We start from the raw sequence: 57,671 nt of genomic DNA on the forward strand, positions 1-57,671 counted from the left end.
TTCTGGTCGAACGACGTTTACTGAGCTTATCCATTCAGTTAGTCGCTTATCGAATTGGATTCTGACGTTTAATAGCCAGTAAGAAACCGTGTGTTAATGAAAATAACGTCTTAAAGAAAAACATTATTTTCAACAAGAAACACGTGTTAAAGGTTTAGAGAGCGGATGATCTTGGTCACTTTACCTTTTGGGCTGGTTTTAATGACATAGCCTTTCTTGTCTTCAAACATCTCACCATCGATGAAGTGCCATCCATTTGCGTTTTCTATGATTTCTTTGGGGAAGTTATCGTCGAACATAGAATGGTTTGGGTACACCGTTTCAATGGCTTCGAACAACAGTTGAGCTTCATCTCGATTGGTAACCACAAAGCCCTCTTTTAGGCACATAGTTAACTCTGGCAGAGGTTGAGTGGTAAAGGGTTCTGTCATTGAACCTAATACACCGTTATGTGAGTAAAATCGATATGAGCCAGAGCTGCTCTCGCTGCCGTCTGGTGATTTAATGTAAGGTGTCGCGTTATAGAAATCACAGGTAAAGACCATCTTTTGAATAATGCTGCTTTGTGGGACGACTTGAATGTCTATCCAAGACCTAACTTGCTCTTGAATCTTGTTGGCCATTTCTTGCTTATAGGTATCAGCCACTAGAGGTGTTGAGACGAAAGCAACAGCGGTCAGTAACAATGGAAGCGATTTTTTCATTTTAAAGTGGCCCTGTGAGGAAAGTAATGATTGCCAGATATTGGTTCTACTTATTATTGGGTTGGATGTTACTTGAAGAATATATGGCTTAACAGACTCCACCTTACGTTCAGAAATCTAAAGCACTGCTGCCAAGTTGAAGCAATCGTTTTCTTTATGTTTTGGTTGTTGTTGGTTAGCGTTTTAATCTTTTAATGTGAGGATTTCTAGTGATATTAACCAGCATATCATTAGTGTATGGATGGTTGGTTCGAACGGGTTTTGTAAACATCTGAAATGTAAGTGTGAGTAAGAAAATAAAGCAAATGTAAGGGGCGTAAAGCCACTTAAAACTGGAGAAGATATTCGCTCTGAACTGCGATATTTACGTAAACTAGGGCGAACTGATAGCTCGTCGCTATGTTTTGTAAATGTATATTTACAAAAGCGATCATTATGTTTTGCGTACGGTAAAATTAATGCTCTAATAACAGCATTGAGGATATATGAGCAGTATATATACTGCCTTCGCTTTTAATAAATACGGGTGATAGGAATGTCGAAAACCAAAGTGCTCATTGTCGAAGATGACCAAGAGATAGCTCGTTTAACCACACTTTATCTCGAAGCTGAAGGTTACAATGTTAGCGCGGTTCATGAGGGGAATTTGGCTCTTGATGCAATCCGAAATATCGAACCAGATTTAGTTTTATTGGATTTAATGCTCCCTGGTATGAACGGTGCACAGATTTGTCGTCAAGCTCGTGAGTTTTATAATGGAATGATCTTGGTACTGACGGCCTCTGCTGATGAAATGAGTGAAGTAAGTTTATTCAAATTTGGTGCCGACGATTACGTCGCAAAGCCAATTCGTGGTCATGCCTTATTAGCGCGAATTGAAGCGCTGTTACGTAGAGCTTCCCCTGTTATCACCGCTCAAGAAATAGCCCCTGAAAAGCAATGTGATATTGTGATCAATACGACCGCCCAAAGTGCCACTCTGTATGGTCAGAACCTCAAACTTACTTCTGCTGAGTTTGAAATCTTAAATCTTCTGGTTAATAACATCAGTCAAGTCGTTACTCGAGACCAATGTTGTCAGCTATTTAGAGGGATTGATTACGCTTTTAATGATCGTTCTATTGATATGCGAGTCTCCGGTTTAAGACGAAAACTACGCATTCACGCAAAAGACAAACAGTTGATCCGTACGGTTCGCAATAAGGGGTACATGCTGGTTGCGTAAGTTCATAACGGCGAAACTTCGTTCTGTTTCGATGTTTGCTCGATTGTATCTTGGGATTGTGGTTGGTATGTCTGCAACGATCTTTTTGTTTGTGAACCTAGGTGAAGGGCACATGCGAAGAACCGAGATCGAAACTTTCTTAAATGATGGTATTTACTTCGTTGAGCAGTATACCCGTCAGCACAATCAATATAATTCACTGTATAAAGAACTCGATAGAACAGGCTACCAACAATTTTATATCTTCAATTTACGCCTGTTAGATAATTGGTCGGGAGAGGCTCCCTGCCAACGATGCGAGTTATTTACCACTTTAAATGGTGTTCCTATATACCTCAGTGATAACGATCTGTACTCGGCGGTGTTTCAACTTCCAAATTCTAAATTTAGTTTCGCGTTCAGTGAGGTAGGGGATTTTTTCTCTCCTGAAATTGAATGGTATGAAGATTCAGAAAGAAACTTTTTACTTGGGCTTTTGTTCGCCATTATTGTCGCGATCGGCGCAAGTGTTTACTTACCTGTGAGGCGTTTTCAAGAAAGAATCGAGTTGCTAGTTGAGAAGCAAAAACAGTTTGGTCGAGGGAAACTCAGTACTCGTTCTGATCTAGACGACATTCATCCAGTGTCAGATTTGGCCAGCAGCTTTAACTTCATGGCGGAAGAGATCGAGAGCAAAGTGAAACAAAGCCACATCTTTGCTCAAGCTATTCCACATGAGGTGCGCACCCCGCTCAGTCGTATTCAGCTGGCGACCGATATTCTAAGAAGGGGAGCCCCCGACCATCATCAGGCGCTTTTCGATGATATTGATACCTACATTGAGGATATCAACGATCTCACTTCAGAAATTATCATGCTGTCGAAGTTGAATGTCATGGATAACTCATTCTTTGAGCTCGTTAAAGTGACCTCTGACCTTCATGAGTACTGTCTCGATCGTATTCGTTACTCTCAGTTAGATAATGTGCTCTTTGAATCCAAAGTAGGGCAAGATTGCAAGATTAAGTGTGACTGCTCAATGGCACGTTTGGTCTTCGATAATATTCTCAAAAACGCGGGTAATTACACGCGCGATGAGGTGTGGATGACGCTGGATGAGAATTCAGAAAATTGGCTAGTGGTTATTGAAGATAATGGTTCTGGAATCCCAGAAGACAGTCGTGATGAAGTATTTCTTCCGTTTTCCCGTCTAGATTCAAGCAGAACCTCAACAACGGGTGGCTTGGGGTTAGGCCTTGCTATTGCTATGTCGGCCGCTAAAAAGCTTGCTTGGGATATCAAAGTCGACGATAGCAATCATGGCGGTGCTAAGTTCAGTATCGTGATTTCGAAGGTGCAGTAAGCGAGTCTACTTACAGACAATTACTCGCGAGTAAAAATTGTATGTTAGCTGATACTGTTCATATACAAGTTTCCAACGTTGATATACTCGTTTCTAACGCTAATATATTAGCTTCTAACGCTTATGTATTAGTTTCTAACGCTTATATATTAGCCTTCAACACTAATCTATCAGCGGGTAATGCATAGATAAATGAAAGCCACGGTCGATGTCGTGGCTTTCTATTATGTTCTACATAGAAATGGCGAGTGTTGTTATCGCTTCGAGCGATGAAGGCCATAAATAGCATGGTCTATGATGCGACCATTCAAGTTCTCGTTACAAGTGATGATGCCTTCCAGTGTGAAATGTAAGCGCTCACAAACGTTACGGCTACTCATGTTCTCAGTGGCGGCTGATATCTCAATCTTTTCCATATCTAACTCATTGAAAGCAATATCAATCAGTTTTTTAACCACACGAGTGACGATGCCTTTGCCTTGTTGAGTCTGTGACACCCAATAGCCAATCGTTACCTTCCTGGTATTGTGGTCGATGGTATTGAAACTGCAGTTACCGACGATCTTCCCTTGATACACGATGGCACATGTCATGCTTTTCCCTTCAGCATAATCGTGTAACGAACGCTGGATAAAAATTCTAAAGTCTTGCTCTGTTTTACAGTGCGGTGGCCATGCTAACCATTGGCTAAGGTATTCATTTTGGCTTTGTGAGTAGTCAGCGTAATGGGTAGCAAAGCTTTCTTCGACCAATGCGATGGAGAGTTCTTCGTCTATAACAGTTTCGAACATACGTGTTTTTGTCCTCGGTTGGTTTGAAAATGAACGATTAACAGCAGGATATAATGTCGCATAATAAACAATATGCAACAACTTGTAGCACGGATATTACGTGATACGTTAGTTCTATCACGAAACTCGTTAAACCTTACAATAGTTGTGTATATAATCATTAGCTATGCATTAGTATTGGCATCCTAAATATATAAAAACTATAAAAATGCTAGGCTTAAATAATGATTCAACATTGCCAGAATGTAACCGTAGACCTTAGAAAAGCTCTATTTGGTATTGCGAAGGCGCTTGATAACGTCGGTTTTGAAAGCAAAAATCATGGACAAAGGGTGGGTTACATCGCGTATCGATGTGCTCTGAGTGTCGGATGGGAAGAAGAACAGGCGCAACTTGCGTTCTCATTGGGGTTAATTCACGACTGTGGTGTATCGCAAATTGATGAGCAGCTCAGCCTGACTTCAGGGTTTGTTCCAGATGCGAGCTATCACCATTGTCAAAAGGGTTATCAAATCCTAAAAGAGTGCCCGGTTCTTTCTATATTCGCTAAGCCGGTGCTGTATCACCATACCCCTTGGGTTGAGCTTAAGGCGATGCCGATCAGCGAGTTAGAAAAGGAGTTGGCTGCGATTGTCATGTTAGCAGACCGGGTCGACTATCTTTACGGCATCACTTCTTCAGATCGGTATGGAAACCTGACTCCAGATGGCAAGGCGAGCATTATTGAATGCTTGACTGAACAGGTGGATGAAATGTTCGAAACCAACCTCGTTCAACATATGTGTGAATTGGTCGATCTGGATGATTTTTGGTTTTCGATGGAAATACCCTACATCGAAAATATGAGGGATAACTTTGAACCAGTGCCCTTCTTTTCTCAACAAATGTCATTGGATGAGACGGTTGCCTTTGCTGAATTTATTGCCAATGTTGTTGATACAAAGAGTTCATTTACTTTTAAGCACTCCTTAAAGGTAGGCCAACTCTCTGAGTACTTAGCCAAGCAACTGGGTTATTCATATAAAACTCAACGAAAGCTCTATTTAGCAGGGTTGGTTCACGATATAGGTAAACTGCAAACGCCAAATAACATTCTGCATAAGCCGGATTTACTGACTGAAGAAGAGTACTGTTGTATTAAACGGCATGCGACGGACACTCGATTTGCATTGCAGGAATTATTTAGTTCTCCACAAATTTGTCAGTGGGCATCCAATCATCATGAACGCTTAGATGGTTCTGGCTACCCTATGGGAAAAACGGCTGAAGAGTTGGACCAACCGAGCCGGATTGTCGCAGTGGTTGATGTGTTCCAAGCATTATCTCAATCACGCCCTTATCGTGCAGGTATGACGTTAGAACAGACGATGGCTATTTTGAGGGACTACGTCGAAAACTATAAGTTGGATCGAGAAGTGTTTGAGTGCCTTGAAAAACACGCACAATACTGTTTTGAATTATCAACTGATAAAAGAATGTACGCGTTTTAACGCTAGTGAATGCTTATTGGTTGTGAGGCGTTGGTGTGATGCACTTGTTCGCCATGCGTTTTCAGTCATGTTGTTAGATAAATGACTAAGCACCAGAAACAAAAAAGCGATAGCCGAGGCTATCGCTTTTTTAATGGGGGCTTTCAGGAGCTAAACATCAGCAGGAGCTAAAGGTTAAGACCTAAAAATTGAGCTAGTATCGCTTTAAGATCTCGATGATCTCTTGTTCTGTTTCCGCTGCGATGATGGCATCAATGTCTTCATCATTTTGGAACAGCTCTGAAAGCGCCATAATGGTATGGATATGGCTATCGGAATCCATTGCCGCCAGAGTAATCGAGAGGTAAACGTCACCGTTGTCTTCTGATTCTAAATCGACACCGTTTTTGAACACCGTCACCTGAAGAGATGCTTCGTTTACGCCGTCTTCTGGGCGAGCGTGAGGCATCGCAATCTTTGGTGCTAGAACATAGTACGCGCCAATGTCTTTATGCTTTTGCTTAATCGCTTCAACATAGCTTGCTTCAATTTTGTTACTTGCTAGCAGTGTTGAACAGGTCACATCAAGCGCAGCATCAACCGTTAGGTTCTCTTCAGAGTTGATGATAACGCCTTGGTTACCAATTAAATCGAACAGGCTCATGAAACAATCCATCCTAGAATCAGACCAACGACACCGAAGTCAAAGTCAGCAAATGTTGTTGCTTCAAGACCGAGGCCACCAAGAACTGGAAGTAGAAGCATTGGTAGGAAAGAGATACATAGGCCTTGAGTGAAAGAACCTAAGATAGCACCACGTAGACCGCCCGTTGCATTACCGTAAACGCCAGCTGCACCACCTACAAAGAAGTGTGGAACTACGCCCGCTACAATGATTGTCCAACCAAGTGCGCCTTGTACTGCCATTGCTAGTAGACCTGCTGCGAAAGAACAAAGGAAGCCGATAAGTACCGCGTTTGGTGCTACAGGGAATACCATTGGGCAGTCTAGAGCAGGTTTTGCGCCTGGTACTAGCTTATCTGAAATGCCTTTAAATGCAGGTACAATTTCAGCAATCAACATCTTCACACCTTGCAGTACGATGTAGACACCACCAGCAAAGATAAGAGACTGCATGAAGGTGAATACGACCCAGTTTTGACCGCTAGAAACCGTTTCTACAAACTCGCCGCCAGCAATAATAGATGCAAGCATGAAGAAGATAGCCATTGTTGTTGCAACAGCAACCGGCGTATCACGTAGGAACATTAAGCTTTTTGGAACTTGGATATCTTCTGTTGTTTTCGATGTGTCACCGAATTTGCTGCCAATGAAGCCCGATACGATGTAAGAAAGGGTAGAGAAGTGACCGATAGCAAGTTGGTCTGTACCCATTACTTTTTCAGTGTACTTCTGGCCCAGTGCAGGCATCACAACCATCAGTGTGCCGACAAGAATTGCACCAATAGCCACTAAAACGGTTCCTTCGATACCAGCTGAAGACAGAATAACTGCCACTAGCATCGACATAAACATGGTGTGGTGACCCGTTAAGAAAATATATTTTAAAGGAGTTAAACGAGCCAATAAAATATTCACAACAAATGCAAAGAACATGATTAGAGCCATTTCGTAACCGAATGCTTCTTGTGCTAATGCAACAATCGCTTCGTTATTTGGAATAACACCATGTACACCGAATGCTTCTGTAAATACAACTGAGAAGTTATTTAGAGCGCCAACAAGAGCGCCAGCACCAAAACCTAAAATTAGGAAACCCATTACGGTTTTAATGGTGCCTTTTAGAATAGTAGAAATATCGGCTTTCTGAGCAACAAGGCCAATGAAAGCAATTAAACCTACCATGATTGCTGGCTCTTTTAATAAGCCGAGCATGAACTCGAAAAAGTTTTGCATAATTTTGACCTTACATGAAAGTTTTTAGTTGTTCTTCGATTGATGCTTTGTCAAAAATATTTTTAAGGCTGATGATGTTTTCTTTTCCGCCTTCTTTTAGTTGGTTTGCAATGTCTGTTGCGGCTACCCAAATATCCGCGTTGCTTGATGCTGCAGATGATAGATCTTCGTGATCAATTTCAGCTTCGAAGCCAATTTTTTTAGCCACTTCTTTTACTGCCATTTCCATCATAAGTGAAGTACCAAGGCCGTTACCGCAAACTACAAGAATCTTTTTCATAATATTTGTCTCAATTGGATTTTAAGGGTTGAGAAACTTTGTTCTCTTATTGTGTGGAATCATAGTAATGGAAATATTGGCATTTCAATAAGATCTGCATCACAAAGCCAAAATGAGATTGTGATGCAGATCTTATTAATTTGTAGCAAAGATACAGAGTGAGACTTTGATCAAATTTAACTTTTCACTCGAATATGCAACGTATTTTATTGTGAATGGTGTGCTTAATTATTTGAGGCGTTAGGGTATAAATGTCGAGAGGATTTATTGAGGAAAATGAGAAATTAATCGTATCTGCCGTAATCGGTAAGCATTTTCTTAAGCATGCTATTAACGTCTTTGGTCTTCTTACTTCTTTTTGTTAATTGGCTAAGAGAGGTGGGTTTTGGCGTTTCAATTTTTTCGTTATCAACATCTTCAACTTTGTCTTTCATTTTTTGTACTGCAGGTAATAGCATGCGAATTTCTTCGTTATTAGAGTTCGTCAGTACAACAATATTTTCAGACTCGACTTGCGTGATAGTCAGAATACCATGTTTTACGGATTCAACTTTTTCCCCAATCATAATTGACTCAGGAGCTATTGAACGATCGGTAAGTTGACCTGTACGTAATTTAGCCGCACTGATAGCGCGGATATTTCCGGTATTTTCAAACGCAACAATAACAGTATGAGTATTATAATATTCAACTACTGTCACATAGCCATGTCTATTTGTTTTGAATCTAGCTCCATTGTTCATGTCGTGCGGAGCTTCCATTTTTTTCACGTGTATCCTCTCTTAGTCTCGATGGCTGTTATATCTAATCAGCTCTATTAGTTTTTATAGATAATGAGTTGGTGAGATCATACAAAGTATATACGTATCTAAACTTAAGATGAATCTTGAAGTACCGTGAAATGAGGCAGAGCACAGAAAAGGGATAAGAATCACACAGAATTAACCGAATGATTACGTTCGTGCCTTTAAAGGCTTAACAACCCAAATTCAAACTCATACAGATTGTTTACAGCTTATGAAGCACGTAAATGATGATAAACACCGCGTTTTGTTTAATCCTTGACCGCGCGATCGTTTGCGTTAAAAAATGTGATGAAAGTCTCACTTAACTGTCTATACTTCTCTTCCGGTTTTAAGCCGGTGCTTAGCCAATACAAGCCGTCACATGGATATGTGAATGACCCCACGGACCGGACCAGCTACGTTCCACTGCTTGTATAAGGTGATCTTTACATGAACAACTCGTTGTTACATTCGCTAACGTTGTTAGCTCCTTCATCGCGTAGCGTTTTGCTTGCGGTTCTTTGTCCTATTCCTTTGATGTCATTCGTTTGGCTCATGTTTACTCTTTAAGGATTACTAGGACACATTATGAATATTCTATTTGGTTTTGTCGGTGTTCTTTCACTGATTGCTTGTGCGTACCTGTTATCTGAAAGTCGCTCTTCGATTAACTGGAAAACAGTGTCTCGAGCATTACTACTTCAAATCGGTTTTGCCGCCTTGGTATTGTACTTCCCGTGGGGACAATTGGCGCTAACTAGCATGAGCAATGGTGTTTCAAGCCTACTTGGTTTTGCGGACGCTGGTATCGCTTTCCTATTCGGTGATCTGGCTACTGAAGGTTTCATTTTCGCGATTCGCGTACTTCCAATCATTATCTTCTTCAGTGCTTTAATCTCTGCGCTATATTACTTAGGCGTCATGCAAAAAGTGATTCAAATCTTGGGTGGAGCGGTGCAAAAACTGCTTGGGACAAGTAAAGCTGAATCGCTGGTAGCAACCGGTAATATTTTCCTTTCTCAGGGTGAGTCTCCTCTTCTTATTCGTCCATTTTTAAAGTCTATGACTCGTTCTGAACTGTTTGCGGTAATGGCAGGCGGTATGGCATCGGTAGCTGGTAGTGTGCTTGGTGGCTATGCTGGCCTTGGTGTCGAGCTTAAATACTTGATCGCGGCAAGTTTCATGGCGGCTCCGGGTAGCTTATTGATGGCGAAGATCATTGTTCCTGAGCGCAGTACGCCTAGCGACTACGAGCATATCGAGCTTGATAGAGCAGACCAAAGCAACGTGATTGATGCATTGGCTAGCGGCGCGATGAATGGTATGAAAGTCGCAGTAGCGGTAGGTACTATGTTGATTGCATTCGTGAGTGTGATTGCCATGGTGAACACGGGCCTAGAAAGCCTAGGTGAAACGTTCGGTTTTGCTGGTATTACCCTGCAAGCTATCTTTGGTTACCTGTTCTCACCACTAGCATGGTTAATTGGTATCCCGAGTGATGAAGTGTTCATGGCAGGTTCTTACATCGGTCAGAAGATCGTAATGAACGAGTTTGTTGCTTTCATCGACTTCGTTGAAAATAAAGCGCTGCTATCTGAACACAGCCAAGTGATTGTGACTTTTGCTTTGTGTGGTTTTGCTAACATTGGCTCTATCGCGATTCAACTGGGTTCGATTGGTGTTATGGCGCCAGAGCGTCGTGCTGAAGTGGCAAACTTAGGCTTGAAAGCGGTGGCGGCAGGTACGTTAGCAAACTTAATGAGTGCTTGTTTAGCGGGTATCTTCATCCTGCTTTAAGTTGCAGTCAGTGATTTAGCTCACTGACACAAGTTACAAAATAGAAAGCGGACACATTTCTTGCGGATTAAACGTAAGAGAGTGTTCGCTTTTTTGTACCTGTTGATTAAGCATAACCAAGCTTTCGTTAACCATTGTCGCTTGTTATGGCGAGTAAAAGCTCACTCTGAAGAGTAATAGAGCCAGTGCCTTTTATCCGATATACTTGAATATCATTAGGTTGCGATTAATAGCATTCGGCTTCGATTAAGAACTCCGGTTTCGATTAAGAATATTCGGTTTCGGCTAAGCACATCCGCTTTCGACTAAGAATAATGGCAACCAAGCCCAATAAATCAAAGGTTTCCCCATGAACATGCGCGTTCTCATCGGTCTTATTGCCACCTTCATTGGCTTGTTTGCGATGGTTTATCTTATTGCTGGTGGTAGTCAGTTTCCTGTCTACCAGTGGCCACAAGAGGCTTATCTCGGTTTGGTCTTCAGCATCGTATGGGGCACTGGCGTCGCAGCATCGGTGGCGTACTTCTTCTCGGCATTGGTGTTTGTGACTATCGCGGTGGTTTGCTATGCGATTGGTTATAAGATCGGTGGGCTCTTTTCTAGCAAGTCAGAAGCATAAAACAGAAGTTTAAACGTACACTTTTTGCATTTTCTTTTAGGGTTAACGTTCGCCTTAACCCTCTCTTAACCTCCAACTCGTTATCTTGTCTCCATTCTTACAGGAGACAAGAAGATGAAATTGAATCTTCCTTTAAAACATTCCCTTATTTCACTTGCTCTGATTGGTTTGATTGGTTGCACCACAACCAGTCAGGCTGATTATGTTTCGTTAGCTGAACAGAATACCAATCAGACACAACAAACGCTGCTTGCGCAGTTGATACAGCAAGCATCAGCCGAACAAGCCTTTAATAAACAAACCTTTAATAAACAAGCACTAGAGGCTGAGAGTCTGCAACTTACCGATTTAGTGAATACCCCAGAGCTTGATCTTTATATCGAGCGTGCGCTTCAAAACAGCCCGAGCCTTCAACAAAGTATCACTGCCTTAAAAATAGCGTACGCGCAACAAGGTGTGACGTCTGGCGACCGTCTACCAACCGTAGATGCGAGTTTTTCTGGTAAAGCTGACGAGGGCACCAACGGCTCAAGCACGACTGAAACCTACACCACCGAAGTGACCGTCGGTTGGGAATTGGATCTGTGGCAGAAGTTAGCAGACACAAACAACGCTGCATTAAAAGATATCGCGACGTCTCAAGCTAACCTTCAGGGCGCTCAAGATCTTTTGGTCGCGAGTGTGATGAGAGGTTGGCTTGATATCAGTTTGAAGCAGCAGCTTGTTGATATCGAAACGCAGCGCTTAGTGATTCTAGAAAACAACGAAGAGCTTGTTCTTGAACGTTATCGCGCAGGGCTAGGCAGCCTTGAAGATCTTGATAACGCGAAAACAAGCAGCGCATCGACTCAGGCAACTTTAGCTGATTACCGCGAGCAGCTTGCACAAAGCCGACGTGAATTGGTTTTGTTAACCGGGCAGTGGAGTGGTGAATCTGATCAAGCTTCATTAACTGAGCTTGGTTCATTCCCAACCATCATTAACCCGCTAGACAACATGCCGACGCAAGATCTAGCAGGGCGTCCGGATCTGCAAGCGGCTTTCTTCAATATTGAAGCGGAAACACTACGTGCCGATGCCGCATACAAAGCGATGCTGCCGTCGATCAGCTTATCTGCAAGCCTAACCGATATGGCTGAATCTCCGAGCGAAGCGCTGCTTACCGGGCCTTTGTGGAGTGCGCTTGGCCAAGTATCGGCACCACTGTTTCAAGGTGGCAAGCTGAAAGCCCAAGCAGAGATTGCTGACTTAACCACAGAAACCAGTTACTGGGCTTACCAAGAAACATTGCTTAGTGCGGTAAATGAAGTGGAGAACGCGATGGGTCAAGAGTCGTCATTAACGCTTCAACAGCAACACCTAACGAATGCCTTGGTGAGCGCACAACGCAGCTTCACCAGCTATGAAGAGAAATACCGTCAGGGTTTGGTCGACATTTTTGATCTACTTACTGTTCAGCAACAAACCTACGACCTTGAAGCGCAGCTTACACAAACCATTTATAACCGTCTCGTAAACCGAATTGATTTAGGCCTAGCTCTGGGCTTGGGAGTATCTTCATGAAACTGAACACCATCACAATTGCCATCACTCTAGTGGCTGGTTCAAGCATCTTTGCTGCCCTTGCTTACAACGGTTCCCAAGTGGCTCCTGCTCCTCAAAAGGCGAATGAACTAACGGTTTCCGAGCCTCAGGCTATGGCTGTTGACACTAAGTCTATTGAAACTATGTCTGTTGACACTCAGTCTCTCGAAATGACGCCTGTTGAAACGACAACTTTGTCTGTATCGCAGCAGCAACAAGTGTCTGTAATACTCGCAACACTGGGTGATTACCAAGCGGAAGTGGTGGGATACGGAGAAGCGAAGTCGCGTTATGAGTTGATGTTTTCGACTGAAGTTAGCGGTCGAGTGGAAGCGATTAGTTCACAGTTCGAAACTGGACAAGTGATTAGCGAAGGTGACGTGATCGCTAATATCGATTCGACCAGTTACCTACAAGCAGTGACGCAAGCAAAGGCTAATGTTGCTCAAGCTCAACTGGATTTATTGGAAGAGCAGAGACAAGGCGAACAAGCTAAGTCTGAATGGCAACGCTCTGGTTTGTCCGGAGAGCCTGATTCGCCTTTGGTATTGCGTAAGCCCCAATTAGCACAAGTTACCGCAGCTCTAGAAAACGCCAAGTTAGAACTAGTTAAGGCTCGGCAAGACCTTGAAAAAACAACATTAGTTGCCCCTTTTGATTCGTTGGTTGTGAGCCGTGATGTTCAACCGGGAAGCTATGCACAAACGGGTACCCAGATAGCCACTTTATACAGTATCGATGAAGTTGAGGTTTCTGTGCCCTTGTCTGAAAGCCAATGGTTGAGCTTACCGAATAGCGATAACACGCAATTGAAAGTACAACCGTGGTCAGTAACGTTGTCGAGTTCTGATGGTCAATACCAATGGCAAGGTTATGTTGAACGAGTTGAGCAACATTTGCAGCAAGACACTCGTCAACGTTCGTTGATCGTGAAAGTCGATAATCCTTTGGAACAACAGAAAGATCTTTATCCGGGCACATTCGTTAAAGCAACGATCTCGGGTAAGCAACTCACTCAATTGTGGGAACTGCCCGCGTCTGCAATTTCACAGCAGGGCGACCTGTGGTTTGTTGATGTAAATGGCCAACTGTCTAAATTGAATGTGGATGTTGAGTTTGAGAAGGGCGGTTTGATTTATGTTGATCCAAGTAAATTAAGTAATCAAACAATATCAAATGGCAACAGTATTCAAATAGTAAAACGGCCTTTGAGTAGCTTCAAAACTGGCATGACTGTGCTGGCTAAGGCTGAGGGCTAATCATGTCTAATGAGCTGAAATCTAACAACCAAGCGAATAGTAACCAGACGTCGAACAAACCGCATACGGGCGCAATCGCATGGTTTGCAAATAATTCCGTGGCTGCGAATCTATTGTTAATCGGCGTAATTATTATTGGCGTGTTATCACTTAACTCATTACGTAAAGAAGCGTTCCCAAGCCTTGAACCCGATGTCGTGACTGTTTCTGTTACTTACGACAGTGGTGACCCAGTTCAAGCCGAAGAAGGCTTGGCAATCAAGATCGAAGATGCGTTAGAAACAGTGCCTGGAATTAAGCGTATAACGTCAACCTCTGATGCGAATGGTAGCCACATTTCGATTGAAAAAACGAGCGCCTACAATCTCGATACTTTGTTGACTGACGTGAAGACCAAGGTTGATGCGATTAACAACTTGCCTGCTGACGCTGACAATCCTGTGATTGATAAAGCCCGAATGCAAGATCATGCGTTGTGGGTTCAGCTCTATGGTGATGCTGACAGGGCGACACTACAAAGCTTAGCTGAGCAATTGAAGTCTGACTTGTTGAGCCAGTCTGCGATTAGTGATTTGGAAATCAAGGCTAAGGCTGATCCAATGATCTCGGTCGAGGTGGATGAGAATAAACTACAAGCATATGGCTTAACACTGACAGACGTATCTGAAGCTATCAATGCGGAATCGTCAGCCGCTATTTCAACGAGCCTTCGTAATGGTGAAAAAACCGTTCGTTTGAAGGTATCTGAGCAGGCGTATGAACTGCAAGATTTCAATGCAATTCCGGTTATGACGGCGGCCGATGGTACGCAAATAACATTGGGTGATATCGCTGACGTTGAAGACATGTTTGCTGACGATACTTTCGTTCTATCTCGTTACAACCAGCAAAACGCCATGGCAATTGAGATTGTAATGGATGAGTACGGCGATGTTGTTAGCATCGTTGAGCAAGCTCAGCAAGTGGTCGAACGTTGGGAAAGCAGCAACATGCTGCCAAACGATGTTGAGATCGAAACGTGGTACGACAAAAGTACCATGATCAAAGATCGTTTAAGTCTATTAGTGAAGAATGCATTAACGGGTATTGCGTTAGTGTTCATCGTGTTAGCGGTATTCCTTAATGTTCGTGTCGCTTTCTGGGTGGCTGCAGGTTTACCGTTTGTGTTCTTTGGCACCATGTTTTTCATGACAGATACCTTCATGGGCTTAACCATCAATGAAATGACGACCTTTGGTTTTATTATGGCGCTCGGAATTGTAGTCGATGACGCGGTGGTGGTAGGAGAAAGTATCTATTCCACACGCAAAGAAGAGGGGGACTCGATAGGAAGTACCATTCGTGGGACCATGAAGGTGGCGTCACCAACTATATTTGGTGTGTTAACGACCGTCGTTGCCTTTTTAGCATTGGCCAATGTTGAAGGTAAAATGGGGCAGATTTATGCTCAATTTGGCACCGTCGTTACTATTTGCTTGTTGCTGTCATTGGTTGAATCAAAGTTCATCCTGCCATCGCATCTTGCACACATTAATACTAAACGTGGTGACAAGAAGGGATTGTGGGCTCGTATTCAACATGCTGCTGATACCGGATTAGGTTGGTTTAACAAGCGTATCTACTGCCCGGCTATTGAATGGGCACTAAAACTGCGTTACGCCGTGGTAATGGTTTTCTTGTCGCTGCTTATCTTGGTTGCTGGGCTACCGATGACGGGTGCGGTTCGTGTGGCTTTTTTTCCTGATATGCCGGGTGACACCGTTACAGCTGATATGTCGATGCAGAACGATGCTAGCTTTGGCCAAACACTGCAAAACTTATTAGTGCTTGAAGCGGCAGCGACGGAAACGGATGAAACACTGAGAGCTCAATATGGCGCTCAAGGTGAACCATCAGAACTGCTTAGCCTTCAAGTTATCGCGGATGCAGATGATTCTGGCCAAGTGAGAATCGAATTGAATGGTGACAGTGTTTATACGTCGAACGAATTTGCAGATTTGTGGCAAGAAACCGTTGGTCAAATGGAAGGCGTTAAGAAACTTAAAGTTTTGTCTAAAATGGAAATGGTCGACAACTTCAAAGTTGAGCTGAAAGCGTGGAATGAAGAATCGGTCACGGCTGCGGGCAATGAGTTTTTAACCAAACTTCAATCGATTGATGGTGTCAGTGGTATTGATCATAACTTGGACCTTGGTGAGCCGCAGTATCGCTTTGAATTAACACCACAAGGCCGTGCATTAGGTTTTGATACCGCAAGCCTTTCACAGCAAGTACTGCAAGCGTTTGGTGGCGATATTGTTCAGCAATTCCAACGTGGTAAGGATGAAGTGAAAGTTCGAGTTCGCTATCCAGAATCTGATCGTCAAACCATTGCTGATATCAAGCAATCTAGTGTGAGAACCAACGATGGTAAGGTTGTGCCTTTGAGTACGGTTGCTGAAGTTCATTCAGATTACCAAGTATCAGAGATCACACGTATTGATAGCCAACGCGCGGTTTACATCAGTGCAGTATTGGACAAAGACGTCGTTGCACCTGCAGAATTGGTTCATCAACTGCAAGATACTTTGGTTCCCGATTTAGAAGCGCAATATCCAGGATTAACGGTCGATTTTGCAGGCGAAACCGAGGAGCAAGAAGAGACGGCCAGTTCAATGATGAGCATGTTTGTACTCGCGATGATTGCTATCTATACCTTACTTGCTATCCCATTGAAGTCTTACATTCAGCCAGTGATCATCATGACGGCAATTCCATTTGGTATTGTGGGTGCAATCTTAGGACACTGGTGGAATGACTTAACAATCAGTATCCTATCGTTAAACGGTATTCTTGCCTTAAGTGGTGTGGTGGTGAATGACAGCTTGTTGTTGGTTTCTCGTTTCAATGAGCTAATCAAAGAGCAAGGTAAATCGGTTCATGATGCGATTGTTGAAGCGTGTTCTGGGCGACTAAGAGCGGTGTTGTTAACATCGGTTACTACGTTCGCAGGTTTAACGCCATTATTGAGCGAAACGTCTTTACAGGCTCAGTTCCTTATTCCAGCCGCTGCTGCGTTAGGTTATGGTATTTTGTTTGCTACGTTCATTACGTTGATTTTGACTCCAGCGTTATTAATGATTCAGTGCGAAATTAAGTCACTGATACTTAAAGTGACTCATAGAGTTAAAGGCGTTGAACAAACCGCTTAATAAAGGCTAGGCTAGATGCTATTAAGATTAAGATTAAGACTAAGATGATATAGCTTGGTGGCATCTAGGGTAAATACATTTGGATTAAGGCTCGCTGGCTTACTCTCAGCGGTATTAGCCTCAGCGGCATCAGTTTTATTCACTAACAGTTACCCCATTACAGGGAATAATAGAGGTCGTCATAATGGCAGAATCCGCCACCAATAAACTCACAGATAAGCTTCAACTGCTTTTGGTTGAAGACGACCTCGATTTGGCTACTGCGGTTATTGATTACCTAGATCTGGAAGATATTCAATGCGACCACGCGGCGAATGGATTAGCTGGACTTAATCTCATTGAAACAAACCGCTATGATGCGGTGATCCTCGATCTTAACCTACCAAAAATGAACGGCTTACAAGTCTGCGAAAACTTAAGGTCACAAGGCATTGATACGCCAGTATTGATGCTCACAGCGCGGGATACCCTTGACGACAAGCTGACCGGTTTTTCCAAAGGGGCTGATGATTATTTGGTGAAGCCGTTTGCAATGGAAGAGCTGATTGTGCGAGCACAAGTCTTGGCAAAGCGGCGCAGTGGTCAGGTAAGCCGCTTATCCGTTTGTGATTTAGACATCGACCTTAAACAACATCAAGCTTATCGTGCTAACTCCCCTTTGAAGCTTTCACCGACAGCTTTGAAAATATTAGAAATATTGATGCGATCTAGCCCCACCCCAGTTTCGCGAGAGACGATCATGCAAGGTGTGTGGGGGGATGAACAACCGGACAGCAACAGCTTAAAAGTACATATCTTTAATCTGCGTAAACAAGTGGATGGCGAGCAAGAGAATAAATTACTGCATACCATTGCTGGCAAAGGATTTGCGATTAAGGAGTTACCAGAAGGATGAAGATTAGGCCAAGTTTAAGAATCTACGTTTTGCTGGCGATTCTGGTCACGGGAGTGACGACCATTCTGGTGCTATCGGCATTGAGCATAAACTACTTTATCTCGGGTATGGATGTGGCTATGCGTGGCTCTATGATTGCTCAAGCTCAGCAAGAGGTCGTGAAGCCGGGTAAGCCGGTGACCAATCAAGAGTTTACGGTTGCAACGCAATGGAGCGATTTACCACAAGGTATTCAATCTCATATTGAGCAGAGTAATGTTGAGTTAAACGTCATCTCAAAAAAGGTTCTTGGCAAGTCAATCTTCGCACCGCCAAAAGAGGGTTACTTTGTGATGAAAGTGATGAAGGGAGATGAAGAACGCTATGTTTCAGCGGTGTTTGACCAAACACGGGATCATTTCTTAGAAGACAAAGCGCTTCCTCACTTTGTCACTATCTTGTTGACTGCGTTAGCCGCGATTGTTTTGTTCTTTGCCATTTTAGTTTTGATACTTCGCAAGGTCGCATCGCCCGTTGAACAGCTAAAAAACTGGGCTAAGTCGTTAGATAAAGATAACCTCAACGAGCCAACCCCAGATTTTCATTTTAGTGAGTTAAACACCTTAGCTAATATCATTCGCGATAGCTTAAGCTCAGTTCAAAGTGGTTTAGAGCGAGAGCAAAAGTTTTTGGGTTATGCCAGCCACGAGTTACGCACACCCATTGCGGTCACAAGAACCAATAGTGAGCTGCTAGAGAAGTTGATTCAAAAGGGCAAGAGCCCAGAAAAGCAGCTTGAAGTGATAGACCGAATCAAGCGCGCTGGTTTCACCATGACAGATTTGACTGAAACCTTGTTGTGGTTAACTCGACAGCAAGATAAAGACCTGCCCGTGGAGAGCACTCATCTTGGTGAGCTACTGCAACAGATTAACCATGACTTAACCTACTTACTGAGTGGAAAGGCTGTGATTGTGAACCTTGAAAGCGACGATACGCGCTGTCAGTTACCACTGGGGCTAACTCGCATTGTGCTGACCAACTTGATTCGAAATGCCTTTCAACACACTGACAGCGGTACTGTGGATATCGTCCAGTCGGGTTCTAAAGTCACTATAGTTAACCACAATACAGATGGCACAATAGAAGATAATCATTTGGGCTTTGGCTTGGGTCTTGAGCTAACTGAAAAGCTGCTCGCGCAATATCAATGGCAATACCATAACCAAGAGTTGGCTGGTGGACGTGAAGTGTGGGTGGATTTCTCGTAATGCATTGGCGTGACCGTTTTAAGGTGTATTGGTATCATCGAAAGCAGACTAATCGTTGGCAGGGCGATAAAGCTAAGTCTTTAGGTTGGACCAGCGAAGAGAGCCAATTATGTCGCTTCGAAGTTATCGCTCGATCGGCCGATTTTGAGAAGAAAAGTGTTTTGGATTTGGGCTGTGGTTATGGAGAGTTGTTTGAACTGCTCGATAGTATCTATCGCATTCAATCGTACACTGGAGTTGATCAACATGCAGACTTTCTTAAGAAGGCAAAGCAAAACTACACCGAAGCATGCTGCGAATTTTTATCGGGTGATATGAGTAACATGAACCTACCAGCCCACGATATTGTGGTCGCCAGTGGTTCACTGAATTACATATCACGTGACTCTGACTACCTGACCAATATGATTACTCGTATGTTTGGATTGGCGAATCAGACCGTGATTTTTAATCTTCTGAATTCAAGCCAATATCCTTCTCGCAATACCTTGATGAGTTACCACCCTCAAGGTGTCTATCGTTTCTGTAAAACGCTCTGTGAGGATGTCTCTTTAATAGAGGGCTACGCAGAAGGGGACTTCACAATAGTGATGAACAAAATTACGCCCTGAACCTGAGCCTGAGCCTGAGCCGAGTGATGTTGTAGTAAGCATTAAAAAGCCGCAGGCCTCGAAAGGTACGCGGCTTTTTTAGCTTCTATAGACCACTTAGGTATCGCTGCTTATTTAAAGCACGTTATTTGCTCTACCGTTGTTACTTATTGAGCGATTGGTTTTTAACGAGTCCGTAAGGGATGTTAGTAAACACTTTAGGGTTGCTTTCATAAGTCGGAGCCTCGTTCACTTGCTGCCAATCGAGTAGCATGATTGCTAACACGTTGCGGTGTTCACCGTATTCAAGATCAAAATCGCCAGTGATCGAAGGGATCATGCCGTGGTCCTTGTCGATAGATGCTTGGATTGCGAGGCGGGTTTTCTCTACAACTGGATCATCTTCTAAGCCAGCGAGTAAGAAGGTTAATCCAACCTCAGCAATCACATCTTCTTTAGCGCGCAGCAGAATCGTATCGATGTTTTCTCTAAAGTAATCGTAGATCCATTGGTGATCGTGTTCGCTCACTTGATGCTGATAGTACTCTGAGTCGCCAAAGATGACGTGTGTCATACCATAGAGTTTATTGCCGTATTGCTGGCTTGAAAGCTTCTTGTCTTTTTCGTCTGGGTACGCTTTTTGGAAGGTGTCGATGAACTCATCAACAACATCTTGTTCTCCCAGTTGGCGCAACCAGTAAACTTGATTAGCTAATTGAGCCGCCCATGCCTTTATCATGTCTTCATTCGTCACGTATCGAGAAAAGTCATAACGACGAATGATTTCACGAAGCTTGGCGTCGTTGTTGTGTTCTAACCCGTATTCATTGGCACGCGCCATAGAGCCAAGGAGATCAACACCAAGATAAAGGTATTCTGGCATGTGCTTGGTGATGTTGTAACGTCGAACACTGCGTTCATCGTTGTCGCCAACATAGGAAGCAACTCGTTTTTCTGAGTACAGTACAATTTGTTCGGTGGTTTGAACATCATTCGACAGGGTGCTGAGCTTACTTGCTACGCGTGCCATATCACTCCATACCGCAGCCGAATATTTATCGTCTAATGTTTGTCGATACATACGCAAACCATAGTGACCCTCTTTGAAGGCGGGTAGGGTATAAAGTTGGCTTTCGTAGGTAGTACGAATGAGGTCTGCAGATTGTTTGAAAGACTGTTGTTGAGAATGAAGATAATCAGCTGATGATTGAACACTTGGTGCGATTTTTGCTTGCTTATTCTCTTGTATGTTAACAGTTCGCTGTGTGTCGAAAGCCGCTTGCGTATCAGAAGTAGCTTGTGCGTGAACCGCAACTGTAGCTGAGGCTGATAATAATGTGCACAGAGTTAGCGTTTTTAGCTTCATGTTCGTAATGTACCAAGCTGATTAGTGGTAAGTATAAAATAACACTGATGAATCCATTAATGTAAGGTTTGGGTCAACACAATGTTAGCTTTATAAGGTTCATTAAGGATTTTTGATTTAGTAATCAGTGTCATTAACTGGCTATGGAGTGATGAATAGCTCAATAATGAATGGAGGCCTGACGTTAAGTATGGATTTTTAACGACTGGGCGGCATACTTAAAGAGTAAGCCAGAAATGAGCCAGTTAAGGCAGTAAACAGAACAAAAGTGTTAGAGGTTCGTGAATGCCAAGTCGTTCTAGCAAGCAGTGGCCTGCCAAATTGTTATCTTTGTTGTTTTTCTTATCGGTAGTGAGTGCTATCGAGTTTTTTCACGCCAAGCAGTTAACTTTCCTTAAAAATGAATCCTATTCAGAGGCAAAGAAACAGCTATCTATTATTCGGTCTCGTATAGAAGCGACGATCGTCTCAGATATGTATGTCCTCAACAATTTCTCTACTCTTGTGACCATCAACCCAAATGGTGACCAAAAAGGTTGGGATCAGATCGCGCAAAATATTATTCGAGATGGCTTTCATATTCGATTGATCGGCCTAGCCGAAAACGATGTACTTAATTTCGTTTATCCAATGGAAGGTAATGAGCAGATCCTCGGTATTGATTACCGTGACTACCCAATTCAGTGGGAGTCGGTTGAGATCGCTCGTAATATCGGTAATACATTTATCGCTGGCCCATTTGAGTTATTCCAAGGTGGTCAAGCGTTGATTACACGTACACCTATCTTTAGAGATCCTCCCTTCAACCAAGATTATTGGGGTGTGTCGAGCGCCGTGATTGACTTAGATGAGTTGTTTGAAGATGTCGGTGTTGGCAAGATTGAAAAAAAATATGAATTAGCAATACGTGGAGCAAATAGCGCAGGAAAAGAAGGCGCCGTTTTCTATGGCAAGCAAGATGTGTTCAATAATGCTTTTACGACTGAGCAAGTAAACTTTCCATATGGTGGGTGGTACCTTGCCTTATCCGGGAATGAACATGTTCTCATGGATGTGCCTTGGTATCGAATCCAAATTGTCAGGCTAGTGGGTTATACCCTTATGCTTGTTCTTGCGATGGCTTTCTTTACCATCTATCGACTTTATCGCATTGCAGATAGTCGCTCAATGCATGATGAGCTGACAATGTTGCCTAACCGCCGTTATTTCATGTATAGCCTCAAGCAAGCGTTCAAAACAGTCAAAAAGCAGAAAACAAAATCCTTTGCTGTGGTTAACATTGATCTCGATGGGTTTAAGGCGATCAATGATACTTATGGTCATGTCGCGGGCGATAAAGTTTTAATTGAATGCGCCAAGCGAATAAAGAGTAAATTGCGTACTTCTGATATTGTCGCAAGGATGGGCGGAGACGAATTTTTAGTGCTATTACCTCGCATTGTCGATGAGCAACATGTGGCATCGATTACGAAGAAACTGCAATGTGCGATTTGCGAAACGCCGGTTGTCTATGAATCACACTCGATCTACCTGAGAATCAGTGTCGGTTGGGTGAGTTATGACGATAGCTTCAATGATGTGGATGGTCTCTTGAAAGCCGCTGATGACAAAATGTATCAACAGAAGCGTCAAGTTATCTAAGTTGAATATGGTCAATGATTAGAATTTAGTTGCTGAATGTGGGGAAAAGCCTCAGAATACCGCGCTTTGCTTCGTATCAATGATTTGATAAGCAAAAGCTGCAGCAATACGCCTTCACGGGGTGTTGCTCATACTAAATGTTATTCAACTGAGAAAATAATTTATGAGTTTTACCTCCCTTGGCCTTTCTGAACCGATTCTTAAAGCTATTGAAGCACAAGGTTACGATAAGCCATCACCAATCCAAGAGAAAGCCGTACCAGCTGTCCTAACGGGCAAAGATGTTATGGCCGCTGCTCAAACCGGTACAGGTAAAACTGCAGGCTTCACGTTACCTATTCTTGAAATGTTATCAAAAGGCCCTCGCGTACGTCAGAATCAAGTTCGTGCATTGATATTAACACCAACCCGTGAGCTTGCTGCGCAAGTGAATGGCAGTGTAGTTAAGTACGGTATCAATCTACCTCTGACTTCTACGGTTGTGTTTGGTGGCGTGAAAATTAATCCTCAGATGCAAAAACTGCGTAAAGGTAGTGATGTTCTGGTGGCAACACCGGGTCGTCTACTTGACCTATACAACCAAAATGCAGTGCGCTTTGATCAGCTAGAGATCCTTGTGTTAGATGAAGCTGACCGCATGCTAGACATGGGTTTCATTCGCGACATCCGTAAGATCTTGGCTTTCTTGCCTAAGAAACGTCAGAACCTATTATTCTCAGCAACTTTCTCAGATGATATTCGTGGCTTGGCGAAAGGTTTAGTAAACAGTCCTGTTGAAATCTCGGTAAGCCCTGCGAACTCAACAGCACCAACTGTTGAGCAAAGCATCTACCCAGTAGATAAAAAGAAAAAAAGCGCAATGCTAGCGAAGCTGATCAAAGATAATGATTGGCGACAAGTGCTCGTGTTTAGCAAAACGAAACATGGCGCGAACAAGCTTTCACACTTCCTTGACGAGCAAGGCATCTCAGCGGCTCCTATTCATGGTAACAAGAGCCAAGGCGCGCGTACTAAAGCCCTAGAGAACTTCAAGACGGGTAAAGTACGAGTATTAGTCGCGACAGATATTGCAGCTCGTGGTATCGATATTCCACAGTTGCCTCAAGTAGTGAATTTCGACCTTCCAAACGTATCAGAAGATTACGTTCACCGTATTGGCCGTACTGGCCGTGCTGGTGAAGTTGGTAAAGCAATTTCATTGGTTTGTGCTGATGAAGTGAGTGAACTCTTTGGTATCGAACGCCTTATTCAACAAGTGCTTGAGCGTCGTGAACTTGAAGGTTTTGCACCAGTAAACAAGTTGCCTGAATCTCGTTTGGATGCACGTCCAATTAAGGCTAAGAAGCCGAAAAAGACACGTGAACACTCTGATGGTCAACGTTCTGGTGAGAATGCTCGAGGTCACAAACCAGCAGGTAAAAACAAGCGTCATGTCTCTGGTTCAGGTTCTGCTCCTAAGCGTAAGCCAAATGCGAACAATCCTAACTCAAGCAACAAAGCCTCTGAAAGCAACTCTTCAGTCTCAGGTGATGATAAGTCTTTAAGAAACAACGGCAGCAACTATAAGCGTGGTAATGCTGGTGGAAGCGCTGAGAAGAACACTAACTCAGGTGGTAAAAACGGTGCTGGTCAACCTAAGAAGTCAGGTTACGGCCCAGGACGTTCATCAAACAAACCGTCTGGTAGTCAGCCATCTAGAAATCGTTCTAAGCCTGCGGCTCAAAAATAGAGACGAGCTCAGTTTAAGTTGATTATTGCGAAGGTCGTTTTTGAGAAAACCTCCTTCTGTAATTAGTAGTTAGAAGCTATAAACTAGACGTTAGAAGTTTTTAATAGAACCCAATGAAACGCGAATGTTGATATTCAATGTTCGCGTTTTTTTATACGTATAATATGTCAGTGCTATGGGTTTGTAGGTTCGAGATAAGCTAGGTAAATGGAAGAATGCAGGTCCAGAGAGGATTAACTAAACCTTAAGAATTGTTTAATAACAACATAATCACTAGCGTTTTTGTTTTATTTTGCAATTCCACTTTGCAAAATAAACAGTAATTTGTGTCTAATACGTGTCCAGATGCGTAGTAAATACGTAGTTGAAAAGTTGGCACGCATGCTGCATTAGTAATGGTGACCCTTCTTAAGCCGAGGGTCACCTAGCCAACTGACGTTGTTAGTGAACCCATATTGTTCACACAAAATATATGACCAATCACCTTTATTGTGATTGGTTTTTTTTTGCCTGAATTTTGAGTTCTATTAGCTTTTACTAAGCTCATGAATCAAACATAGCAAACAAATTAACTATGTTTTTATTTGAGAGCGTGTTTTGATTTGAGAGCATATTGTTGCTTTGCTGCATTAGACTCGCTAGAAAGTCGTTAATCCCCACCACATTTTGAATAGCAGCTTGGTTGGCGTGGACATTCTCCTCCTCTGGAGCAGATAAGCCTAGCCTCTGTCTCTATCCCACGTTCAATCCAATTTATATTTAGAATTTTGGCTACTGTCGTGAGATCTTTCTTGATGTTACGCGGTATTACTACCGAACCACCATTGCTGACGCATGACGCTTTAAGCTGCTCTGCGATGTCTCTTGAATTACCACCTTGAGCATCAATCGCCGGGTTTAAGTCTATACCAGCACATAACACGCGATTGTTACCCGCCGGATCCGTCATATTGATGGATTCACAGCAGTAGATCCTTGGCTCATCTCCCACATTTAAAATGGAGATCTGAGCTGAGCTACCCGCCCGAGGTTCTGATAATCGACGGAACACCGCCCAATGTTGACATGGGTCGGCGACCGTTCTCATATTCCCCCAAGGCAGTGGAATCCCGTTCCCGCGGTATACCGCCTTGAGTTTCCCCGGCCCATAAGCATCAAAGTAGTGCCAGTGAGGGTAGGGCGATACTACCGTCATTCTTCGCATCGCAACAGAGGGGGAAACCCCTGCTCTTTTGTGAACGTCGATTTCGTAACCAGTACGATCAAGGAGTTGTCTAAATGGGACTTTCGGACACAACAATGCACCAGCAAAGAAGCTAGATTCGAAGTCTCGCCACGCCTGTAGAATATCTTGAGAGTTCAGCTGTGAAGATCCTGAAACCTGGTTGTCATCCCATGTGTTGTTGTTACCGACCGACAACACACTCTTTAGGCCTTCTTTGCTATGCAGAATGCAATGGCCGATATAAACCGAGAGATCGTATTTCAGGCGAGTTGGGTACTCTTTGAGAATTTCATTCAAAAAGATTGTACCTGGAGGTTCAAAGAATGAGGTGACCAACTGCTTAGCATTAATTCCGAGTTCATCGACAACGTCTTGCGGTGTGCGTGTAACCCAGCGAATGTTTATTCCAAGGCTTCTAGCGATGTCTATGAGGTCCTCTACGCTGAGATTAAGGCGTTTTAAGCCTACCTCTTCTGCGGCGCGCTCAAGGTCAGGGAAGTGGTTCTGGTTGCTCTCTTGGTGTGCTCTAATCAATAGGTGAGCAAACTGGCGACCAGATATGCCAGTTTGTGACAACATCTCAGGTATCGCAATTTGCAATATGTCATTGGAGAAAAGAAAGCTAGGCTCAAGCGCCATACCACTTATCCCACCACGGTTTCCTTTGTCAGGGGCGATGGCTTGTTGTTCAGATTCGTCGTCGAGGAACCACATTGGACTTTTCTGAAAAACTTGTGCGATCACCTCCAACATATCGATGCTTGGGACTCGCTTTCCACGCTCAATCATTGAAAGGTAAGAAACGGAAGGCGCGTATTCTGGGTCGATTCTAATACAACGCGCAGACAGGTCTTCCATCGTTAAATGGTTACGTTTTCTTAGGTTACGTATTTTAGTACCTAGGAAATGCGACTGACGAACTAAACTTTTTGACAAGGCCATATTTGTAAAATTCACATTGTAAAATTTTTGTTGTGAAATTGTATGTAAAAAAGCGCTAATCTACAAACTAAGCAATTCACAAAATGACAAATAAATTAAACGTTAGTTTGGAATAATTGCTCTAGGACACATTTTTGCTGTAGAAATCGGTGGTTATCACCGGACTGGTCAAGAGGGAAAGACTATGAATATGCTTACATTCGATAAAACAGAAATCCAAAAACAATCAAAACCATTTATCGCTGAAGCTGTCTTTGCCGTAGAGACAATCAGTGCAAACCAGCAAACTGAGAAGCAAGTTAAAGCAAAACAACTTCTTGATCGATTATTCCCACTAGAGAATGGATTGCACCAAGACGTAACTAGCTACGTAGTCGATTACCGCCATATCATGGCTTACTTTAAAGATGGTCAGCACAGCGGCCTAAAGCATCCTAAACAGTTTGTAGCGTACATGGGTGAGAAGAATGACCCAGATTCAATCTTGTTCCGTGATGGTAGTGGCAGTCACTTAGAAGTGATGTTTGGATGTCATAAAGGGACGGGGTGTATTGAATTGGTAGAGATCGATGATATTCAGTTAGAATCATGCACCACGTTCGGTCAGTCGCCAGTGGAAGCAACGACTACAATGCGTGAAGAGACCATTGCTGCAATGCGCCACTGGATAAGTTTGATTCAAGGTGATGCGAAGGGTAAGCCAAAAGCGTGCAGTGAAGACAAAGAGTTTAGAGCAAAGAGCGGTGAAGATTACTGCTTGAATTACTGCTACCAACTTTAGTCGTATGAAATAAGGTTTGGAACGCTGAAGGGTTTGACCCCAGTAAGTACTAAGCCGATACACATAGCCAACGAAAAAGCCCCAAAGATTAACGTACTAGTTAGTCTTTGGGGCTTTTTGTTGTTTTTTTAAATGTATATCAATTCGCGTTCACGGGTTCTCATTGAGCGGAACCAGCGGTGAAACCTTACAAAGGCATGACTCGGTTACGGCCAAGTGATTTTGCTTCGTAAAGTAACTTATCAGCTCGTTCAATCAATGATTGGGCCGACTCACCTGGTTGAAGCTCCACTACCCCAAACGACGCTGTGATATTGCCGACCGATTTTCCACTGCGGCGATCTTTAATCGATAGCTTTTCTAGAGATCGTCGGTTGGTATCAGCAAGCTGGCGAGCAATGCGCAAAGATTTGTTTGGCACGATGAGAGCGAATTCTTCACCACCAAATCGATAGGCAGAAATGCCTTCTCGGCAACTTAATTTCAGTTTACGAGCAATTCCTTTAAGGACCATGTCGCCAAACAAGTGGCCATAGGTGTCGTTGAAATTTTTAAAATGGTCGATATCGAGAAGAATCAGACATAACGACTGCTTCGCTTCACATAAGGTTTCTATATCACGATCGAAAGAACGACGGTTGTATAGTGTTGTTGTGCTGTCAAAGAGTGCATCTTTCTGCACTTCAACAAGCTGAGTTTTAAGCTTAGTGATCTCTGATGTTGCCGTGTTCAGTTGAGAATTTAGAAATTGGGTCGAGTGGCGAATATTGCGAGATTCTGAAACAAGCTGGCGAACCAAAGACATAACTTCATCGATAGACAAACTGTCATTATCAACACGAGCCAAATCCTCGAAGCTTTTATCGATCATGTCGGAGAAAGCTGAGGTGTCGGTGAGGGTGTCGTTCATTGAATTGGAAACTTCAGAAACTAACAGTTCCAAATTAGCGCGAAGATCGTTGATGTTAGTTTCTGATTTGCTCGCAACATAATTGTTGTAAAGCTGCTCACCAACAGCAGGGGGACAAATGCCGTAGTGTTCTAAAATACCATCCATGTCTTGAGTCAGCTGTGGGATAGCATTATCGACATAGGTGTACCAAAGTGCGTAATTTGCAGGTGTGGTGGACACCCTGTTCTTCATCATAAGAGGCACCGCTTTTTTTAGATTAGCGGTGGATTTCTGAAATTCGTCTTTTTTCATTATTTTTACTGCAGATACCAAACTAGCTCAAGCCACTTACGAACAAGGTTAGCGGATTTCGATGACCTTTGCTTTAAAAATTATATGATTAATGGATGAGGGTTGGATAAATCACTCATTTTTGTTATGAATATCGATTGCGCATTGATAAGCAGCACGTAATGGATTGTTCTTTAACCATATTTTTGCTCGCTTATTTTGAGACAAAGATCGGATTTTGTTCCGTAACTTTAAGTAAGCATGAGTATTGGAGTATTGGAGTATTGGGCTAATTTAGCCTTGAAAACATTAAAAGGTGAGTGTTCGAATAGATTTACGTGCTGATAGTAAGAGTAAATTGAAGGTAGAGTTTTGATTAGCGAAGCTTGAGTGGTTAGGAGTATGCAGATTGAAGCTTATATCGAAAAGGAGGACAGGGGAGAAAATATTTATGAGCAGATATAGAAAAGCGCCGATAAAAATCAGCGCTTTAGAATTTTTTTAAGCTAAAAGCTTAATTAGCTAGCAACAACGTTTGCTGCTTGTAGGCCTTTTTGACCGTTTTCAACTTCGAAAGAAACCTTTTGGCCTTCTTTCAGAGTTTTGAAGCCTTCAGACGCGATAGCACGGAAGTGTACGAATACGTCAGCGCCGCCGTTGTCTTGAGAAATGAAACCGAAACCTTTCTCTTCGTTAAACCATTTTACAGTGCCAGTATTTGTGTTAGACATAATTTGTCCCTTATTCATAAATTTTTTAATTGTTGATTGCATTACTGCAATGCGCTGATAATTGAATTATTTAATATTGCTAAGAAATAAGGAAAAACTACTTACAAAAACGGGTAACGATTTTACATGTCAATTTTTTACTATTCATCTAACTTAAATAACTCCGGCTAACAGAGCGAGTGCATGTTAACACAGTCTTTCGCGATGTACACACATAGTTTTAAATTTATGTGTTTTTTTTGTCATATCGTGCGAGCCTACAAAAAACACACTGATTTAGTGATGGTTTTGTCATCTCGCCAAACATGACAGAAGAAAAGGAAAATATCAGTTTCTTCTTCTTCATTAGTATAGACGATATTAACGCTTGAAGTTGATATCTTCTATTTGATCCAAATTAATTTTTGTTCTCGCTGGTTGAGTCTCAGCGATCACCTTACCGTGACGTACAGAATACTGCACAGGTACTTGGCGACGGACAGCATCAAAACCATTGTCAGCAGGAAGAATCAGCAAGCTACCAGGCTTACCTTCTTTAATGCCGTAATTGTCTTGGATATTCAATGTACGAGCAGAGTTTGTGCTGATTAAATCAAGTGAGTTGTTGATTTGGTCGTAACCCATAACCTGTGTTACGTGTAGCCCCATGTGTAAAACTTGAAGCATATTCGCTGTACCCAGAGGGTACCATGGGTCAAACACATCATCGTGGCCGAAACACACATTGATATTAGCCGCTAGCATCTCTTTAACACGAGTCACACCACGACGTTTCGGGTAGTCATCGAAACGACCCTGTAAGTGAATGTTCACTAAAGGGTTTGCAACGAAGTTGATACCAGACATCTTTAATAGACGGAATAGGCGAGATGCATAAGCACCGTTGTACGAACCCATAGCCGTGGTATGGCTCGCGGTTACCTTCTCACCCATTTCAAATTTATGAGCTAAAGCTGCAAGTGTTTCAATGAAGCGAGATTGCTCATCATCGATTTCATCACAGTGAACATCGATTAAGCAGTCGTACTTGCGAGCAAGCTCGAATACATAATGCAGAGATTCAACACCATACTCACGAGTGAATTCGAAGTGAGGGATAGCACCGATAACGTCAGCGCCGATCTTCACTGCTTCTTCAAGTAATTCTTTACCATTAGGGTATGAAAGAATGCCTTCTTGAGGAAATGCAACGATCTGGATATCGACCCACTCTTTCATCTCTTCGCGAACTTCAACCATCGCTTTTAAAGCGACTAATGTTGGGTCAGACACGTCGACGTGAGTACGTACGTGCTGAACGCCGTTGGCAATCTGCCATTTTAGTGTTTGTTTCGCACGAGATTTCACGTCTTCAATCGTTAGCAGTTCTTTACGCTCAGCCCAACGCTCAATACCTTCAAACAAAGTACCAGAGATGTTCCAATTAGGTTCACCCGCCGTTTGCGTAGTATCTAGGTGAATATGCGGTTCACAGAAAGGAGAAACTGCAATACCACCTTCAGCATCAAGGATCTCGCCTTGATGATTGATTGGCGCGTCATTATCGAGAATGCGAGAAAATTGACCATTTTCAATCAGGATTTGTTTCAAGCCATCTTGGTCTTGAAGCTTCGCGTTCTTGATTAATAAGGTTGTCATAGTGTGTCCTTAAGCGGCCTGAGATTTCAGAGCGTTTTTATTCAATAGAGGGTTAAGCACGAGGTAACTGATCGCACCACCAAACACTGCATTCAAAGGAACGATGCCAGGAAGGAAGTGACCAGCGGCAACGCCTGTCGCTACCGCGATAATGCCAGCCCAGTTAACGGTTTGGAACTCTGCTTTTGCAAAATCTTTGTAACGTTTACGGTTCGCAAAGAAGTCGGCGATGATTACCCCACCAATGGGTGGAATTGCCAGCGAAAGGAAGGTTAACCAACCGACGAAGTTGTTGTACAGCCAAAGCGCGAAAATCGTACCCACGATGCCGTTGATGATAGACATTGTAGTACTTGAGCGGCCAGTGATGTTGGATAAACCAAGACCTGACGCATAAAGTGCGTTTTCATTGGTTGTCCAGATGTTCAAGCCTAGAACGATGATGGCTGGAAGCAGAAGACCTTGTGCGATCATGACATCTGAAATGTCAGCATGACCAGTTGCCGCTGCACCTGCAGCACCAAAGATAAACATCAGTGAGTTACCAATAAAGAACGCGACCATTGTGATTAACACGGCGCTCGCTGGTTTTTTACCAAAACGAACGAAATCGGCAGTTAACGTACCCGCACTGACGAATGAACCCACAACCATTGCTAACGCCATAGAGAAGTCCATTGGTGTTTCTGGTTCAATCAGCTGCAACTGTTCCAAACCACCAACACTGTCAACGGCTGTTAACACGGAATAACCACCCAGAATCGCAATCGCAGGAACGGCAATCGCTGAAAGCACCATGAGCGCTTTAATACCGAAGTACACCGTACCCGTCATTAACAGCCCTGACACAATGATCAAGGTGTTGGTATCAATCCCGGTCGCTTTTTGTACCGGAATGGCAAACATAGCGACGCCCACACCAAACCAACCGATTTGTGTGCCACCAAGTAGAGCTGAAGGAAGCCATGAGCCTTTAGTACCGAATGAGAAACGAGCGAGGAGGTGAGTAGAGAGGCCAGTAGAAGAGCCGATGTAGCCAAGACAAGAAGTGTAAATACCAAGAATTAGGTTACCGACGAGAACGGCCAGGAAGAAATCGTTGAATGAAAGACCAGTCCCGAGTGAACCACCTGTCCACATACTTGCAGAGAAGAAAGTGAGTCCAAGCATTACCATGGTCAGTGAAGCGACTCCTTTTCTCGCCGATGTAGGAACCGGCCCTAGACTGTAGTTATTATCAGCAGCCATTTTTTACCTCCGCAAATGATCAAAATTAGAATTAACGGTCGCCGTATTGCAGGCAAACGTGCGCATTATGGTGATATAAATGACGCAGTCAATGCTAATTTTGTCAATAAAAGCGGTTTGGAATCAGTTGTTGAACTAAAATCAATATAAAACATAAGGTTATAATTTGTGTTTTTTTATTAAAATAAATAGAAAACGTTTTCTATAACACATCCGGTATCTGTTGTTCATGGTTGGCTATAAATGTTGATTATTATATTTATGAATGGGTGTCTGTATATTGGGCGGGCGATATTTCTTAAATTGCAGGCAAAAAAATGGCCAATCGCAATAATCGCAATTGGCCTATATATATCGTGAACAAGAAAGGTTCACTAACAACGTCAGTTGGCTAGGTGACCCTCGGCTTAAGAAGGGTCAATATATACATAGCAGTTAGTGTGCCAACTTTTAAAATGACGAAAAGTGGGTGTTTTATAGCAATCTGGTGCGTATTTGAGCGTTTATTTCGCGTTTTTGTAACGCCTCGTTGCGTTTTGCAATTGCGTTTTGCAATTTGTAGTAATTGCGTGAGGGTAAGGTTGGTGAAGCGATTACCGAATGTTGCTTAATTTTTGACTTCTGTGGTGTTCTTCTTGCAATTAATGGTGAAATAAACAAAAAGCCCGTGCGATCTCAGATCTCACGGGCTTTGTATTGTTGCATCTAAGAGAAGTGTTAGATGGAGTAGAAGAAGTACAACTGAGACTTCATTCGAATGATGATTCCTCGTATTACGTCTAGGAATGCCATAAAGCTAATTGGCTTCTCACCGCTGACCCAAGCTAGTCCAACAGAGCCGACAGGAATATCGTAGTCTTCCGCTTCGTCAATTTTTAAGCGAACAAAGTGATGCTTGTTCTGAAGGTTTCGACCTGTGGTTACACGAACCTGTTCATCAATACCTAATAAGCTAGCTTGTGCTTCACCTGTTGCTTCAACAATGCCTTCAACGGTTGCTGAGAATATTTTTCCTGGGTATACCGCAGTAGCAAATTCTGCGGGCTGGCCCACTTTAATATTACGAATCGCTTGGTGATTGACTCGCATCAACACGTACTTTTCTTCGGTATACATCTGGATGCGTGGCATCATTGAGACTCGTTGACCCTCACGAAGGATAAAGTTCGTCACAAAGCCATCGGTCGGCGCTGTTACTTTGGTGCTGTTAAGGTCCCATTGTGCTTGCGCCAGTGTTGCCTTGGAAGAATCGACTTCTGTTTGTTTCTTGTTAACGTTGGTTTCAGCTTTGTGGATGTTTAATTTCGCGCTCTCGGCATCGACTTCTTTTTTACTGAGTTGAGATTCGAGCGTGGTGACATTGTGAGTCGCTAAGTCTACCTTCGCTGTTTGTTGGTCGATGTCAGTTTCAGTAATCGTATGTTCTACGACGCTATTTTGTTTCTGGTAACGATCGAGAGTCTTAGATTGCAGTACTAAGTCCGTCTTTGCTGACTCTATCTGTGCAATAGAAGTTTTAATGTCTTCAAGCGCCGACTGGTAGCTAATTTTAGCAATGCTGACTTCTTGGCGAGCAGTGTCTAAAGCGACTTTTGTTGACTCAAGTTGAACGCCTGCTTTGTCTCTCGCAATCACATATTTGGTGTCATCAATCTCGTAAAGAAGTTGCCCTTCCACCACATCTTGGTTTGGGCTGATGTGAACTTTTGTGGTTTTTCCTGTGACCGCTGTTGAGTCCGGACGTAATTGAATGTGCGGAGACTGGACAACTGAACCACCCGAGAGATCCATAGGAGTGAAGTTGATTAATCCAACCCAAACGAACATTAACCAAGACGTGCCCCCTAGATAAGCAAACGCTTTGGTACCTTTGTTCCAAGGCATACCTACCAATCTCAGTAAGTAAATGAACAGTGCCCAAATAGCTAAGCCTTCTAACATACTTGGTTCTCCTCATTTTTATCACTTTGTTCCGGCGGTACATCAGACTTTGGCGGCGCTTTCCAGGTGTCTCTCAGATTGATGATGGCTTTTTCCATATCAACAAAGGCCAAGATAACGGCAAGTACCCATACCCAGTGCCAGATAAAACCAATCCAAGTTAATGCGGTGATCAAACCGAGTTGTTGGTGCTCTTTGCTGTGAGCTTTATTGATTGGTAATTCATGCACACGCCAGAACCCATAACATGCAGCAGCGATAGTTGCGATCAATACAACGCCTGCTACGACGTGTAGAGCGGTATCGGCGCCGGTTCCGACAAATGGGACACTTACTAAACTCATTGATAAATCCTAAGTTAAATGATGCACCGAGTGTGATGGGTGTAGGATTTACAAGTTGTAAATTTACTAATTACTTCGATAATGCTATCTATATGATTTGATCTGTCATTGAATTTATAAAGGTCTGCCATTAATGAGTAATTGTAACTTCTTAAGAGCGTTAGGGATTTTGGGAATCTATCGGCACGCCGTGACGAATCCTATGGTTAATGCGGACAGTTTGGGTATTCCGAAGTCTGTATTTAATAATTCAATGAACCTTATTCCAGTTAGTGAAGTCGACAAATGGTTTGGCTTGTTGGAATTACAAACCAATGATCCGGATATCATTTTGAAATTGGCTGATCGAGTTGATATTGAAAGGTTAGGCCCGTTAACTAATTGGTTTTTTTCTGGGCATGATCTTGCTTCGACGATCCGTAGAGTCAACATCGGACTTCATTGTTTGCAGTCGGGTGCTTTCTTATACGGCGCGCAGGTAGGGACAATGATTAAATGGTGCTACGACAACCCTGCGTACTCAGAAACGGGTAAAGTGCATGACTCGATAAGAGTCGCAATTTTCATTATGAAGATTTTACGTCGATATTTGGGTGATGATTTTAAACCCGTAGCGGTTTCAATTGCAGGTCGTCGTGAGAACGTTGACCTCTACCATGAATATTTCGGCTGTACGATTCAATGGGGACAGCCTCGCACAGAAGTTTGGATCCCTAGTGAGTCGAGGTTATCCATCAATCAATCACCATCGAATAGTAAAACAAATCTCGCGATGAACTTTCATGACTTGGATAACTATCTCAACATGCCCGACGCAGAGGACGAACACAAGGTGACCTACGAGATGATTAATTACAGTCGTCATTTCGGGTTGCCAACTCTACATAAAGTCTCCAGCTTACTAGGATTGTCGGAGCAGCAATTCCAACGAAAACTGCATAAAGCTGGCGTTAATTTCTCAACAATTATGGGTTATGCGTTGAGTAATGTTGCCGTTGAATTGTTGATGTATTCAGTACCGATAGATGAAATTGCGAAGAGGTTAGGTTACACCAACGTCGCGAGCTTCAATCGAATGTTTAAAAAACACCGAGGCTTAACGCCAAAGCAATATATTGAGCGTTTTGATAGTGAGTGCTGATCATCACTTCATTCGTCTTTGGCTCGCTTTTTAAAGTGAGTGGCTAGGTAAACGATAATCCAGGTACTGAGGATAAAAGGAGCTGTCAGCGGCAGTAGTGACAACTCATGAAAGCCGAGCGTGATGAGACAACTTAGAAGCATTCCTAATAGGATTAAGGCCCATGGGATTCGTGGATACAGTACAAGCGCAAGAGTTGCAAGGATGGCGTTGTACCCATAAAGACCTTGGGCTATCAGTTCATCAGGAGCACCAATCAAATTGCCAAATGCGGTGCTGACTGACACTGCAAGCATTACCCAAGCCGCATGTTTGATATTGTTAAGTGCGATGGCGAGCAAGATAACGAGCCCAGATAAGGCATTATCGATAAAGCTGACTTGGCTGATCCCTTTTAATAATGAGATCAGCACTGTTGGCAGGGTAAACCACGAATCTGGCTCAATACTGGTGATTGGAATTAATACTGAGTTGGATGTAGAAAATGCCGACAGGTCGAAGGTTGATTGGGTCGCATAAATAAGCCAAGACGTAATAACAAAGGCACTGGTGTAACCGCGATACTTTTTAAAGCCAAATACCACACTGGCAATGGGTACGGTAAGTAATGCACCTAATATTGTCACTAGAGCCAACAATGGTGTGACACCAAAGAAGTTCCCGATGAATAAACCAATTAAAGCCCCATTTAGCGCATACATACCACTATCAATATCGTCAGCTGACTTGCTGGTGTTGGTAAAGTTAAAGATATAGAAGGCCAATGCATAACTGCAACTGGCGCCAAGCAGGGTTAGGAAAGCCAGTGCAAGTGATTCAATAGAAATAGCAAGAAACAACAGAAGCGACGTCATGATTGACGGTGTGAAATAGACTTGCCCAATACCATTGAGCAAGCCTTGAAGTGGGAGAATGTCCTTATTCTTCTGCATTTTCTGACTATGTTAAATTTTTGATAAGTCAGATTGTATACAATTTTATCGCATTGACCATTATAGAATACTAATTCTGATACCAACGTTCGCCATAGGCTGCTTGGTAGTCAGGTTTATCGACAAGACCTTCCTGTTCTGGAACCGTCTCTAATGGCCCAACAACGGTGCGATAAGGCAATACTCCTGCCCAAACAGGGGTATCCATGTCGGCTTTATCATCATTAACCCCATGCTTACCAATTTTGACGGAGGCTTCTGTTAACGGTATCGCTAATAGTTCGGTCGCGGTGAGCTCTTTCTCATTACTGAGCCTGACTTCATCGGTTCTGCCCGGTGCTATTTGCTCAATGAAGATGTTCAATAAGCGATCTTTTTCTTGGTTGTCATCAATTACAGAGAAAGACCCGAATACCACCGCTGAACGGTAGTGCGCACTATGATGAAATGCAGAACGAGCCAACACCCATCCATCAAACAAAGTGAACGTTAGGCAGGTTGGCTCTCCCTTTTTTAGGCCTTTCAATAATCGGCTGTTTTTAGCGCCATGGATATAGACTATGTCACCCACTCGCCATGCGAGCATTGGGATAACCATCGGACCTTGCTCACCTTGTAATGCGATGTGTGCGATTAAGCTCTCGTCGATGATTTTATGCAGCTTTTCTGGTTCAAATACGGCCTTGTGAGCCCCTTTCTTAATCGTTGTTCTTTTCGTGTTAGATAACATAATCACTCCTTAATCATTGCCTTTTGATTAATGTAGCGATTAACTGGTCTATTAAATAGAGCCACTTTTAAACACTATTTGGATCCAGTTATGCAGCCTATTGATGTCGGTGACCTAAAGTTGGACGAACACCACGACACACGTCAAACCGCCTTGTTTCATGCGATCAGAGAAAAGATTGTTCAAGATTTATGGAGTAAGGGCAGTAAGTTACCTTCAACACGTAAGCTAGCCGTCGAGTTATCGGTGAGTCGAAATACGGTGATTTATGCGTACGAGCAACTGGTCACTGAAGGCTATATCGAAAGTAAGCAAGGCTCAGGGTTTTATGTCTCGGTTGAACAACCAGAACACTTTCTAAGTTTGTCTCAGCCAAACAGTGTTCTGGATCAGAAGGTCAAACAAACAGTCAGTCAACCGAGTACAAACATAGCGAAACCTAACGACATTAACCGCAGCTTTGCCCCCGGAGTTCCTGACTTAGATGCGTTCCCTTTTGCGAAATGGCAGAGGTTGCTGCAACGCCACTCTACACGTCAGAACATTGCGGGCAATCAAGAGGTTCAGGGAAGCTCAGCCTTGAGGGAAGCGTTGAGTGGGTATCTCGCAAGCAGTCGCTCAGTTCATTGCAGTACGGATAGAATCATCATCACCGCAGGTGCTCAGCAAGCCATCTCAATTGGTTTGATGGCAACGTTAGCGATGGGCGACAAAATCCTCGTGGAAGAACCCGGTTATCGACAAGTGCATAAAATTATCGATCTGTTGAGACTAGAGCTGGATGGTGTGAGTGTGCGTGAAAAGGTGGGGCTAGATATTGAAAAAGTGTTGTCCAGTAACGCTAAGGCTCTCTATGTCACACCGAGTAACCAATACCCAATGGGCACGACCCTCAATACTGAGCAACGCCTCAAGTTGATCGATTGGGCTAACAAACATCAGTCATGGATCATTGAAGATGACTACGACAGTGAGTTCCAGTTTGCTCATCGCCCTTATACCAGCATGCAAGGTTTGGCGGGTAAGTTAGGGTTCGATGATCGCATCATCTATGTCGGCTCTTTGAGTAAGGTGATGTTCAATGGCCTCCGATTAGGTTATTTAGTAGTGCCAGAAAGTCTGGTGGCGAAGTGTCTTGAGATTAAAGACGCGCTCACGGGAGACACGGCGTCTCATACACAAGAAGCTTTGGCGGATTTTGTTCACGAAGGTGATTTATTGCGTCATATTAGAAAGATGCGTCGTTCGTACAAACTCAAGCATGAAGCGATGATTGAAGCGATTAAAAGTGAGTTTCATGGCGATCTTGAAGTGATTAGCCAAGCGGCAGGGCTACATGTGACCGTGAAGTGGTATCAAGGCATATCTGAACATGAATGGAGCCGTAGAGCTGAGCTTGAAAATATCATCATTCGTCCTTTTGACTTTTATGAATATGGATCAAGTGATGCTCGTGATTGGAATGGGGCGGTGTTGGGATTTGGAAATATCCGTTTGGCTGAGATAAAGCCGAAGATCACACAGATCGCTCGGCTTTTTTATTAGTAATATTGGTAGGGCATGCTTACAGTTTGTCGATTCATCATTAATCGAGTTATAACTTGTCGACAGAAACGGTTTTACCTTTACCTAACCACTTACGCCAAGGGAGTGACAATGTCACAAAAACAATGACAGCATAGAGCATCGACCAACTTAAACAGATAAACACCAAGGTACAGATGACCAGTGAGAGCATGGCGGTGTATCTAGATGCGCCAGTCAGTAATCGACAAGCCGCTAACATTGCAAGTAGATAAACCAGAACGAAAATACCGTTGGCGAGTTTAAGAAAGAATTCGAGATCGAGATTAGACAACTCACCAATCACACAAGAGATCAGCGCGACAAAGCCAATTGCTAAGGTTGGGTAAAGTGGTACACCACGGCTATTGAGTTGAGCCATTCTACTTGTAGGAGTGTGTTGGCGAGCCTGAGCCCAGATCATTCGCGATAGGCTTTGTGTGTAAAGGTTGAGGCTAGCAAAGCAAGCAAAGAAACCAAGCACACTGATGACGGTTTTGAAGCCATTACCAAACAGTTGCTCTGTTACCCACGGGATGGATGCAGCATCAAATTCCGGCGAACCATAAGCGCCTAGCTTGATAATAACCACCGAGCAAGCCCAGTACACTATGCCCGCAACGAAACACCCTGCAATGATGGCGATTGGGAAGTCACGTTGTGGATTTTTGAATTCCTCTCCCATGTGAGCAAAAGCTTCTATTCCGACAAAGCACCAAAACATCACCGCTAAGGCTGCGCCAATCGACCACATCGAATCGGACGTCATGGTCGGAACTGCGATGTCACCTGCAGTGATATCGGCTTTCCAAACAAAGGCGCTAACCAAGGCAAAAATCGACAAGGCGATCACCGTTTGTAAGCGGCCAGAAGACTTACTGCCCATCAAATTGACGGCAATAAGCAGAGCGACGGTAAAGGACTGCGCGCCAAGTGGTGTGTCGAGTGGCGCTGGCAATAGTTGTTGTGCAAAACCTCCAGCCAATGCAATCGCAGCCGGAATACCGACAGGAATCACACTCACAAACAACCAAGCCACGCTGGTTTCTAATCGCTCACTGAATGCTTGACGCACAAAATAGGCCGTGCCACCTGCATTGGGGTAGCGTTTTCCTAGTGCGGCAAAGGTTAGTGCAATCGGGCAAATAGCGATAAACAGGATTAACCACGCGAGTAGTGACAACTGTCCTGCAATGCCTGCTGCGATGGCAGGGATCATAAATAATCCAGTGCCTAGCAAGGTAGTCGAGAGTTGTCCGATTCCTGAAATAAGCGTGATTTCTTGTTTGAGTTGCGTCATTCGCTGTCCTTGCTGGTAGTGCGGTGTTGTCGTTACTTAAAATGGAAGTGCAGAGTGCATACTCTGCATTGTGTTTGAAAGCATACATTGTCGCTATCAATAATACAGCTAGCGAAACGTCTTAAGACACCGTCATTTTAACGGTATTAACTCGATTGAACGTGAAAGTGTTGGCTGTTCTATCGAGGGGAATTGTGTCAAATTAGTCTCTATAAATAGAACAATAATGGAAGTTATCGCAATCATGGATAAATTTGATCGCCAAATTTTAGATATCCTCAAAATTAACGCTCGATGCTCGGTGAGCGATATTGCTAGAGATGTGAGCCTTTCTCGCTCTGCAGTCAATGCCAGAATTAAGAAATTAGAAAACGATAAGGTGATTACAGGATACTGCGCGCAGATAGCAGAACCTGATCAGCCTAAGAATGTGTGCGCTTATATTACATTGAAGTTTGATCTATCGAGCAGTGACCATAGTTGTGAGTCTTACGCGAAACGTATCCAGAGTATTGATGGTGTCCAGTGGTGCCATTCAATCAGTGGAGAGACTGATATGATGTTGTACGTTGAAGTGGAGAGCATGGAGCGTTTGAATCAAATCCGCGATCAATTGCAAAGCTACTCAGACCTACGTCACCTCATGACGCATACAGTTTTGACTGAGTTTTTTAACAAACAGAATTCGCAAGGTCATCCATGTTAGGTCTTATCCATTATGCTAGAAACTTTAATCTTGTTAGGATCTTTAACCTTGTTAGGGTCTTTAATCTTGGTAGGAGCCTAAATTTTGCTCGGTAATATTAATTTAAATTTGCTGCGTTCTCTGCATGTGCTTCTTGAAGAATGTCATGTAAGCCGATCTGCTCAGCGCTTGCATATCACGCAATCGGCGGTGAGCCGTCAATTAGCTCAGCTTAGGGATTTATGTGGCGATCCTTTGCTTGTTCGTGATGGCAACAAACTGGTTCCTACCAACCGTGCTCTGTTGCTTAAAAGCAAGCTCGATGACTTGTTGGGCGAGTTCGACCATCTATTGGATGATAAACCCTTTGAACCACAAGACTGGCAGGGTGAATTGGTGTTGTCTTCTAGCGATTATGTTGCTCAGTATATCCTTCCTGTCATTGTCTCTGAAGTCTCCAAAGAAGCCCCGAATATTAATTTAGCCTTCCGTTTGTGGCAGCCCAATTATCTTGAAGCACTGAACGAGTTGGGTATTCACTTAGCTTCCAGCATGTTTCCCCAAAAGCCAGAGCACGTATCGAGTATTAAGCTTGGTGAAGATAAATCGGTATGTTTGATGCGCAAGTCTCACCCATTAGCTCAGCAATCGATTTTGAGTGCAGAAGACATCGTTAATTACTCACACATTAAAGTGACGGGTGGGGGAGATAAAGACAGCTACGCGGACATTGCATTAAAGAAACAAAGTCTCAAGCGCAGAGTTGCTTTGCAGGTTCCGTTTTTCTCGTCGGCAGGCACGGTGTTGATGCAAGACGATTATCTAATGATTGTGCCTGAACATATCGCTTATAACTTGGGACGACACCTCGATACTACTTACTTTTCTTTGCCGTTTGATACTGAAATGCATACCTATTGGTTAATGTGGCACCCCAAGTATGACAATGACTCTGCACACAAATGGGCGCGAGAAAAGGCATTCCAAGCCATGCAAAAGTCGAGCTACAATATCAGTATGATTTTAAATCATACCTATGATTACAATCTTTGATTTCAAATTATACCTACTGCAAATTATGGTAAGTATTAAGTATTAAGTATTAAGTAATAAATGTAGAGCGTTCAGTTGGAACGCATTGTTTTACTAGGAATGGAATGATGACAGTAACAATTTGGTTTTCTTTATTAGCGATCTGCTTATTGGGTGCGATGTCTCCAGGCCCAAGCTTGGCAATGATTGCTAAACATAGTTTGGCTGGTGGTCGCATGAATGGGCTTATCGCAGCTTGGTCACACGCTGCTGGCATTGGCATTTATGCGTTCGCAACGATTGTCGGTTTAGCGGTGTTACTTGAACAATCTCCGATGTTATTTAAGGGAATCAGCTTAGCGGGTGCCGCGTATTTACTTTATCTTGGCGTGAATGCGCTACGTTCGAAAGGTGGCGTTGCAGCGAAACTGGAAGCGGGTGAACAGATGAGCTATATGCAGTCTGCTCGTGAGGCTTTCTTGATCTCTATCTTGAGTCCAAAGATCGCGCTGTTTTTTATTGCTTTGTTTAGCCAGTTCGTAGCTTTAGGTAATGAACTCACCAATCAAGTTATTATTGTTTCAACACCACTGATTGTTGATGGCCTTTGGTATACCTTTATCACACTGGTGTTATCTAGTCCGCTTATCGTAGAGCGTATTCGCTCGAAAGCGCAGCTTATAGATCGACTTTCAGGTGTGGTTTTGATCCTGCTGGCTGTTCGTGTTGTCTGGATGATATAGCGACAGCTAACCTTATATCGAAAAATGATATTCATTAAAAAGGCTCACTAGACGTTATCTAGTGAGCCTTTTGTGTATTTAATCAAAGAGCTTTTAACCTTCCGAGTTCAGTACAGCATCAAGCTTAGCCATTGAATCCGAAAAGTAAGGGTTGTAGGTTAGGCGAGCATGGTTTTTCCCATCTTCAATGTATCCCCACGCTGAGTACCAAACTTCACTTGTCGCGTTGCACTGCTCTTCAAAGCCTTCATCCTGCCCATTAGAACAGATCTTCTCACTACCATTGACTCCGTAGTACGGATTGCTAGGTGAGAACAACAAGCCCATGTGAGAACCATTTGAGATACGTTGCTCTGGAATCTTCATGCTGTATTGAATAGCGCGAGGATCCTCGAGTGCGGATTCTCCTTGCCAAACCAGCACATTGTTTGGGTTAGGCATCGACTTAGTAAAGGCCTGTTGAACGAAGTTGGTGTCAATCACACTGTCGCCTTCACTCATCATAATAAACACCGGTTTATCGAAGTGCTTATCCTGTAGATCTTCGCGAACCACTTCTGATGTCTCGTAGTAAACGGACGCGCCGTTCATTGGTAGCGAGTTATAACGCAGTATATTGTCTTCAGGATCTTGGTCCGCCCAAGTAACAAAGTAGCTTGCTAGCCCCGCGTATTGCACGGCTGATGAGCTCGGTTGAAACGCAGGAGAGAACAGTAATAACCCTGAGATTTTTGGATCATTCATCGCCTGTGACGTTACGAGATTCGCACCTGTTGAGTAGCCACCAAGCCACACGGAATCGTATTCTTGTTCTAGCAGCTTAGTGTGATGAGCGACCACACCTTGCCAATCTTCCAAGCTTGGTTGCATTAAGTCGCCCACACGGCTGCCATGACCGGGAAGTAATACCGTTCTCACAAGGTAACCTTGTTCTGCTAGATGCGTGGCGATGTCTTTAAATGAGTAGGGTGAGTCACCTAATCCATGAACTAACAACACGGCCTTCCCGTTCGGGGAAGCGGGTTGATATTCTGTCGGAGAATTAAGTTGAATCTCTAGTTGCTTATTTTCGGTCATGAACACGCGGTTTTTCAGCAACCAATCTTGAGTGTCGTTCACGTATGCGTCAAAAGTCTCTTGCTGATATTCGGGCAAGTTTGGAGAGGTTTCGTAAGCGGGTTCAATGGTCTCGCTGGAGCAGCCAACGAGACCGAAAGTTGTTAAGGCAATAAGCGTAAGAATTGTCTTTCTTGGCATTGTTTAATGTTGTCTCTGTCGTGTTTTGTCCTGAAGCAAAAGCTTAGACTATTTTTTGTTTGAAAGGTCTTCATATTCGCCTTCAATAACACCGGCATCATTGGTTGATGACTGACGAGTGTTCATATGAGCTGCGAAGCCTTGTTTTTTCATTTGATTCTGAATGCGCTTGCCAGTGATTAAAGCTGCAATAGCTAAAGGAATAGCAAGGATCAAGCTAGTGAATAGCGCCAATAGGCCAGTAAACAACGCAACAATCGTAACTAATATATTTTTCATATTCATTCCTCTTTTTCTATGTTGCTACTATATCGCTTCTATTCTGAACGAAACATGAACACTGTTAATTAATTTCAGAGAGTCACTATGACTCAGGTGTGTGTGAATTGAGGGTTTATATGTAGTCATAATCACGCACTAAAAATATGGATTTCAACTAAATCATTTAAAATCAATAGCTTAAAAGTTGGCACGTTTGATGCTCTATAAGGTTTGGAATAAGTCACTGTAAGCAAAGTACTTACAGCTATTAAAAAATTACTGGGAGCCCCTATATGTTCTGTATTCAATGTGAACAAACAATTCAAACACCAACCGTAAAAGGCTGTTCTTTCGCACAAGGTATGTGTGGAAAAACGTCGGAAGTATCCGATCTTCAAGATGTGTTGGTGTACTCTCTCCAAGGTGTTTCTTTTTGGGCTAATTTAGGTCGCGCTTGCGATGTTATTGATACTGAAATTGATGAGTGGGCACCAAAAGCGTTCTTCGCGACATTAACTAACGTTAACTTCGACCCTGCTCGTATCATTGAATTTGCACAGCAATCTCATGAATTCAAACAACGTTTAGAGCAAAACGTTCGTGCTGCTGCAACCTTGATCGGTTTTGAAATTCCAGCGTTATCTTCAGCCGCTCAATTCGAACTTCCAACAGATTCTTCAGAGCTTCTCGCTCTTGCGCCTCAAGCTGCGGTAAACCGTGGTCATGACTCTCAACATGAAGATGTGATTGGTCTTCGCCTTCTATGTCTATACGGTCTAAAAGGCGCGGCGGCTTACATGGAGCACGCTCGTGTTCTTGGCCAAACTGACAACGCTATTTTTGCTGAATACCACGAAATCATGGCATTTCTAGGTACTGATCCATCAGACCTAAAACAGTTGCTAGATACATCAATGCAGATTGGCTTGATGAACTACAAAGTAATGGAAATGTTGGATAAAGGCGAGACTGATACATTTGGTCACCCACAGCCAACAACTGTGAACGTAAAAACTAAGAAAGGCCACTGTATTCTTGTTTCTGGTCACGACTTGCATGATCTAGAAAAGATCCTTCAACAAACAGAAGGTAAAGGCATCAACGTTTACACTAACGGTGAGATGCTACCTGCACACGGCTACCCAGAATTAAACAAGTACCCACACCTTGCGGGTAACTACGGTAGCGCTTGGCAGAATCAGCAAAAAGAGTTCGCTAACTTCCCTGGCGCAATTGTAATGACGTCAAACTGTCTATTGAACCCTGATGTAGGTACTTATGCTGACCGTCTATTTACTCGTAGCATCGTAGGCTGGCCTGGTGTTGCTCACCTTGAAGGTGATGACTTCAGCGCTGTAATTGACTGCGCGCTAGAGCAAGAAGGCTTTAAACATGATGAGATCGAACAAATGATCACTGTCGGTTTTGGTCGTAACGCACTGATGGAAGCGGCTCCTGCAGTCGTTGAACAAGTGAAAGAAGGCAACATCAAGCACTTCTTCCTAGTGGGTGGCTGTGACGGTGACAAATCTGAGCGTAGCTACTACACAGACTTCACAGCACAAGCGCCAGAAGATTCAATTATCTTAACGCTAGCGTGTGGCAAATTCCGTTTCAATAAAAACCAATTTGGCGATATTAACGGTATCCCTCGTCTGTTAGATGTTGGTCAATGTAACGATGCTTACTCAGCGATTCAGCTTGCCATCGCACTGTCTCAAGAGTTTGATTGTGGTATCAATGAACTGCCACTAACGCTCGTTTTGTCTTGGTTCGAGCAAAAAGCGATTGTTATCTTACTGACATTGTTTGCTCTTGGTGTTAAAGGCATTTACACGGGCCCAACGGCACCTGCCTTCCTAACTGAAAACCTACTAAAGATTATGCAAGATGAGTTCGATATGCGTTCTATCTCAACGCCAGAACAAGATCTTAAAACAATCTTAGCGGCTTAATTTAAGCCAATCCCAAGCCTCGTTGTTGTTTCGGTTCTTTCTAAGAACATACAACGACGGGGCTTTTTAGATTTAAATCTTCAGTCATTTAATCATTTAGTCATCAGCAAGGTGCGCGAACTATGTATGCATGGTCAGATAGCGATTCAATTAATTTAGTATGTTTAAAGAAATGGCATGAGACTGCAGATACGGTCAGCTTTGAGCTAGGCAGTATTCCAGAAGACCTACATTTCAACTTTAAGCCTGGGCAATTCATCACCCTAGGTTTAGATATGCCGACAAAAACTGACTATCGTGCATACTCTGTTGCTTCTTGCCCCGAAGATAACCGTTTGAAGCTGACAGTAAAGCGTGTTGATGGTGGTTTAGTTTCCAACTTTATTGTCGATGAGCTTGATGAAGGCGATGAAGTTTCAGTATTGAAACCTGCAGGCGCGTTCAATTGCATCGACTGCGTGCCAACAGAAACTAAAAAAGTGACGCTAGTGAGTGCTGGTTGTGGGATCACTCCTGTAATGGCGATGGTGAAATATTGGTTGTCTCAAGACAGTGGTATCGAAATCGACTTTGTTCATATGGCACGCAATAAGCGTGAAACCATATACTTTGAAGAGCTTCATCAATTGGATAAAACCCATGCCAATTTCAACCTTAAGTTGTTGTTGAAAGACAATGAGGGCACTACGGTTCCTCAAGGTCGATTAGATAAGAATTGGCTAGTCAAATTGAGCCCTGACATCTTAGACAGAACCGTTTACCTATGCGGCCCTGTTGGCTTTATGCAAGATATCGAAAGCTACCTGAAAGAACTTGAGTTCAACATGGAAAACTTCTACCAAGAAAGCTTTACTCCCGCGACTCAAAGTAATAATTCACTAGCCAATAGCAATACTGCCTCAGAAGAATCACAAGCAGAAGCGTCTGCGGATTCGAATAGTGCCGTTAAGGTATTTGTACCTGCGTTCGGAGCTGAAGTTGAGGCGGAAACTGGCACACCATTATCGGATTCATTAGAAAAGGCAGGTGTTCCAATTATCATCGCTTGTCGTAGTGGTATTTGTGGTTCGTGTAAGTGTAAAGTTACTAAAGGATCGGTTGAGTCAAGCAGCCAAGAAACATTGACGCCAGAACAGATTGAGCAGGGTTACGTACTCGCATGTTCGAGTTCGATCCAGTCAGATGTTGAGGTTGAGCTGTAACAGATGTGAAGTCTAGCTTTGTTAGAGTGCTGATGAAGACAAGGTTGGCGGGATAGAGACCAAAATTAAAGTAACAGATGTAAAAAGGCCACTTAGATCAGATAGAGAGAGCAGATCTAAGTGGCAACCTTCCTGTTTATACGGGGGAGCAAAACAAGAAGGATTGCAAAGCCCATTACAGACTTCGCAGATATAATTATTATGTTGTGGAGCTGGTTACCTAAAACTGTTTATAGAATCTAAGGAAGTAATAGAATCTAAGCAATTTATACTTCAGGATATGTCTTGTAACGAACACCCATCATCTGCTCCATACAGTGAACAACTTGGCAGCTGTAGCCAAATTCGTTGTCGTACCAAATGTAGAGAACAGCGCGGTTGTCTTGCGCGATAGTTGCAACACCGTCAACCACGCCTGGATGACGAGAACCAACGATGTCTGTAGATACAATCTCAGTCGAATCTGTGTAATCAATTTGCGCAGACAAAACAGAAGATAGCGCCATTTCACGCAAGTATTCGTTCAACTCTTCTTTGTTTGTGCCTTTCTCAAGGTTCAAGTTTGCGACTGCCATTGAAACGTTTGGCGTCGGTACGCGAATCGCATTACCTGTTAGCTTACCTTCCATTTCTGGCATCGCTTTCGATACGGCTTTCGCAGCACCTGTTGATGTCAGAACCATGTTCAGCGAAGCGGCACGGCCACGACGATCACCTGAGTGGAAGTTGTCGATCAGGTTTTGGTCATTGGTAAATGAATGAACCGTTTCGATGTGACCAGATAGAACACCAAACTTGTCATGCACCGCTTTCAATACTGGCGTAATCGCGTTTGTTGTACAGCTTGCAGCAGAGATGATCGTGTCTTCTGGTTGAATGTCATTTTGATTCACACCAAATACGACGTTCTTGATTTCACCTTTGCCTGGCGCAGTCAGTAGAACCTTCTTCGCACCATTACACGCAACGTGTTGGCTTAGGCCTTCAGCGTCACGCCACACACCTGTGTTATCAACCACAAGTGCATTCTCGATGCCGTAAGCGGTGTAATCCACTTCTGCTGGCTTGTTTGCGTAGATAACTTGGATAAAGTTACCGTTAACGATGATCGCTTTACGTTCTTGGTCTACCACGATGCTGCCATTGAATTGGCCATGAACAGAGTCACGACGTAGCAAGCTTGCACGTTTTTCTAAGTCACCATCTTTACCGCCACGAACAACAATTGCACGTAAACGTAGTGGGTAACCTGGGCCACTTTTCTCGATCAATAAACGAGTCAGCAAGCGGCCAATACGACCAAAACCGTACAAGACAACATCGCGAGGTTCTGTCATCGCATCGCCTTCAAGCGATTCTAAAAGTGCAGTTTGTAGGAAATCATCCAACCCGTGTGTGTCTTCGCGATCTTGCCAGAATGTATGAGCAAGGCGACCAACATCGATACGACATGGAGACAAGTCCATAGTGAGAAGGTGTTGAATGATTGGTTGAGTCTGTTCTGCGGTTAGCGGGGAACCAGTGTAACGTTTTGCGATGCGGTGAGCTTTGATGATGTCGATAGTTGTCGCGTTAACTAGGGTCTTACCGAAGAGGATAACTTCTACGCCTTTTTGGCGGTATAACTGACCTAAAGTTGGAGCGATGGATTCAGCAATGGTTTGACTAGTTTGCCAATCTAGGAGGTGCTTTTCGGGACTCATCTTTACTCGGGACCTTTCACGTTATTTTTGTATTTATAGCGAATGTAGGGTTGCTATAAATACAAGGGGGAATTGAGCTATACAAGCTATAGTGGTCTTTAATGCCACTTAGAATGTGCTTGATATACCTTGTGTGTAATTTGTGATTTTTATGTGGCAGGATTGTAATGTACGACTGGTTATTCTGCTAGGAAAATTAAATGCAGACAAATTAGCTGTTAACTTGCCATTATATAGCGATAAGACGTGGTTTTTATACTGAGAAAGACCATTGACTTTAACAATCTGTAGCACTTAATTTTCACCAAAAAATACTCAAATCAAAAATCAATATGTAATAAGTATCAGCACATCATTAAAAGTGTGACATTTGACTTAACTTCCACGAAAAAAGTAAACAACAAATAAGGAAATGGACGGAGTTGGTCGGACAAGTCTTTAATGAAGCGAAATCAAAGCCGAAAAGTGGATTAACCGTAGGGTTCATTCTAAAAAATGGCTTAATTTAGTCTCGCTTGCTCAATGGTTTTGTTTCGTTTTCTCTATGGTGACGAGAATTACCTCAATATTGGGCCTAATCTGATTATTTAGGTACGTTGTCGATCTTCAATATCGGCGTCTGGGTAAAGATAAATCTTTATTCTGGACTCAGAATATCGTTTGTCATATCCAATTTGATCAATAAGTTCTGTTAATGTCCTATTCTTAGTTTGGGCTAGGTAAAATTACTTGTGGGAAGGGAGTCGTTATAAAAATGATAAACATGTCAATTAGATGGCGTCTTATTTTTCTTTCCACGGTTTCTGTATTCATTATGCTTGGATTTACAGTCAATGAAGTGTTAAAGAACGATAAAAAAATGAGTCACCTTGAAACAACACGTATTAAGGTTGAAGCGCTTCAATCTTTTAATACTATTTCAAGTGATGCTTATCGATGGTTGGTTCTGTCTAATGATTCCCCCGAAAAAAGTCAGTTGCTTTCAAAACTACAAACTGAATTAGATAGGCTATCTCGGTTCGAGACAAAACTTCAATCGCTCGACATCAATTGGAATGTCGAATCGCAACTGGTAGAGCTTAAGAGTGTGTTGGTGAGCCTTGCTGGCGCAGGGCAAAATATAGACGCAACGCAAAGCAGTGATAATGCACTGCTGACAGAGCGCGCCTTCGACTTGCTAGAAAACGTATTAATGGAGCTGTCTGAATATCGCATTAACTTAGTGGATGAAAATATCATTCAAGCCGATGCGATGTTTATCAACCTGACTAACTATGTGTTTTGGACTCAGCGAGAAGCGTGGTTAAGTTATCGCTTGTATCGTTCTCCAGAGCTGAAGAATCAATATTTGATGAGCTATGTGGGTGCTTTAGAAAGGCAGCAACAGTTGTTGGACACATTTTTTCGCTCGGGTAGTCGCTCGCCTGAAATTAGAAAACTGTTAAATACGTTCTCCAAAGATGAATTTCAAGACAGTTTTACAGCTCGAATCCTCAAAGGAGACTTCTCGTCACCTGAAATATATGAACACGTTGAAGGCCTAGAACGAAAGAAGCAGGCCATTTCAGAAGCGGTTAGCGCTTACACAAAGCAACTTCAATCTGATTTAACAAAAAACATTTCATTGCAGAAAAGACAGGCACTGAGCATGACATTGCTGATTCTTGTCGTTTCAGGTGTTTTGTTATGGTTGGGTATCGCGACGTCTTTGCGTTTAAACAGAAACCTGTCACTGATACTCAAAGGGGTTTCTGAATGTGCCGATAGTTACGGTAAGCCAACGGTTATTCAAGTTACAGGCAACGATGAGCTTGCAGAGTTCACTCAAACTCTAAATAGAGTGATGGAGCGTAACCATCAACACAACAAAGAGTTAATAGAAGCAAAAGAAGACGCGATTTCGGCAAATAAGGCCAAAAGTGCATTCTTAGCAAACATGTCACATGAAATACGTACCCCGCTTAACGGGATTATTGGTATGGCAGAGATTTTATCTCTGAGTCAACTGAGCGCCAATCAAAAAGAAGTACTCAGTGATATCGAATCGTCTTCACATTCGTTGTTGGTGCTACTGAATGACATTCTCGATCTTTCTAAGATAGAGTCGGGTAACTTGATGTTGTCGCCACATAACGCTGATTTACGAGAAGCGGTTTATGATTCAGTGAGCGTGATTTTGTCGAAAGCGATAAGTAAAGATATTGAACTTGATATCAATATCGATTCTCACACTCCACCACAACTGTTTTTCGATGAGTACCGTGTTAGGCAAGTACTCACTAACCTGCTGTCTAATGCGATCAAATTTACGTCAAAGGGAACCATCACAACAGATATAGCTTATACACCGATGTCTTTGGGCAGAGGGAAGCTTGAGTGCAGCGTCTCTGATACAGGGATTGGGATTGAGCAAGAGAAATTGGAATCTATTTTTGAGCCTTTCACCCAAGAAGATGGCAGCATTACTCGTCAATTCGGTGGTACAGGACTGGGGCTTGCGATCTGTCGACAACTTGTTGATCTTATGGGTGGATACATTACCGCGCGCTCGGTGAAAGGAGAGGGTGCGACTTTCACTTTTTGTTTGTATGTTGACGTCGTTGAAACTGATGTTCCAACCTTCGATAACTTACGTAGCACGACGATCATCTCGAACTCTTTCAACTATCTCGATCAACTAATTAAAGAGTGTCAGCGCTTAAATCTCAGCCCAAAGGTCGTATCATCTATATCGACCCTCGATGAAAGCTTGAAAGAAAGTGATTTAGTACTTTATTGTCATACGCTGCACCATTCTATGGAGAATGACCTTGCTGCGCTGAAAGAGTTATATCCACTCACTCGCGTTATTGTATGCCAGCATCACCTATTTAAAACCAATCTAATAACAGAGACGGTTCACTCGACCCACACGTTGCCATTTTTAGGTAGACGCTTTCTAAACAGCCTGAAATCTCTTGATGTAGATGAAGAACAAGCACCGCTAGTGGAGCCAAAGGATGAAGAAGTTCGTTCTCTGAATCGACGTATTTTGATTGTTGAGGATAATCTGATGAATCAGAAAATAGCTAGCTTCTTCCTTGAGCAAGCCGGTTATGAATATTTGATTGCCAGTAACGGGCAAGAAGCGGTAGATGTGATAACTCAAGGTGCTCAGTTTGATGCGATCTTAATGGATTGCATGATGCCTGTTATGGACGGCATAACGGCGACTCGTGCGATTCGACAATGGGAACTCGATCAACAAACCCCGCCACTGCCGATCATTGCCTTAACCGCCAGTGTTTTAGAAGAAGACATCAAAGATTGCTTTGAAGCGGGCATGAATGCTTATTTACCGAAACCTTATAAGTCTCATCAGCTTTACGACCTTTTTAGTAGCCTTGATATCGTTTAGCCATCTCGTTACTAGGTAGATATAACTTGAACTATCCACTAGTGAAGCGTTGGCTTAGAAGGCTGTATTCAAGGTCTTAATTGTTCTCTTAATAAAGACATAGAGCTTCACGAGTTAATAGAAGAATAGGTTGGACCACTCTCAAATGGCTGCTCAGTCTCTAGCGTACTTCCAATCCAAGGTTGTATTGTGCAAGACAACGACCTACGTAACTAATTTTGAGTAATGCGGCGACTAATATAGTACTGATGTGTGCGACGATCTGAATGGGCAGAGAGAAATGATCTGCCATAGGGTAGGCAACAATAATACTAAGTAGCATAAGTAATGCGGTAATCGCTAGACTGAAGTTTGATACAGAAAGTAGAGTTTGAAAGCGTTGAGTCATAGTCTTCATATTGAATTCCTAATTGCTATTAATAATTATGATACTTGTTATCAATAGCAATTAGCGTTCCACTTGTTCTAGATCAATTTTATCAATGGCTTGCGTTGGTTTTATGTCTTAATGCGTCAAATTGACTCTGGCACATTAGTTGTCAATATGACTCTTTGGTGTGTTAATGATTGCCATTGTCTAAAACCGCAAGTGTCGATATGAAAGCGAACTCCTGAATATAAGCCCAGCCCGACATTATTTTTTTGCCCAAACTCGGCATGAATCTTTTTGAGTTTAACGTGCAGATCTTCACGAGATATGCCATTAGCAGGGACGAGATCTAAGGCGCAAAATTCCAAATGCTTGCTTCGAAGCGCTCCGCCAGCCTGTTGGTTATAGATCTTAGAACGTTCACCCGAAACAGGGATAACAACACCAATTTCAGGTTCAATATATTGTTGTATGTATTTCAAAGTATTGATCATGTTAGGCACGTTTTTCTTATTGGGAAGGGTAAACAAAGTGGTGTTACTCATTGCCCAGTCTGTTCCTTGAAGTAGCACTAAATGCAATGGCATGCTTTTGGTCACACCAGCATCTTTGAGCTGTTGCCCAACTTCCTTTACTTTATCTTCTGCATGATTAAGAAGCATCCAACCTCGAAATGCCGATCGAGTCGGAACCTTGTAACCATGAACATCTACTACGAGGTCGTCGTAAGTGATTTCCGTCTCTTCAGTGTAAAGTCTCTCAAATTCTTCGGGGTAGGGCTGAGTTGATGATAGCGCTAAGGTAATCAGAATACTTGCGTACATAGGGTCACTCCATTGCTTGCGTTTACTTAGTAACTTACCTTCACTTGATAACTTGATAACTTGATAACTTGATAACTTGCTGTCACCAAATCATTTACGTTCAATTAAGTATAGACGCTAGAATTCAGGTACAAAAAAACCCACTACAAAGAGTGGGTTGCTAACATTGTTGCAAGTCAATTAACTAGGCTAGATTATTTCTTACCTTGGATTTGCTTGTCTTCTTCTGTTAGTTCACGAATACGACGGCTGATATCGCGACGTGCTTTAGAAATCTCTGCGCTCTTAATGATGTGGTCATCAACACGGTCTTCGTAGTCGGCTTTCATGTTTTTGATAATGCCTAGGATCTCGTCATGAGTCATTTCTGGCTTGATGTAATCAAGTAGGTTATCAAGAAGGTCGACACGCTTGCGGTTGTCACGAACTTTCTTTTCGTTGTCTAAAAGTTCACGCTTAAGTTTGTTCTTACGTCGTGCTTGGTTAACAATTTCAAATACGCTGCTCATAGATTCCTTTTCCTAATCGTCAAATACATTGTCTGGTTCTGATTAAAGCACATCAATTGATGATGTAACAGTCTTTAGATCAAAGCAAAAGTAAGCTTGTATAATTATTCGACACTCACGCTGATGTGTGATTGTTTTTATCTAAGTGTTCACGTTAGTATCCAGTATAGACATGGCATTGATGCGAAATGTGAAATGAAACAACAACAATTAGAAACAGAAGATTTGGGTGACAATGTGACTGAATCTTCAGCAGAGCAAAACAAGCTGCGTGATGCGTATGTACAAGAGCGTACTTATTTGGAAATCGTGGAAATAGAGCTAAATCGTTCTAAGATCATAATGATTGACGAACAAGGCAGAAAGAAACGAGTACCGATTTTGTCTGAGCACTAGTCATCAGAGACTGCATTGTTAGGTGTTGAGATGGAATTATCAAAATAATAAAAAGGAAAAACGATGAACACAGTACTTTCCCCAATTGAAGCGAGAATCATTGGCTGCTTGATCGAGAAAGAAGTCACGACTCCTGATCATTATCCGCTGACATTAAATAGCTTAACAGCGGCTTGTAATCAGAAGAGCAATCGTGAGCCTGTTCTATCGCTATCAGAATCAGACGTTTTAGATGCGGTTGATGGCTTGATAGCGCGTCGCATGGTGAGTGATGAAAGTAGCTTCAATAGCCGCGTAAATAAGTATCAACACCGCTTCTGCAATACTGAATTTGGTGATTTGCAATTCACAGAACAAGAACGCGCAATTATCTGTTGCATGTTACTTCGCGGCGCGCAGACTCCCGGTGAACTTCGCACTCGAACTGGACGCCTAGCGAGTTTCAGTGATGTGAAAGAGGTAGAAGCGACACTCGAGAACTTAGCAGTAAGAGAGGCGGGCGCTTTGGTTGTTAAGCTACCACGCGAAGCCGGTAAACGTGAATCTCGTTACCAACACCTGTTGAGTGGCGAAGTTGATGTTGAAGCGTTTGCGACGGCATCTGTGGGCGCGGCGACTCCATCTACTGCGACTAACGAAAAATTTGAAGAGCTCGAGTCAGAGGTTGCAAGTTTGCGGGCTGAAGTCGCAGAGCTTAAAGAGTTGGTTGAATCACTGCTCTAAATGACGACGTCTAATAACAATGCGGATTGGGTTGTGTACCTGATCCGCAATAAAAACAATGCGCTCTACTGTGGGATTACTAACAATTTAGAGCGCCGATTTGAACAACATCAGCAAGGTAAAGGTGCTAAAGCCCTTAAGGGTAAAGGTCCGCTTGCGCTGGTTTGGAGCTTTAGTGTTGGGTCAAAAAGCGAGGCGTTGAAAACCGAGTACGCGATCAAACAATTACCAAAATCACGTAAAGAAGAATTGGTATCACTCAAACTCATAATTGAGTGGCAGGAAGGCAAAATTCTATATATCGAAGTCTCATAATTCATAGCTAAAATATTCGCTATTGATTACACATTAAGAATGCAATTCCGCTCATTATTCTTATTAAGCTATTGAGTAAAATAGATTATTTATTTTCCCTTTACCCGAGCGAGATCCTCGTAACAGTCGTCAATTTCAATCTTAACTCTGAATTGATATGTTGCTCATTTAGAATGTCGTTCTAATTAGTTCTAGATGCTATCATTTATCATCGTTGTCCTACATAATATATTTTATCCATACGAAGATATGGTGTCATGCTAGGTTAAAAAATGAGCCAAAGTAGCTCATATAGAACGAGAAAAATATGAAACGTTTATTGATGTTGTTTGGACTTGCCGTATTTTCTGCATCCGCGCTCTCCCACGGTACCCATGTCCTCAATGGGTATTGGGAGTACCAAGATTACCTTTCCAATTATCCAGAGCAAAAAGCATTGACCGATAAAATGGTCGAAGCTGTGCAAAATCATCCTGTGCCATTGAGACGAGTTCAAGATAAGCCTATTACGATTTCAGTCGTGTATCCGGGTCAACAGATCTCTGATTATTGGGTTCGTAATATCCAAGCTTTTGAGAAACGCCTCGATAAGCTGAGAATTCGCTATCAAATAAACCAAGTGTTTACACGTGTAAATGCAGATGTCTCTCAGCAGAGCATTTCTTTGCAAGAGGCGATTGAAAATAAGACGGATTACTTGATTTTTACGTTAGATACGACGCGTCATCGTAAGTTTATTGAGCACGTGTTGAACTCTACTGACACCAAACTGATTCTTCAAAATATTACGACCCCAGTTCGAGCGTGGGCTGATAGACAGCCATTCATGTATGTGGGTTTTGATCATGCGACCGGTAGTTTGAAACTGGCAAATTATTTTAAAGAAGTGAGCCAACCAGCCAGTAAATATTCTGTTTTATACTATTCGCAAGGTTACATCAGTGATGCGCGTGGAGATACCTTTATCCATGAAGTGAATACCGATACTCATTTTGATCTTAAGTCTTCGTTCTACACCAGATCAGATAAAGAAAGTGGTTATCAAGCGGCTAAAATCAGCATAGCGAACGATAAGGATCTAGACTTTATCTATGCGTGTTCAACCGATGTCGCTTTGGGCGCAGCAGAAGCCATTCGTGAATCTGGTCGAGATATCTTAGTGAATGGTTGGGGAGGCGGATCCGCTGAACTTGAAGCCATTGCAAGGGGTGACCTAGATGTCACTGTCATGCGAATGAATGACGATACAGGTATCGCGATGGCAGAAGCTATCAAATGGGATCTTTCAGGATTAGACGTTCCTACTGTTTATTCTGGAGAGTTTGAAGTTGTGACCAAAGAAGATTCTCCAGAACGTATTTCAGAACTTAAGAAGCGAGCATTTAGGTACTCAGGTCAATAATGAAGAAAAGTTACGCCAGTACACCTAGAAACACTTTAGCTAAACTCATTACGCGTATCATTATTTTAGTGATAGGTGTGATGGCACTTGGCGTGCTTATTCATACTTATGAAACCAGCAGCACTATCGTAAAACAAGAGACGAATCGAACGGTTAAACAAACCTCAAGCCTCATCCAAAATATGTTTGATTATCGTTTGTCGGTGCTACAAATTCACCAAGACAGCAGCTCACACAGTGAAACTCTAAGAGAGTATTTTACTACTGGCAATGAAGAGGCTTTGAGCTACTTTTTCTTTGGTGTTGACCAAAGTGAACCTGATCATGCTCCTGATTTGCGTTTTGTGTCTACTCATGATGGTTTGGCTTGGGACGATGGTAACGGCCAGTTTTATGGATTGGATCATGCTTCATTAGAAAGTATCTCCAAAGAGGTGTCGTTTAGTAGTAATTGGCACTTTTTGAAGCTAACGACCAATATTGGTGACCGTCATTTATTAGCGCGACGAACACCAGTTATTGACAGCACAACCGGTGAGGTTCTGGGCCAGTTGTATATTGCTATCGTACTTGATAATAACTTCTCGCTCGCAGAATCGATCCAACAGGGAAGCAATTGCGAGAACATCGTCATTGAGGCCCATGGAACTCCGGTCACATCGACATTCAGTGGTGACGAAAGCTATACCATCACTGACATCCTCCACTATCAAATGTATGAGCAATTACCTCGTCATTTCGTCACCATCGCAACGATTAAGATT

The 57,671-nt window shown here is 42.9% G+C and carries 51 protein-coding genes (2 of these 51 cut by a window edge); 27 read left to right on the forward strand and 24 right to left on the reverse strand.

Annotated features, from left to right (window positions below; all coding sequences use genetic code 11):
• A protein-coding gene (locus AACW75_RS07200) for a putative bifunctional diguanylate cyclase/phosphodiesterase (protein WP_145571069.1) crosses the window boundary here: on the reverse strand, positions 1-30 show its 5' portion. Its footprint begins 1,980 nt before the window's first position; 30 of the gene's 2,010 nt are visible here — the first part of the coding sequence; the start codon lies at positions 28-30; its stop codon lies off the left edge, out of view.
• A gap of 116 nt (positions 31-146) precedes the next feature.
• Positions 147-704 carry a hypothetical protein gene (locus AACW75_RS07205; RefSeq protein WP_145571071.1) on the reverse strand — a complete coding sequence of 186 codons (558 nt, stop codon included), beginning with the start codon at positions 702-704 and terminating at the stop codon, positions 147-149.
• Between the two features lie 535 nt (positions 705-1,239).
• On the opposite strand from AACW75_RS07205, the gene AACW75_RS07210 reads away from it, so the two are divergent.
• Complete coding sequence (locus AACW75_RS07210; protein ID WP_145571073.1) at positions 1,240-1,929, forward strand: response regulator transcription factor; 690 nt, start codon at positions 1,240-1,242, stop codon at positions 1,927-1,929.
• Complete coding sequence (locus AACW75_RS07215) at positions 1,922-3,271, forward strand: sensor histidine kinase (RefSeq protein WP_017076589.1); 1,350 nt, start codon at positions 1,922-1,924, stop codon at positions 3,269-3,271. The genes AACW75_RS07210 and AACW75_RS07215 overlap by 8 nt, the downstream gene beginning before the upstream one ends.
• 254 nt (positions 3,272-3,525) lie before the next feature.
• Here AACW75_RS07215 and AACW75_RS07220 read toward each other — a convergent pair whose 3' ends face one another.
• A complete protein-coding gene (locus AACW75_RS07220) occupies positions 3,526-4,062 on the reverse strand; it encodes a GNAT family N-acetyltransferase (RefSeq protein WP_145571075.1) in 537 nt (178 codons plus the stop codon).
• A gap of 224 nt (positions 4,063-4,286) precedes the next feature.
• Here AACW75_RS07220 and AACW75_RS07225 point away from each other — a divergent pair, with 224 nt between their 5' ends.
• Positions 4,287-5,552, forward strand: coding sequence for an HD-GYP domain-containing protein (locus AACW75_RS07225; RefSeq protein ID WP_017076591.1), 1,266 nt, complete (start codon positions 4,287-4,289; stop codon positions 5,550-5,552).
• A gap of 193 nt (positions 5,553-5,745) precedes the next feature.
• Here AACW75_RS07225 and AACW75_RS07230 read toward each other — a convergent pair whose 3' ends face one another.
• From AACW75_RS07230 to AACW75_RS07245, 4 genes are all read right to left on the reverse strand, one after another.
• Positions 5,746-6,195, reverse strand: coding sequence for a PTS sugar transporter subunit IIA (locus AACW75_RS07230; RefSeq protein WP_029225273.1), 450 nt, complete (start codon positions 6,193-6,195; stop codon positions 5,746-5,748).
• Positions 6,192-7,448, reverse strand: a complete 1,257-nt coding sequence (locus AACW75_RS07235; protein WP_135458304.1) for a PTS ascorbate transporter subunit IIC — start codon at positions 7,446-7,448, stop codon at positions 6,192-6,194. Before AACW75_RS07235 ends, AACW75_RS07230 begins: the two co-directional genes overlap by 4 nt.
• A gap of 10 nt (positions 7,449-7,458) precedes the next feature.
• Positions 7,459-7,728, reverse strand: coding sequence for a PTS sugar transporter subunit IIB (locus AACW75_RS07240; protein WP_017076594.1), 270 nt, complete (start codon positions 7,726-7,728; stop codon positions 7,459-7,461).
• A gap of 284 nt (positions 7,729-8,012) precedes the next feature.
• Complete coding sequence (locus tag AACW75_RS07245) at positions 8,013-8,489, reverse strand: hypothetical protein (protein WP_186437203.1); 477 nt, start codon at positions 8,487-8,489, stop codon at positions 8,013-8,015.
• Positions 8,490-9,101: 612 nt separating this feature from the next.
• Here AACW75_RS07245 and AACW75_RS07250 point away from each other — a divergent pair.
• The 8 genes from AACW75_RS07250 (at position 9,102) to AACW75_RS07285 (ending at position 19,719) form a co-directional block, all read left to right on the forward strand.
• Entirely contained in the window at positions 9,102-10,310 is a 1,209-nt protein-coding gene (locus AACW75_RS07250; protein ID WP_145571080.1) for a NupC/NupG family nucleoside CNT transporter, read from the forward strand.
• Positions 10,311-10,659: 349 nt separating this feature from the next.
• Positions 10,660-10,929, forward strand: coding sequence for a hypothetical protein (locus AACW75_RS07255; RefSeq protein WP_145571081.1), 270 nt, complete (start codon positions 10,660-10,662; stop codon positions 10,927-10,929).
• A gap of 114 nt (positions 10,930-11,043) precedes the next feature.
• The gene (locus tag AACW75_RS07260; RefSeq protein ID WP_145571083.1) at positions 11,044-12,492 is read left to right on the forward strand and encodes a TolC family protein; all 1,449 of its coding nucleotides are present in this window, start codon (positions 11,044-11,046) and stop codon (positions 12,490-12,492) included.
• A complete protein-coding gene (locus AACW75_RS07265) occupies positions 12,489-13,772 on the forward strand; it encodes an efflux RND transporter periplasmic adaptor subunit (protein ID WP_145571085.1) in 1,284 nt (427 codons plus the stop codon). Before AACW75_RS07260 ends, AACW75_RS07265 begins: the two co-directional genes overlap by 4 nt.
• A gap of 2 nt (positions 13,773-13,774) precedes the next feature.
• A complete protein-coding gene (locus AACW75_RS07270) occupies positions 13,775-16,963 on the forward strand; it encodes an efflux RND transporter permease subunit (protein WP_145571087.1) in 3,189 nt (1,062 codons plus the stop codon).
• A 184-nt stretch (positions 16,964-17,147) separates the two neighbouring features.
• Entirely contained in the window at positions 17,148-17,858 is a 711-nt protein-coding gene (locus AACW75_RS07275; RefSeq protein ID WP_017076602.1) for a response regulator transcription factor, read from the forward strand.
• A complete protein-coding gene (locus tag AACW75_RS07280) occupies positions 17,855-19,108 on the forward strand; it encodes a sensor histidine kinase (RefSeq protein WP_145571089.1) in 1,254 nt (417 codons plus the stop codon). The genes AACW75_RS07275 and AACW75_RS07280 overlap by 4 nt, the downstream gene beginning before the upstream one ends.
• Positions 19,108-19,719, forward strand: coding sequence for a class I SAM-dependent methyltransferase (locus AACW75_RS07285; protein ID WP_145571153.1), 612 nt, complete (start codon positions 19,108-19,110; stop codon positions 19,717-19,719). The genes AACW75_RS07280 and AACW75_RS07285 overlap by 1 nt, the downstream gene beginning before the upstream one ends.
• Positions 19,720-19,861: 142 nt before the next feature.
• On the opposite strand, the gene AACW75_RS07290 is transcribed toward AACW75_RS07285, so the two are convergent.
• Complete coding sequence (locus tag AACW75_RS07290) at positions 19,862-21,064, reverse strand: DUF3541 domain-containing protein (RefSeq protein ID WP_145571091.1); 1,203 nt, start codon at positions 21,062-21,064, stop codon at positions 19,862-19,864.
• A gap of 285 nt (positions 21,065-21,349) precedes the next feature.
• Here AACW75_RS07290 and AACW75_RS07295 point away from each other — a divergent pair, with 285 nt between their 5' ends.
• A complete protein-coding gene (locus AACW75_RS07295) occupies positions 21,350-22,705 on the forward strand; it encodes a diguanylate cyclase (RefSeq protein ID WP_017076606.1) in 1,356 nt (451 codons plus the stop codon).
• 163 nt (positions 22,706-22,868) lie between these two features.
• A complete protein-coding gene (locus AACW75_RS07300) occupies positions 22,869-24,434 on the forward strand; it encodes a DEAD/DEAH box helicase (RefSeq protein ID WP_135458289.1) in 1,566 nt (521 codons plus the stop codon).
• Positions 24,435-25,083: 649 nt separating this feature from the next.
• Here the strand turns inward: AACW75_RS07300 and AACW75_RS07305 are convergent.
• Entirely contained in the window at positions 25,084-26,517 is a 1,434-nt protein-coding gene (locus AACW75_RS07305; RefSeq protein ID WP_029225275.1) for a DUF3612 domain-containing protein, read from the reverse strand.
• Between the two features lie 268 nt (positions 26,518-26,785).
• Between AACW75_RS07305 and AACW75_RS07310 the strand changes: the two genes are divergently transcribed.
• The gene (locus AACW75_RS07310; RefSeq protein ID WP_145571093.1) at positions 26,786-27,382 is read left to right on the forward strand and encodes a hypothetical protein; all 597 of its coding nucleotides are present in this window, start codon (positions 26,786-26,788) and stop codon (positions 27,380-27,382) included.
• Between the two features lie 187 nt (positions 27,383-27,569).
• Here AACW75_RS07310 and AACW75_RS07315 read toward each other — a convergent pair whose 3' ends face one another.
• The 6 genes from AACW75_RS07315 to AACW75_RS07340 all read right to left on the reverse strand — a co-directional run bounded on the left by AACW75_RS07315 (position 27,570) and on the right by AACW75_RS07340 (position 34,467).
• A complete protein-coding gene (locus tag AACW75_RS07315; protein WP_145571095.1) occupies positions 27,570-28,586 on the reverse strand; it encodes a GGDEF domain-containing protein in 1,017 nt (338 codons plus the stop codon).
• A gap of 497 nt (positions 28,587-29,083) precedes the next feature.
• Entirely contained in the window at positions 29,084-29,296 is a 213-nt protein-coding gene (gene cspE / locus AACW75_RS07320) for a transcription antiterminator/RNA stability regulator CspE (protein ID WP_102553711.1), read from the reverse strand.
• A gap of 360 nt (positions 29,297-29,656) precedes the next feature.
• Positions 29,657-30,934 (reverse strand): cytosine deaminase, encoded by a 1,278-nt coding sequence (locus AACW75_RS07325; protein ID WP_145571097.1) that lies wholly within the window; start codon positions 30,932-30,934, stop codon positions 29,657-29,659.
• 9 nt (positions 30,935-30,943) lie between these two features.
• Positions 30,944-32,182: a cytosine permease gene (gene codB / locus AACW75_RS07330; RefSeq protein ID WP_102553709.1), complete on the reverse strand. Its 1,239-nt coding sequence runs from the start codon at positions 32,180-32,182 to the stop codon at positions 30,944-30,946.
• A gap of 717 nt (positions 32,183-32,899) precedes the next feature.
• On the reverse strand, positions 32,900-34,123 hold the full coding sequence (locus AACW75_RS07335; protein WP_145571098.1) for an HlyD family secretion protein: 1,224 nt from the start codon (positions 34,121-34,123) through the stop codon (positions 32,900-32,902).
• The gene (locus AACW75_RS07340; protein ID WP_145571100.1) at positions 34,117-34,467 is read right to left on the reverse strand and encodes an MFS transporter; all 351 of its coding nucleotides are present in this window, start codon (positions 34,465-34,467) and stop codon (positions 34,117-34,119) included. The genes AACW75_RS07335 and AACW75_RS07340 overlap by 7 nt, the downstream gene beginning before the upstream one ends.
• Before the next feature lie 133 nt (positions 34,468-34,600).
• Here AACW75_RS07340 and AACW75_RS07345 point away from each other — a divergent pair, with 133 nt between their 5' ends.
• A complete protein-coding gene (locus AACW75_RS07345) occupies positions 34,601-35,608 on the forward strand; it encodes an AraC family transcriptional regulator (protein ID WP_145565274.1) in 1,008 nt (335 codons plus the stop codon).
• A gap of 8 nt (positions 35,609-35,616) precedes the next feature.
• Here the strand turns inward: AACW75_RS07345 and AACW75_RS07350 are convergent, their stop codons facing one another.
• Positions 35,617-36,540: an urea transporter gene (locus AACW75_RS07350; RefSeq protein WP_145571102.1), complete on the reverse strand. Its 924-nt coding sequence runs from the start codon at positions 36,538-36,540 to the stop codon at positions 35,617-35,619.
• A gap of 70 nt (positions 36,541-36,610) precedes the next feature.
• Positions 36,611-37,270, reverse strand: a complete 660-nt coding sequence (locus AACW75_RS07355) for a pyridoxamine 5'-phosphate oxidase family protein (protein ID WP_017075861.1) — start codon at positions 37,268-37,270, stop codon at positions 36,611-36,613.
• A 90-nt stretch (positions 37,271-37,360) separates the two neighbouring features.
• Here AACW75_RS07355 and pdxR point away from each other — a divergent pair, with 90 nt between their 5' ends.
• A complete protein-coding gene (gene pdxR, locus AACW75_RS07360) occupies positions 37,361-38,815 on the forward strand; it encodes a MocR-like pyridoxine biosynthesis transcription factor PdxR (protein ID WP_145571104.1) in 1,455 nt (484 codons plus the stop codon).
• A gap of 49 nt (positions 38,816-38,864) precedes the next feature.
• Here the strand turns inward: pdxR and yjeH are convergent, their stop codons facing one another.
• The gene (gene yjeH, locus AACW75_RS07365) at positions 38,865-40,133 is read right to left on the reverse strand and encodes an L-methionine/branched-chain amino acid transporter (RefSeq protein ID WP_145571106.1); all 1,269 of its coding nucleotides are present in this window, start codon (positions 40,131-40,133) and stop codon (positions 38,865-38,867) included.
• A gap of 244 nt (positions 40,134-40,377) precedes the next feature.
• On the opposite strand from yjeH, the gene AACW75_RS07370 reads away from it, so the two are divergent.
• From AACW75_RS07370 to AACW75_RS07380, 3 genes are all read left to right on the forward strand, one after another.
• On the forward strand, positions 40,378-40,839 hold the full coding sequence (locus AACW75_RS07370) for an Lrp/AsnC family transcriptional regulator (RefSeq protein ID WP_145571155.1): 462 nt from the start codon (positions 40,378-40,380) through the stop codon (positions 40,837-40,839).
• Positions 40,840-40,923: 84 nt separating this feature from the next.
• Positions 40,924-41,871, forward strand: coding sequence for a LysR family transcriptional regulator (locus AACW75_RS07375; protein WP_145571108.1), 948 nt, complete (start codon positions 40,924-40,926; stop codon positions 41,869-41,871).
• Positions 41,872-41,978: 107 nt separating this feature from the next.
• Positions 41,979-42,593: a LysE family translocator gene (locus AACW75_RS07380; protein WP_029225158.1), complete on the forward strand. Its 615-nt coding sequence runs from the start codon at positions 41,979-41,981 to the stop codon at positions 42,591-42,593.
• Positions 42,594-42,686: 93 nt separating this feature from the next.
• Here AACW75_RS07380 and AACW75_RS07385 read toward each other — a convergent pair whose 3' ends face one another.
• Both AACW75_RS07385 and AACW75_RS07390 read right to left on the reverse strand, forming a co-directional pair.
• Positions 42,687-43,850, reverse strand: a complete 1,164-nt coding sequence (locus AACW75_RS07385) for an alpha/beta hydrolase (RefSeq protein ID WP_145571110.1) — start codon at positions 43,848-43,850, stop codon at positions 42,687-42,689.
• 48 nt (positions 43,851-43,898) lie between these two features.
• Complete coding sequence (locus AACW75_RS07390) at positions 43,899-44,129, reverse strand: hypothetical protein (RefSeq protein ID WP_029225157.1); 231 nt, start codon at positions 44,127-44,129, stop codon at positions 43,899-43,901.
• Positions 44,130-44,404: 275 nt separating this feature from the next.
• Here AACW75_RS07390 and hcp point away from each other — a divergent pair, with 275 nt between their 5' ends.
• Together hcp and AACW75_RS07400 are read left to right on the forward strand one after the other, a co-directional pair.
• Positions 44,405-46,066 (forward strand): hydroxylamine reductase, encoded by a 1,662-nt coding sequence (gene hcp, locus AACW75_RS07395; RefSeq protein WP_017075855.1) that lies wholly within the window; start codon positions 44,405-44,407, stop codon positions 46,064-46,066.
• 122 nt (positions 46,067-46,188) lie between these two features.
• On the forward strand, positions 46,189-47,268 hold the full coding sequence (locus AACW75_RS07400; RefSeq protein WP_145571111.1) for a hybrid-cluster NAD(P)-dependent oxidoreductase: 1,080 nt from the start codon (positions 46,189-46,191) through the stop codon (positions 47,266-47,268).
• Between the two features lie 266 nt (positions 47,269-47,534).
• On the opposite strand, the gene AACW75_RS07405 is transcribed toward AACW75_RS07400, so the two are convergent.
• Complete coding sequence (locus tag AACW75_RS07405; protein WP_017075853.1) at positions 47,535-48,971, reverse strand: glyceraldehyde-3-phosphate dehydrogenase; 1,437 nt, start codon at positions 48,969-48,971, stop codon at positions 47,535-47,537.
• A gap of 814 nt (positions 48,972-49,785) precedes the next feature.
• On the opposite strand from AACW75_RS07405, the gene AACW75_RS07410 reads away from it, so the two are divergent.
• A complete protein-coding gene (locus tag AACW75_RS07410; protein WP_145571158.1) occupies positions 49,786-52,368 on the forward strand; it encodes an ATP-binding protein in 2,583 nt (860 codons plus the stop codon).
• Between the two features lie 160 nt (positions 52,369-52,528).
• Here the strand turns inward: AACW75_RS07410 and AACW75_RS07415 are convergent, their stop codons facing one another.
• From AACW75_RS07415 to AACW75_RS07425, 3 genes are all read right to left on the reverse strand, one after another.
• Positions 52,529-52,765 (reverse strand): hypothetical protein, encoded by a 237-nt coding sequence (locus AACW75_RS07415; protein ID WP_017075851.1) that lies wholly within the window; start codon positions 52,763-52,765, stop codon positions 52,529-52,531.
• Positions 52,766-52,881: 116 nt separating this feature from the next.
• Complete coding sequence (locus tag AACW75_RS07420; RefSeq protein WP_237297698.1) at positions 52,882-53,562, reverse strand: D-Ala-D-Ala carboxypeptidase family metallohydrolase; 681 nt, start codon at positions 53,560-53,562, stop codon at positions 52,882-52,884.
• Between the two features lie 194 nt (positions 53,563-53,756).
• A complete protein-coding gene (locus AACW75_RS07425) occupies positions 53,757-54,071 on the reverse strand; it encodes a DUF496 family protein (RefSeq protein WP_004742367.1) in 315 nt (104 codons plus the stop codon).
• 195 nt (positions 54,072-54,266) lie between these two features.
• Between AACW75_RS07425 and AACW75_RS07430 the strand changes: the two genes are divergently transcribed.
• The 5 genes from AACW75_RS07430 to luxQ all read left to right on the forward strand — a co-directional run.
• A complete protein-coding gene (locus AACW75_RS07430; RefSeq protein WP_135458263.1) occupies positions 54,267-54,467 on the forward strand; it encodes a hypothetical protein in 201 nt (66 codons plus the stop codon).
• Between the two features lie 63 nt (positions 54,468-54,530).
• Positions 54,531-55,190 (forward strand): YceH family protein, encoded by a 660-nt coding sequence (locus tag AACW75_RS07435; protein ID WP_145571115.1) that lies wholly within the window; start codon positions 54,531-54,533, stop codon positions 55,188-55,190.
• Positions 55,191-55,505: a GIY-YIG nuclease family protein gene (locus AACW75_RS07440; RefSeq protein WP_145565284.1), complete on the forward strand. Its 315-nt coding sequence runs from the start codon at positions 55,191-55,193 to the stop codon at positions 55,503-55,505. It begins immediately after the preceding gene.
• 307 nt (positions 55,506-55,812) lie between these two features.
• The gene (locus AACW75_RS07445) at positions 55,813-56,907 is read left to right on the forward strand and encodes an autoinducer 2-binding periplasmic protein LuxP (RefSeq protein ID WP_017075846.1); all 1,095 of its coding nucleotides are present in this window, start codon (positions 55,813-55,815) and stop codon (positions 56,905-56,907) included.
• A protein-coding gene (gene luxQ, locus AACW75_RS07450; protein WP_145571116.1) for a quorum-sensing autoinducer 2 sensor kinase/phosphatase LuxQ crosses the window boundary here: on the forward strand, positions 56,907-57,671 show its 5' portion. Its footprint extends 1,806 nt past the window's final position; 765 of the gene's 2,571 nt are visible here — the first part of the coding sequence; the start codon lies at positions 56,907-56,909; its stop codon lies beyond the right edge, outside the window. The genes AACW75_RS07445 and luxQ overlap by 1 nt, the downstream gene beginning before the upstream one ends.

It is taken from the genome of Vibrio sp. L3-7 (assembly GCF_963898195.1).
Taxonomy (GTDB): domain Bacteria; phylum Pseudomonadota; class Gammaproteobacteria; order Enterobacterales; family Vibrionaceae; genus Vibrio; species Vibrio echinoideorum.

Bases quoted from the DNA above. Each gene is read 5' to 3' on its own strand.
- AACW75_RS07315 (WP_145571095.1), bottom strand. From the start codon at position 28,586: ATGAAAAAAGACGAATTTCAGAAATCCACCGCTAATCTAAAAAAAGCG.
- AACW75_RS07210 (WP_145571073.1), top strand. From the start codon at position 1,240: ATGTCGAAAACCAAAGTGCTCATTGTCGAAGATGACCAAGAGATAGCT.
- AACW75_RS07260 (WP_145571083.1), top strand. From the start codon at position 11,044: ATGAAATTGAATCTTCCTTTAAAACATTCCCTTATTTCACTTGCTCTG.
- hcp (WP_017075855.1), top strand. From the start codon at position 44,405: ATGTTCTGTATTCAATGTGAACAAACAATTCAAACACCAACCGTAAAA.
- AACW75_RS07295 (WP_017076606.1), top strand. From the start codon at position 21,350: ATGCCAAGTCGTTCTAGCAAGCAGTGGCCTGCCAAATTGTTATCTTTG.
- AACW75_RS07400 (WP_145571111.1), top strand. From the start codon at position 46,189: ATGTATGCATGGTCAGATAGCGATTCAATTAATTTAGTATGTTTAAAG.
- AACW75_RS07430 (WP_135458263.1), top strand. From the start codon at position 54,267: ATGAAACAACAACAATTAGAAACAGAAGATTTGGGTGACAATGTGACT.
- AACW75_RS07420 (WP_237297698.1), bottom strand. From the start codon at position 53,562: ATGTACGCAAGTATTCTGATTACCTTAGCGCTATCATCAACTCAGCCC.
- codB (WP_102553709.1), bottom strand. From the start codon at position 32,182: ATGGCTGCTGATAATAACTACAGTCTAGGGCCGGTTCCTACATCGGCG.
- AACW75_RS07440 (WP_145565284.1), top strand. From the start codon at position 55,191: ATGACGACGTCTAATAACAATGCGGATTGGGTTGTGTACCTGATCCGC.
- AACW75_RS07385 (WP_145571110.1), bottom strand. From the start codon at position 43,850: ATGCCAAGAAAGACAATTCTTACGCTTATTGCCTTAACAACTTTCGGT.
- yjeH (WP_145571106.1), bottom strand. From the start codon at position 40,133: ATGACGCAACTCAAACAAGAAATCACGCTTATTTCAGGAATCGGACAA.
- cspE (WP_102553711.1), bottom strand. From the start codon at position 29,296: ATGTCTAACACAAATACTGGCACTGTAAAATGGTTTAACGAAGAGAAA.
- AACW75_RS07285 (WP_145571153.1), top strand. From the start codon at position 19,108: ATGCATTGGCGTGACCGTTTTAAGGTGTATTGGTATCATCGAAAGCAG.
- AACW75_RS07425 (WP_004742367.1), bottom strand. From the start codon at position 54,071: ATGAGCAGCGTATTTGAAATTGTTAACCAAGCACGACGTAAGAACAAA.
- AACW75_RS07445 (WP_017075846.1), top strand. From the start codon at position 55,813: ATGAAACGTTTATTGATGTTGTTTGGACTTGCCGTATTTTCTGCATCC.
- AACW75_RS07235 (WP_135458304.1), bottom strand. From the start codon at position 7,448: ATGCAAAACTTTTTCGAGTTCATGCTCGGCTTATTAAAAGAGCCAGCA.
- AACW75_RS07390 (WP_029225157.1), bottom strand. From the start codon at position 44,129: ATGAAAAATATATTAGTTACGATTGTTGCGTTGTTTACTGGCCTATTG.
- AACW75_RS07350 (WP_145571102.1), bottom strand. From the start codon at position 36,540: ATGCAGAAGAATAAGGACATTCTCCCACTTCAAGGCTTGCTCAATGGT.
- AACW75_RS07250 (WP_145571080.1), top strand. From the start codon at position 9,102: ATGAATATTCTATTTGGTTTTGTCGGTGTTCTTTCACTGATTGCTTGT.
- AACW75_RS07370 (WP_145571155.1), top strand. From the start codon at position 40,378: ATGGATAAATTTGATCGCCAAATTTTAGATATCCTCAAAATTAACGCT.
- AACW75_RS07265 (WP_145571085.1), top strand. From the start codon at position 12,489: ATGAAACTGAACACCATCACAATTGCCATCACTCTAGTGGCTGGTTCA.
- AACW75_RS07270 (WP_145571087.1), top strand. From the start codon at position 13,775: ATGTCTAATGAGCTGAAATCTAACAACCAAGCGAATAGTAACCAGACG.
- AACW75_RS07435 (WP_145571115.1), top strand. From the start codon at position 54,531: ATGAACACAGTACTTTCCCCAATTGAAGCGAGAATCATTGGCTGCTTG.
- AACW75_RS07410 (WP_145571158.1), top strand. From the start codon at position 49,786: ATGCTTGGATTTACAGTCAATGAAGTGTTAAAGAACGATAAAAAAATG.
- AACW75_RS07255 (WP_145571081.1), top strand. From the start codon at position 10,660: ATGAACATGCGCGTTCTCATCGGTCTTATTGCCACCTTCATTGGCTTG.
- AACW75_RS07340 (WP_145571100.1), bottom strand. From the start codon at position 34,467: ATGAGTTTAGTAAGTGTCCCATTTGTCGGAACCGGCGCCGATACCGCT.
- AACW75_RS07275 (WP_017076602.1), top strand. From the start codon at position 17,148: ATGGCAGAATCCGCCACCAATAAACTCACAGATAAGCTTCAACTGCTT.
- AACW75_RS07305 (WP_029225275.1), bottom strand. From the start codon at position 26,517: ATGGAAGACCTGTCTGCGCGTTGTATTAGAATCGACCCAGAATACGCG.
- AACW75_RS07225 (WP_017076591.1), top strand. From the start codon at position 4,287: ATGATTCAACATTGCCAGAATGTAACCGTAGACCTTAGAAAAGCTCTA.
- AACW75_RS07205 (WP_145571071.1), bottom strand. From the start codon at position 704: ATGAAAAAATCGCTTCCATTGTTACTGACCGCTGTTGCTTTCGTCTCA.
- AACW75_RS07220 (WP_145571075.1), bottom strand. From the start codon at position 4,062: ATGTTCGAAACTGTTATAGACGAAGAACTCTCCATCGCATTGGTCGAA.
- AACW75_RS07415 (WP_017075851.1), bottom strand. From the start codon at position 52,765: ATGAAGACTATGACTCAACGCTTTCAAACTCTACTTTCTGTATCAAAC.
- AACW75_RS07280 (WP_145571089.1), top strand. From the start codon at position 17,855: ATGAAGATTAGGCCAAGTTTAAGAATCTACGTTTTGCTGGCGATTCTG.
- AACW75_RS07240 (WP_017076594.1), bottom strand. From the start codon at position 7,728: ATGAAAAAGATTCTTGTAGTTTGCGGTAACGGCCTTGGTACTTCACTT.
- AACW75_RS07230 (WP_029225273.1), bottom strand. From the start codon at position 6,195: ATGAGCCTGTTCGATTTAATTGGTAACCAAGGCGTTATCATCAACTCT.
- pdxR (WP_145571104.1), top strand. From the start codon at position 37,361: ATGCAGCCTATTGATGTCGGTGACCTAAAGTTGGACGAACACCACGAC.
- AACW75_RS07290 (WP_145571091.1), bottom strand. From the start codon at position 21,064: ATGAAGCTAAAAACGCTAACTCTGTGCACATTATTATCAGCCTCAGCT.
- AACW75_RS07380 (WP_029225158.1), top strand. From the start codon at position 41,979: ATGACAGTAACAATTTGGTTTTCTTTATTAGCGATCTGCTTATTGGGT.
- AACW75_RS07405 (WP_017075853.1), bottom strand. From the start codon at position 48,971: ATGAGTCCCGAAAAGCACCTCCTAGATTGGCAAACTAGTCAAACCATT.
- AACW75_RS07335 (WP_145571098.1), bottom strand. From the start codon at position 34,123: ATGTTAGAAGGCTTAGCTATTTGGGCACTGTTCATTTACTTACTGAGA.
- AACW75_RS07325 (WP_145571097.1), bottom strand. From the start codon at position 30,934: ATGACAACCTTATTAATCAAGAACGCGAAGCTTCAAGACCAAGATGGC.
- AACW75_RS07300 (WP_135458289.1), top strand. From the start codon at position 22,869: ATGAGTTTTACCTCCCTTGGCCTTTCTGAACCGATTCTTAAAGCTATT.
- AACW75_RS07345 (WP_145565274.1), top strand. From the start codon at position 34,601: ATGAGTAATTGTAACTTCTTAAGAGCGTTAGGGATTTTGGGAATCTAT.
- AACW75_RS07245 (WP_186437203.1), bottom strand. From the start codon at position 8,489: ATGGAAGCTCCGCACGACATGAACAATGGAGCTAGATTCAAAACAAAT.
- AACW75_RS07355 (WP_017075861.1), bottom strand. From the start codon at position 37,270: ATGTTATCTAACACGAAAAGAACAACGATTAAGAAAGGGGCTCACAAG.
- AACW75_RS07310 (WP_145571093.1), top strand. From the start codon at position 26,786: ATGAATATGCTTACATTCGATAAAACAGAAATCCAAAAACAATCAAAA.